This window comes from Erwinia sp. HDF1-3R (genome assembly GCF_039621855.1).
In the GTDB taxonomy this organism is placed as follows: domain Bacteria; phylum Pseudomonadota; class Gammaproteobacteria; order Enterobacterales; family Enterobacteriaceae; genus Erwinia.
The window spans coordinates 459,609-517,279 of sequence record NZ_CP155071.1 but is presented as its reverse complement, the minus strand read 5'-3'; the positions used below and the strand labels follow the sequence as shown (position 1 = coordinate 517,279).

Sequence of the window (57,671 nt, the reverse complement as noted above, 5' to 3'; positions counted from 1 at the left end):
TTGCCGATATCACCTCACGCACCCCACATACCCAGCCGTCACGGAACTGCTCCGCTCTCGCCCGGCGTGTGGCCAGTTTCAGCAGCTTACTCTGGGTTTTGAGATAAGAATTTGTGGCATCTTTCAGCTGGCGCGTCAGCACATCAAAGGCATAGGCTGCTATCTCTGGTTTTTCACTGAATCCGTAAAAGGTTACCGAACGGCGATACCCAGCAGAGGTCTGACGCCATGAGTAATAAGCGCGGCAGCCAAAGGCATGACAGACGCCCCGGACAAGGGTCACCATCCATTCCGGAACTTTTTCAGCATCCGAAGGGGCCGTGCGGGAAGACGCCTCGCGCACAGATGTAAGACCGGCGTCAAGCTCGCTGATACCGTATCTGGCCATCAGCTTCTGGGCACGCTGCAGGGCCAGTCCTGCCTCATGGGCATTACTGTTGCTGCGGCCCAGCTTCAGCAGTTTCCTGACAAGATTCAGCAGTCGCAACTGTCGCTGTGAGTTATTCATCACTGTTATCCTCCCCGTACGTCAGACCACGTTGCAGCTCCCGAAGACGGCGCATAACGCGCATGAGGCGCAGCAGTTTCAGAGCATCTTCATCTGTCAGTGCAGGTGCTTCCCCCTCACCCGGGCCGCCGGTGAAAAGCTCCGGCAGACCACACACTCCTGCCGCAGGATGCAGCACAGGCGCTTCGCCGGTCAGGCCCAGCAGAAATGCGGCGGCTTCAGAACACTCCTCACCTGCCGCGACGTAACCGGCAGACATGTCGTTGTCGCGTTGAGGAAGAATTTCATCTTCGCAGCCAAGGACCTCACCCAGCTCCCAGGCCAGACGAAAAGCGGTATTCTGCAGGTGTTCGGTATCGTCCTGATGGGCCGGCACATGCCAGATGCTGTCATTAGTCACCGGCGCGTCATCCTGCAGGACAACTTCAGGTTCTGGTGTTAAAAGAGAAAGCAGGCCATCCTCCCCATTATCCTCTTCTTCACCATTCTCTTCTCCGTACCCATCGGAGAGGGTAATCAGCCTGCTAACATCCCCGCTCTCACCTGAAATAACCGGCGCGGCACCGTACATATCTGGCTGAACCTCATGCCGGGGGGGCTCATTAATCGGTGTTTCAGTAGGAGAAGACGCATTACCCGGAACGGGCGTTACAGCCCCTCCTGAGACCTCAGGACGTGAACTAGAGACAGGTAGCGGGACGCCTTCACTCTCATCTGAGCCTGTGGTATGCAGGGCGTGATCAGCATTAACAGGCTTGTTTGCGGCGGGAAAGGCAACTGTCTCCGGCTCGCCAAAGTGATGTCTGCGGTTGCGTTCTTTAGGATCGAGTTCCATCATCCAGCGGTCATAGTCCAGTTCCGGATGGGGTAACGCCTGCAGTAAATCACCAATAAATTCATCGCGAAACATCTCCAGAGACCACAGTTCCGGGGAGTTGAAACGGCCACAACACTGGCCAAAAACGTCGCTGAAGGATTTTTCGCTGACATCTGAAAGCAGGCTAAACTCATCCCACACGCGTTCCGCATCATGCCGGAGCGCCAGCAGCGCCGTTATCTGCGGCCTGCCGAGCCCGGACTCAAGCAGGTCTGGGATCCACGGATAAAGATATTTCAGCGCATCTTCCATACGGCTGACTGTTGAGTAATGGACTGGCAAACCTTCATGGGTCAGTAGCTCTGACAACTGACGCAACGAAACCGTCTTTCCCATCTGCTCTTCATATATAGATCGGGCTTTATGGATCCCCTGCGCTTTTTCAATAAAGCTCAGCTCCCCGCGCACTTCATTCTCTGCCAGATGGCCGATAACACACTGCAGCCGTCCCGGCCACGGCTTGAACAACACATGGACGCGGAAAAACCGGTCTTCTCCGGTCTCCTGCCACAGTTCTGACAGGATCTGATAACGTGTATTACCCCCGTCGCTGAAGATGTACATATCGGGCTCACCATCCGGGTCACGGGTGACTTTGGGTACGGTGTCCAGCCCGCGCGAACGGATGGAAGCCTTGATATCGTCATAACGCGGGTTGCGTGATGTTCGCGGATTATCAGGATTCGGGCTTAACTGGTCGAGCGTCAGGACCATGGGCATTTCAGCCGCCGGCATGACGCTGATATTGCCGGCCGCCTGCGACTGGCGTCCGGGCTGCAGCATGGCAGCCCCCACGTTAGAACTTTTACGGCTCATGCCTGTTTCCTCCCGCTGCGGTAACCGAAGTCATAGCTGCCTTCCTGAAACTCCGAAAAGAGGGTGTAACGCCCGTCAAATTTGACTTTTACCGTGCCGGTTGGCCCCTGACGCTGCTTGCCGACAATGATCTCAGCCACCCCGGCATCAGGGGTGCCGGGGTTATAAACCTCATCCCGGTAAATAAACATGATGAGGTCTGCATCCTGCTCCAGCGCACCGGAGTCACGCAGGTCACCATTATTGGGGCGCTTATCGGCCCGCTGCTCCACAAGGCGGTTGAGCTGGGAAAGCGCCAGTACCGGACAGCCCAGCTCTTTACCGAGCGCCTTAAGCGAGCGGGAAATTTCCGCTATTTCCTGCGTGCGGTTTTCCTGCTCGGGGGAGCGGACAAGCTGCAGATAGTCCAGCATGATGAGAGAGGGTCTGCCGTATTTGCGGACATAGCGACGGGCGCGGGCGCGCAGTGTGGCCGGGGTCTGGTAACTGGTATCATCAATGATCAGACGGTTTTTCCATTCAATAATGCGACCGGTAGCCGCTGACACGCGAGCCCAGTCTTCATCATCCATGTTGCCGCTGCGAAGCCGGGACAGCTCTACCCGGCCTTCCATCGCCAGCAGGCGCATCATCAGCTGCTCTGAGGGCATTTCAAGACTGAACACAAAGACGTGATCGTCAGGTTTTGCGCCCACGGCCGCGGTGCAGGCGGCCATGGCCAGCGACGTTTTCCCCATGGAAGGACGGGCGGCCAGCAGGGCCAGATCGCCGGGCTGGAGACCACAGGTCATCGCGTCCAGTTCACTGAAACCGGTCGGTGTCCCGGTGAGGCCGTCACTGGCGGACATGCTTTCCAGATGCGTCAGGAGTTTATCCAGCGCCTCGTTAACGCCGGTCTCACTGTTAAGCTGCATGGCTCCCTGTTCGGCAATGTTAAACAGCTTGCCTTCGGCCGACTCAAGGATGCCGGCCGAGCTGGCTTTCGGGGCCTGCACATCGGAAAGAAGACTGTTACCCACTGTCATCAGCTGCCGCAGGCGGCTTTTCTCCGCCACCACCCCGGCGTAAGCCAGGATATTGGCTGCAGACGGCGTGTTTTTACTCATTTCAGCCAGATAAGCAAAGCCGCCACACTGTTCAAGGTCGCCTCTGTTCTCCAGCCGTTCCGTAATAGTGATGAGATCGAGCGGTAGCCCTTCTCCGGCCAGCTCGGCCATCACGCGGAAGACCATGCGATGTGGCCGGGAAAACAAATCTTCCGGGGAGATTTGCAGTATCACCTCATCCCACCGGTCGTTATCAAGCATCAGTCCGCCCAGTACGGCCTGCTCAGCCTCATAAGAGCAGGGCATCATTATCTCAGACATGGCGCACCTCCCGGGTCAGAACGTCACTGAAATGGCTCTGCCACTCAGGGAACAGTTCACACGCGAGGTCGTGCATGGTGACGGCTGCGGCCGGACCTTTGCGGCGTGTTTTGTATTCAAGACGATGCACGGGCTGCTGCTTGACGTGCCCCAGTTTGAAAATATCCAGCGCCTCGATACGGGTATCGAGTAAACGATAAACGTCACGGTTGCCCAGCGCAGAGGCGTCGTAGTGTTTTTCGTTAATGATGGCGGCAAGACCGTCCATTGCTTCACGGTCAAGCAGGGTGTTTTCGATACAGTTGACGAGAATGGAAATATCAGGAAGGCGGATACCGTAATTTTCATAGGTTTTCAGGCGGGTAAGCATATGAAGGGAGCCGCGGATAAATTCACGGACATCCGGAAGGATGGGTTTAACAACGCCCATCACATTACCGGTAGAGGACAGGAGGGAAAGTTCGGTCATAACGCCTGTTGCGCCTTTCGAATCCACAATAATGACGTCATATCGGTTAAAGAAAGGATGCTGAAGTATGTTACGCAGGCGCAGACGGCCGTCTGCAGCGTGGAGCATCGCGGTCGGCAACAATTCATCCGGGTCGTTAGAGTAGATGACATCGAGATTTTTTATGGCGGTCTGCGAAATGCATTGCGTATGGTCACTGACCATCTGCATCAGCAATTCATAAAGACCGAAAGGGGATTCATGCTCCAGCGCGAAGATACTGCTGGCTGTGGGCTGGGAATAGTCTGCATCCACAAGGAGGGTGTTCAGACAGGCATCGGCAAGAAAACCGGCAAGGTAAGCAGCAAACGTGGATTTGCCTTCTCCACCTTTGGGAGAAATAACGGGAAGTATTTTCATTTTGCACACTCTTTACAGTATGCAAATACGCCTGTTTACAAACTATTAACTTTGACTCAGGGATTGAAAATCCCCGTGTCCTTGGTTCGATTCCGAGTCCGGGCACCATCATTTCAAACCCTCGCTCAGGCGGGGGTTTTTGCTTTCTGGCCCCTGTGGCGCATCAGCTTCTCCGTTGTTACCTGACGTGTTCCGATGACCTTCCCCCGCACTCCTGATAGCTTATTCCGCTCAGTCTCTCTATGATTAAAAGGTTTCCCACGCGCTTGTCGGGGATTATCAGCGAGTTAGGGATAGTGCGCAGGATGACCACTCTATTTGACCTTGATATAAAACAGCTGGAAGCCTTTGCCTGCGTAATTTCTGCTGGCAGCGTCACCGCCGCCGCGAAAGCGCTCAAACGCTCACAGCCTACGGTTTCACGCCTGATACAGGAGCTGGAGCAGTCGGTGGGCTACCCGCTGTTTATCCGTAACGGGCCACGACTCCACCCGACCGAAGAAGCGCTACAGCTGCATCAGTACGTACAGAGAGCGCTGGTATCGCTGCAACAGGTCCGCCACCGCGCACAGGAAATTGGCCACCAGCAGCACCGTCCTGTCAGAATCGCCGCGACGCCCGCGCTGGCCGCCGGTCTGCTGCCGCAGGCACTGGCCGCGCTGGACCTGCAGAATAAAGTCCAGATTATCAGCCAGTCCGCAGAGCAGACTACGCACGCGATTATTGCCGCTGAGGCGGATATTGGCCTGTGCAGCCTCCCGCTTGAACATCACGCGGTCGAGCTGCACTGGATAGGTCAGTCGCGGTGCGTGGTGGCGCTGCCTCAGGGGGACCCCCTGGCCACGGCGCAGCAGGTTACGCTTAGCTGCCTGACGGGACGCCGTTTAATCGCGCCGCTGAATCCGCTGCGCCTGCGTGGGAGCCTTGAGAAAGTGCTGAAAAAGCTCAGGGTCGCGCCGCATGAAACCATTGAAACCAATTCCTCCGCTAATATCCTCGCCTGCGTCCGCGCGGGCCTTGGCGTGGCGATACTCGAACCCGTTACGGCCTGGGGTCTGCCGCTTGATGGCGTAGTCATCCGACCGCTGGAAGAAGAGATCCCCTACTTTTTTGGCGTGATAACACCTCAGGGTCGCCAGCTGTCGGCGGCGGCGCAGTCGCTGGTTACTGCCCTTGAAACCGCGGCTGGAAATCTGCTTCCTGCTTTTCAGCGGCTGGCCCCCTCTGAACATCAGCGAGTCATGCGCCTGATCAATCAGGACTAATCAACGTTCACGGCGCGGCAAACCGCTGCGCCGACACCCCGCCTTATATCAATTCCGGCAAAGCATAGAAGAAAACGTTTGGTTGATAAACCAGCATGCTTATTGACTCTTTTTCGGTGGAAAGGGATATTCAGATCCTCGCTTTTTACTATTTGTATATCTAATAATTACCGCTTAAAAATACATAAAACGGATAGTAAAAGTCAGCAACGATATCGCGATTCAGACCCTGTTGCCCTCTCAGGCAGACAGTATGGCCTCGCCGATTGAAACCCGATCCAGACCATCACTCAGCGTCCCGGCACCGGACGAATGTTAGGAATACGATCATGACCTGTCCTGCAGCTTCGCCCGTCGCCACCGGGATCTCAGCGCTGGAAGCCCGGCTTCAGCAAGACCTTGAGCTTCTTGAGTTACCCGCAAAGCCCTGGGTCCCTGAACGCTCCCATGACGGCGTTGCAGTGCGTGACGTGGTGGTCATCGGTGCGGGCATGTGCGGACTGGCAGCCACGGCTAAACTGCTGCTTACCGGCATCAATAATGTTGTCGCCTATGATGCCGCGCCGGCCGGACATGAAGGCCCCTGGGTTACCTTTGCCCGCAAGGAAACGCTGCGATCGCCGAAATCCCTGCACGGTCCGGCGCTGGGCCTGCCGCAGTTAACCTTCCGCGCCTGGTATACGGCGCAGTGGGGAGCAGAGGCCTGGCACGCCCTGGACAAGATAGCCCGGGAACAGTGGATGGAATACCTTGTCTGGTATCGCCACGTTCTCAACCTGCCCGTACGCAATAACGTGCGTATGACCGGTATCACACCGGTCGGTGACCTGATTGCTATTGATATTGAGGGTGAAGAAACGGGCCGCGTGTTCACCCGGCGTCTGGTGCTGGCAACCGGGCGATCCGGGTTGGGCAGCCTGGCCGTTCCCGATTTTCTTAACGGCATCGATCGCAAATACTGGGCGCACTCTGCTGACGCGATCAATTTCGAGGCGCTAAAAGGCAAGCGTCTTGCAGTAATTGGTGCCGGAGCCTCGTCGATGGATAACGCGGCAACGGCACTGGAGGCCGGCGCGGGATCGGTTGACCTGCTGATCCGTCGTAAAGCGATGCCGCGCATCAACAAAATGACCGGTATCGGCAGCCAGGGCGTGGTTCACGGCATGCATCAGCTGCCCGATGCCTGGAAGTGGAAATTCGTCGACTATACGGCCGCCACGCAGACGCCGCCTCCCCGCTCATCAACGCTTCGCGTTTCTCGCCATCCTCATGCCCGATTCTTTCTCGACTGCGGTATCACGGCCGTCAGGGAAGAGGCAGAGGGGTTGATCGTTGACACCACTACGGGCGCACGGCGTTATGACTTCCTGATTGCCGCAACCGGCTTTACCAACGACTTTACCGGTCGGCCAGAGTTTTCCGCCATCGCCCCCCATATCCGCAGCTGGTCGGCGGGCCGCTATACCCCAGAGATGGGCACGCCACGAGCCAGTATGCTGGAAGCACCCGATCTGGGCCCGGCCTTCGAGTTTCGCGAACGATCACCCGGTGCCTGCACGATACTGCCCCATATCCACTGCTTTAACGATGCTGCCATGCTGACTCACGGCAAGGTTTCCGGCGATATTCCGGCGGTCAGTGCCGGTGCCGACCGTCTGGTACGCGGTATTGCAGCCTCGCTATTTGCTGAAGATGTCGAAACCCACTTCCAGAACCTGGTCGCTTACGACACGCCTGAGCTTCAGGGCGATGAGTGGGTTGATTCAACACCCTTATTAAAACAGGAGAACGCATTGTGAGTGATGCAATAGACAATGCCGCCGGCCTTTCACCGGGCGATGAGCATTATAACCTGCGTCGGCTTCGCCCGGAATTTGTCGAGGGCGCGGAGCAGTGCCGCCTGTCGGTGTTACAACCCGCAAATGACCAGGGTCTGGAGGCCGGATTAAGGCTTGCTTTGGCGCACCGTATGGCGGCGCTGAACCAGGCCTGGGAACTGGTCGCCGACTATGAAGCCCAGCTGGTGGCCATGGCACCAACGGAACCGCTAATGGCCCTGGCGAAGGGCTCTACGGTGCTGGAAGAACCGCTGGCGACGCTTGCACGGCATGTCGATCTGATCACGCTAACGCCCGGTTTGGCGACAGCCAATGATATCACCCGGCTTGAGCAGGCCGGGCTGAATAACCCACAGATTGTCGCACTCTCTGAGCTGATTGCCTTCGTCAACTTCCAGACGCGCGTTGTCGCGGGTTTACGCCTGTTGAGGTCAGCATGATCCCACAGGTCACCCTCAAGCCTTTAGCCTGGCATCCTTATATCGCGCCCGTTGCACTCATCAATGCCTCGGCAGAGCAGCGTGAGGCGATGAAGATTACCCCGTCAAATAAAAAGGTTTCAGACTACGTGCGCACGCTGGCACACGACCCTGAAAGCTACGTTGCCCGTACGCTGCTGTTTAACGCCATTATGTATGTCGGAGGTGGGCTCGATCGCCCGGATCGCGAGCTTGGCGCACTGGGTGCCTCGATCGTCAATGGCTGCAAATTTTGTGCGGTTGTCCACGCTCGCCGTCATGCGCAGCTGACCCAAAGCACCAGCCTGGTCAGCGCCCTCTGGTTTAACCGACCCGAAATGCTTAATCCACGCGAGGCAGCCATTTACCGCTTTGCCTGTCGCCTGTCCGTCACGCCCACAGAAGCCACGACAGAAGATATCGTCGCGCTAAAAAGCGTGGGATTGAAAGAGCACGACCTCATCGATCTGATCCATGCGATCGCGATCTTCGGCTGGGCCAATCGCCTGATGCACGTCCTCGGCCATGCCCGGGTCGAATAATGAGAAGGACAGAGAAAGTCAATGCTTGAACTCAATGATATTACGCTCTCTTACGGACGGACGCCGATCCTGAAAGGCGTCTCGCTCTCAGTGAAGCGCGGCGACGTCGTATCCATTATCGGCCCGAGCGGAACCGGGAAAACGACGCTGCTCAGATGCATTAACTATCTGGCGAAACCCTCTTCCGGGACGATCGGCTTTGATCGGATCCACATGGATTATCAGGCACCCGATAAGGAAGCCATTCAGGCGATCCGCTTACGTACCGCCATGGTATTCCAGCAGTTCAACGTCTTTAAGAATATGACGGTCATTGAAAACGTCATGGATCCTCTGGTGGTGGTGCAGCGCAAATCAAAAGAGGAGGCGCGCGCTATCGCTCTCCACGAGCTTGAGCGCGTGGGCCTGACGGCAAAGCAGGATCATTACCCTTCCCAGCTCTCTGGTGGTCAGCTTCAGCGTACGGGGATCGCGCGCGCGCTGGCCGTGCGTCCCGATGTGATTTTGTTTGATGAGCCCACTTCGTCGCTGGATCCGGAGCTGGTGGGTGAAGTGCTTAAAGTGATCAGAGACGTCACCTCCTCAGGTATCACATCGCTGCTGGTGACCCATGAAATGCAGTTCGCCAGGAGCGTCTCAAATCGCATTGTATTTATGGATCAGGGCGTGGTCGCGGCTGAAGGCCGTCCGGATGAGATTTTCGATCGCCCTGTTCTGCCCCGACTTGCTCAGTTTCTCAACGCTGAACGCGCCATCTGATAATTAAGGGAAATTTCTATGCCTGCACTCAACTCTGCTTTACGGCGTCTGACCACGCCGGCGCTGCTTGCCCTCGCGCTTTCCACGGCCGGGACCAGCTACGCCGACGGTGTAAGAACCATCAAAATCGCTACGGCGGCAGAATCCAAGCCGCTTTCATGGGGCGCCATCGGCGTTGAACCCCAGGGATATGAGCCGGACGTGCTGAAAGCCATAAACGCTAAGCTGCCCCAGTACAAATTTAAAATGGAAGGTGCCGCAGACATTGCTCAGGAGACGGGCCTGGCGACCGGAAAATATGATATGGCGACAGGCGGCTACTATAAAGCGCCCGCACGTCTCAAACAGTTCCTGATCCCGGACAGCCCGATTGGGGCCAGCCTGATGAAGATCTACAGTCGGAAAGAGAGCCCGATTAATGAGATGAAAGACCTGGTGGGCAAGAATATCGTCCCGGTCACTGCGGGCGGCGGCGTCTACAAATTTGTCACCCAGTGGCAGCAGGCGCACCCAGGCGAGAAAGTCACTGTTCGCGCATCCAGCGCTGGCGTTCCCTACCCGGATCGCCTGAAGGAAATCCAGGGCGGTAAATATGATGCATTGATCCTGCCCTCAAACCTGGGTGAACAGACCGTCATTGATAACCAGAAACTGAGTATTGCCACCAGCGAGCCCGTCGCAGTCAACAACACCTACGTGATGATCCATAAGTCGGAGAAAAATAAAGCGCTGAGTGAGGACGTGAATAAGGCCCTCAAAGAGCTTAAGGATGACGGTACGCTGGATAAGCTTTCCCGGAAGTGGTTTGGCGAAAACGTCAGTAAATATATGAAATAAGTTTATCGCCTCACATCCGGGCCTCGGGTCAGGGTTTAACGCAGACATTGTATTCAGGAGCATTCCAACGTGGATCTGACTTCCATGATTCCCGAGCTACTTTCAGCCTTGCCGCTAACGCTCGCGATTATTTTTGTCGCCCTTGTTACAGGCTTCTGCCTGGCACTGGTGGTGACAACATTGCGGGTGCGGCGGATACCCCTCCTCAGCCAGCTGGCCGACCTGTACGTCTCCTACGCCCGGAGTGTCCCCGTGGTGCTCCAGCTTTTCGTGGCCTTCTACGGGCTTCCGCTGGTGGCCGGCCTGTTCGATATGGGTGATTCTCTCTCAGCGGCGGCGGCGTCAATGGTTGGGTTGAGTCTCTATCACGGTGGGTATCTTTCGGAGGTGATGCGCCCGGCCTTTCTGGCGGTTGAGCGCGGCCAGCATGATGCGGCAGACAGTTTGGGATACAGCTTTCGGCAAAAGATGCTGCGCATCGTTGCCCCGCAGGCCGGGCATATTGCCCTGCCCGGCTACGGCAATGCGATTATTTATCTGATCCATAACGTCGCGCTGGTGATGTATATCGGAGCGGCCGACGTAATGGCAACGGCACATCTGATCATGGAGCGGGACTATAACCAGTATCAGTTTGGCACCTACCTGGTTCTGGCGGTCATTTACTCCCTGCTGTGCCTGATTGCCTGGCTCATCGTACGCTTCTTTGAGCGTCGCCATGCGAAGTACAGCTCGAAAACGGTCGCGGCGAAAAAAACCTTCACCCCCAGCCTCTGACAAAGGAGTTAACGACATATGTTTGATCCTGATGTATTACTGCCGGACTTCTGGAGCATTCTGGGTGCCGTGCCGCTGACGCTTGCCATGGCGGTAACCATTTTCCTGTGCTCGACGCTGGCAGGCAGCCTGTTCGCCTTCGTGGAACACCGGCGGATACCGGTGCTGCGGCAGCTGGTGATTGCCTGGAAAGTGATATTTAAAGGGGTGCCGATGGTGGTGGTGATCTTCCTTGCTTATTATGGCCTCCCCCCGGCGGTTCACTACGTGGCCAGCCATCTGGGGATGAACGCTGGCGCCCACTCCCTGCCCAACGAAGTCATTATCATCGTCGCGCTCACCGCCTGCGTCTCAGCTTTTCAGGCGGAGGTCGTAAAAGGCGCGCTGAATGCGTTTGATTCGGGTCAGTCAGACGCCGCACGCTCGTTAGGTTACACCACCCCTCAGCTTTTCCGCCGGGTACTGTTTCCCCAGATTATTGTGTCAGCCATCCCCGACCTGGCTAATTCCTTTATGGTTATCATGAAGGCGCTGTCGCTCGCTTTTGCGATCGAGGTGGTCGATATCTTTGCCCAGGCCCAGCTTACGGCCGCGCTGAACTTCTACTATCTGGAAGCTTTTGCCATTGCGGTGGTGTTTTATATGGTTATCGCGTGGGTCGTCACAAAGGTGGCCGATAAAATTGAGTCCACTCTGCGAGTCCGCACCTGAGACAAACGGCCCGGTGAGGGCCGTTGGTCTGTTAGCGCGGCTCCGGCCAGGCAACGGGGGGTAGCCCATTTATCAGCGGTTTGGCAAACAAAAAGCCCTGGAAGTGAGAAATTCCGGCTGCCTCCAGCCACATCCACTCTTCAGGCTTTTCAACGCCCACCGCGATGACGGCGATTTCCAGCGACGAGCAGGACTTAATGATCCCCTGCACAATGGCCTGTTTTGGGCCATTTTTATGCACGTCGCTGATAATATCGCGATTGATTTTGACGCGGTCTGGCTGGAATCTGGACAGAAGCGACAGCCCGGCAAAACCCGCCCCGAAATCATCAATCGCGAAGCAGATACCGGCGGCTTTTAACTTCCGGATGGCCCTTTCAAACTCTTCCACGCGAGAGAGATCGTCATTTTCTGTCACTTCTACCACCACCTGCTCTGGCACCAAACCGTTTGCAAGGATCTGCTGGAGCAAAAACTCAACGGCATCAGGCTCTGAGACCAGCGACATAGGCAACAAATTAATAGATAGCGTTTGCTGCTGGATATTGAGCTTCCTTGCCAGCGCAAACGCCGATGCCTTAGATCTGAGATCTGCCTTATAGACTTCCTCCCGGGGTAGCGGAGCAAAATAGTCATCGGGTGAACCGCCCTCAACCGTGCGGATCAACGCTTCGTACGAAACGATCTGGCGGGCAAAGGGGTCAATAATCGGCTGAAAGGCAAAGCTCCAGGCTTCAGTACCGATGTTCAGCGGCACGGTCTCCGGTTCCACCCCCTCTTCCTGGATAAAATCCCAGAGATCGGCCGAAGGAATTTCAAAATAATTTTCTCTTTCCCGTGCTTCAACAAAGGTACGAAGAAACTGGAGCGCCCTGTCGTTATAAGTCAGCTGGTACTTTGATGTGCCTTTGTCTAAAACCGCCTGAAGAACAGAGTCTCTGCCATATTTACGCAGATCGAAAAGCTCCATGCCGACCTTACCGAAACGCCGTGAAGGGCCAAAATCGCGCATAAGCTCAACCAGATTATGATGGCGGGTATCGGCGCAGATACGATCGTATATCGCGCAGACCTTCTCTTCCGGGCCTTCCAAAAGCTGCAGGAAGTGGGTGCCGTTAAACAGCAAAATGCCTGTCACATCGAATGACTGATTCTTGCCGTTGGCCTGGATAGCTAACTTTTCCAGGGTTTTCACCGGTACATCATCAGAAAGATGGCTCCGGTAGATGATCGTTGACAACATACTGCGTTCCGGGTTTATGCGTGAGTACCGCATACATTACCAGAAGCATTTAACCAGCGATCGAGAATTCTTATCGAATGCGTGATGGCGCTGTCGTTTACACAAACGGTGACGATTTACCCTGAGCGACAGACTTTCCCCCTTGATTATTTCCCTGCTAAGCTTCAGCAGCATTCGAAACAGGACAAAGAAATGATAGTGAACAGCAGGGTCTACCACGCTGGCAGGCATGGTGAGGAGGTAGACATTGATAATATCAGTGAGGTTCTCAAAGAACCGGATGCCTTTATCTGGCTGGGCCTGTTGCATCCCGATGCCCAATTTATGCACCGAATTCAAAAAGAGTTTGGGCTACATGACCTGGCCATTGAGGATGCCCTGACGGCTCATCAGCGTACCAAGATTGAGCACTATGGTGACTCTGTTTTTATCGTGGTCAAAACGGCGCGCGATGCAAAAGACGGCACCATCCATTTTGGTGAAACCCATATTTTTATTGGTAAAAACTTTCTGATTACCGTCAGGCACGGCGCATCCGATCGCTATTCTTCCTGCCGCAAACGGGCGGAGGAAAATCCTGATATGCTGGCCATGGGTCCCGGATATGCGCTCTACTGCATTCTGGATTTCATTGTCGATAATTACGCTGAGCTGACGATGTCGCTGAGTGGCAGAATTACCGATATTGAAGAAGCCATGTTCCGCAGTGATTTCGACAAAAATGCGGTGCAAAAGGTTTATGTCATGCGCCGCCACCTGCTTGCACTCCGCAATTCAGCAATGCCGGTGGTCGAAATCTGCAATCAGCTGGTCAGGTTACATGATGAGCTGATTCCCAAACCCCTCAAAGCCTATATCCGTGATGTAGAAGATCATGCCAGCCACGTGGTGAGCGATGCTGAAGATATGCGCGAGATGTTAACCACCGCAATGCAGATGAATCTGGCCCTGGTCAGCGTTCAGCAGAATGAGGTTGGGAAAAAGCTGGCGGGTTGGGGGGCCATACTGATTGTTCCAACGGTCATGTTTAGCATGTACGGCATGAATTTTGAACACATGCCGGAGTTGCACACGCACTATGGCTATCCTGCTGTCGTAGCTTGCACGTTCTCGCTTTGTACCCTGCTGTGGTGGAAGCTAAGACGGACAGGCTGGCTGTAACACGAGAGGCTTTATGCCATGCGAGGGGCTGCGGAAGATCCCCGCGCCACATGACGGTACAATGCCCCCTCCACCTATGACGCCATAAAGGTGCCAGCCCGGGATCATTCGGGCCGGACCATATGCCCCTTCTCAAGGGTAATTTCCCCCCGCTCCTTCATTATTTTTAACGCTCTGCTAATTGAACTTTTTGAGAGCCATGAACTGTTTTCGATCAGGTACATCGCCGAATAGCGTTTTAGCAGATGCGCGGGAAGTTTTTCCCAGTAATGGCTAAGCGACCTCACCTCTTCATAAGCGTTGCTCTTATTCAGTGTGATGTAGTCTGTTAAGTCTGAAAAATGTTCGCATATCAACAGCATAGCATCATCAAGCAGATTTTTTTTAAAGATGAGATGCCAGAATGTTTCCAGTGGAATATGGCTAATTTTCCCGTAATCTATGCGTTCCAAATATAGCGGGGTGTCATCACTGTTGTGAATCATGCCGACAACATAGGGAGAGGAAACTATATTGAGCAGTTTATTACTCCCTTGCGTATTCAACAAATAATCTCCTTCGCTGAGTAAGTAAACGACTGGCAATGCGTTCTTTAAGAACCGATAACGCCTTTTTTTGCGGGAGATTTCATCATGCTCGGAAATGACTGAGAAAGATGACAGTAAATCGATTATTTTTTGGTGACTTTGACAGGGTTTATTATAATTCTGCCCGTAATTAACAGAACTATGTCGCATCACCTCCCCCTCTTTAACCGATTTCACATGAAAAAATGAGGTTAATGGCTGCGTTTTTTTTGGAGACTGACCTTCGCCAATGACCGAGGTACTCATCTCTTTGAGGCTTTTATCCATAAATTCTCTCAGAATAAATTTTATGTTACTTATAAGAGTGGCGCTCCGTCCCTCTCATTCAAATTGATCTACACCAACGCTCTAATCTGGCATCATTTTTTAACGGTAAAAAAGTATTACATGTAATGATGAACTATACAAGAAAGAGAATAATCAGCACAAAGTAACACATTGGCAATCTGACATCCAAAATAAACACATAATAAGTTTTCTAACATTACAGGTATTTTGACGAAAATTAAGAAATGACAGCATTAACTACTGTCATTTTTTTCACAATGAAATTTTTTGCTGGTACTGACATCTACGCAGGATAATAATCCGCTTCAGCGCTGTAAAACGATACTTGTAAAGTGAAATTCTTAATGGAAGAATGCAGTTCTATGGTCTGGGATATTTAAATGGCACTTCCATTGCTATAATCCAGGTCTGAGCGATCGGTTATGACAGATACCTATTACTCGTATTGGTTACTGAGTTAATTATGGAGAAGCCACCAGAGCCAGAATCCTAAACAAAGGATCAGTCATGAGGAGAAAGCGGTTAGAGCGCCTTCCTTAATGCGAGTAAACTTTTCCAGGATGACACATCGAATTATTTCGAGATAAAGTCGTATCAGATGAACACTTCCGACAATGGACAAACGATAACGCCAGAAAAACATTAACGATCGACAATGATATGGATCTCTCAAATACCTTACGTCAGGATAATGCAAGGAAAAGCAGATGAGGAATGAAAAAAAACCCTTAAAAATAATTATTTTTTATAATACGAATATTTTTGAGAAAGTGATATGTGATTTTATTAAAAAAGAATCCAAAAACATACCTGTTGAGATAAGCATCTGTGACGACTATACATTTCTTTGTCGTCAGATAGCAGGTGGCAAAATTGATATCCTCCTGACAGAATATTATTTTGTTTATAAAAAATGCAGTACGGGCGAGCAAAAATACCTTAAAGATGAGTGTAATAATCATCAAGTCAAAATCATGATGTTTCTCCAGGATACTCAAACTCCATTAATAGGGAAGATAATACAATCGGGCTATCACGCGCTGATTAGCGCACAGGATAATGTAGAAGAGTTTCAAAATGCGCTGCAACACCTGGCCTCTTGTCGCGATACGGTGTTCATATCTAAAGCCTTACGAAGCGTAACGGATGACAAAAAGCGGATGGCCCTGTCTGAGACGCTAACGTTGAAAGAGTGGGAGGTTATCTTTCTTATTGTTCAGGGGCACTCTCTGTCAGAGATAGCCGCGAAGAAAAACAGGGCAATCAGTACTGTAGCAACTCAGAAGCATAATGCCATGAAAAAGCTGAGTGTGAGCACCAACGGCGAACTGCTTAAATATGCTTATTTTAATGGAATATTATAAGTAAATGAATTTTTCCAGGATATCACTCAGTACCTTTTTTCTGCTGCTCTGGCTGGGGCACGCTCAGGCCTTAACGCTACAACAGGCGGTAATGGTGGCGACGACCTATGACAGCGAGTATCTTGCCGCCGTCAGTCTTCATCAGGCAGAGCAGCAAAAGCGCTATCAGGGCTTTACCGGCCTCCTGCCAGAAATAACGTTAACCGGTAATTTTTCAAAGCAGGATCAACCTAAGGCGGCCTATGCTGCGGGCGTTAAACGCCACGATTATGCACTTAATCTGACACAACCTCTTTTCGACCTTGCCCGCTTCGCCAGCTGGCAAAGATCAAAGGCCACAGCCAATATTGCTGATGCTAATTTTTTGCTGTCGCAGCAGAAATTAATACAAAACGTCAGTAAGGCATGGTTTGCGGTTATCTTTTCCAGAAAACAACTCACGACAATAAGACAGGAGAAAAAAGCATACGAACTTCAGTTAAGAAAAGCCCAGCGAGCGCTGGCGGTCGGTGATGGAACTCAGCTGGATGTTGATGAAGCACAGGCCAGCTATGATACTTCTGATGCCAATATGCTCTCGGCAGAAAACGACCTCAACCACGCTGATATTGATTTCCAGCGCTTAACGGGCCTGCGCGCACAGGGAATAAGTGAAGCAGAAACGGCGTGTCTTTTTAAGCCAATGCGTGAAAACATGAATACCGTTCTGGCGCGTGCAACAGCCAAAAATCTGAATATCATTGCTGCCTCGCATCAGCTTCAGGAATCGCGTTCAGACGTCTATGCGGCATCATCGACGCATCTGCCTGTCGTCACCCTTCGCGCTAACTATGGAGGTAACTGGAGCAGAGGAGAAAATGAGAATATGCTGGATGAATTCTTCGGAACAACCTCAAAAACCACAAACACTTATATTGGTATTAATGTAGCGGTGCCCATTTTTGCCGGCGGGCGGAATATTTCCCAAACGCTTGAGGCCGTGAGCCGTCACGACAGAGCTAAACAACTGCTGGAGGATACCCGACGAAAAATACTACAGGATACTCAGGTTGCCTGGCTCGATGTGAATAATAACCTGCAAAAGATTTATGCCTTACGAAAAGCCAGGCAGTCTGCCAGGAAAAAGCTGGACTCCACAATATATGGAAAAGAGGTGGGACTAAGAACGCTAATTGATGAATTTAATGCTGAGAAAGAGCTGTTTAAGGCGATACAGAATCTTACCGAAGCTGAGAATAACTTTATAGAGCAGAAAATCCTGTTGGCAGCTGCCACGGGTGATTTAGATTATTCGATGCTGAAAAACTATATCTGTCATTAACCCGGGGCGTAAAAATTAATCATGAGCAGTCAATTATTCAGGGATGAGGCCTTAGAGGCTAACCGTTCAAAAGCGATTGGCAGGGTAGCCATTTACTGCCCCCCTTATCGATGGGTTTACATAGCACTGGTGGCGGTTGTTACCCTTACCATCGTTTTATTTTGTTTCTTCGGTCACTATACGAAACGCGAAACTGCCACAGGTTCGCTGATACCCTCAGAAGGTATGATGAATATCATGGCGGCCAACAATGGCACCATTGTCGATCTCAATATGTTTGAGGGAAAGGAGGTTAAAAAGGGGGATCACCTTGCCACCCTATCCTCTGAAATTGCCACGAAATATGGACAAACCCGGGAGAGGGTCGCCGAACAGCTGTTACAACAGACGCTGGGGCTTGAAAACGAACTCCAAAATATTGAGAAGTTAAATAAGGAAACGCTTCAGGGATTGAATGAAAAAGAGAGGCATCTTAAGCAGCAGATTGCACAATACAAATCAATGCATTCACAGCGTTTTTCCCAGGTGGGCCTTGCCCGGAAACAACTCAAAAAAATCTCTCTGATGCGTGAAAACGGTTATGCCTCGAACTCTCAGGTTGAGCAACAGCAGTCCGCTCTTCTTGACGCCCAATCCCGTCTTCTTGATGTAGAAAGGCTGCAAACGGATGTTGAGCAGCAGCTGACGCTGACCCGACAGCAAAGACGGGAACAGCCGCTGAATTTTCGTAATAAGCAGCATGAAATTGAACGTCAACTTTCCAGCATCAGACAGTCGCGGGTGGAAAACGAATCACGTCGCTCCGTTATGCTGGAAGCGCCTCAGAATGCGCTTGTGGGTTCCGTTCTGGTAAAGCCCGGTCAGATAGTCAGTGCGGGACAGTCTGTGGCCTCCTTATTGCCTGAAGATAGCCACCTGATCGCCCGTATCATGGTAAGCAGCAGGGCCATCGGTTTTATCAAACCCGGCCAGCAGGTGGTACTGCGCTATCAGGCTTTTCCCTATCAGAAATTTGGTCAACAGTTTGGCACCGTCAGCGATGTCTCACGCGTATCACTTTCCCCACAGGAAGTTTCGCATATTACGGGTGACCTTCAGGTTCGCGAAGCCTTTTATCAGGTTCGGGTCAGGCTGGATAAACAGCATATGAATGCCTATGGGCAACGGGTAAAGCTGCAGCCAGGAAGTGCTTTAGAGGCTGATTTTATCATCGATAAGCGCCGCCTTTACGAATGGGTCCTTGAACCCCTGTATGCACTCGGACGTCGATCCTCTGTTTAATTTCCCCTTATTACTTCTCCTTATATTCAGGTTTATCACATATGAAAATTTTAAGAAATTTGCAGTTTTCCTGGCGGAGAAAGTTGCCGGTCTTGCACCAGACCCAGGCAGCAGAGTGCGGGCTGACCTGTGTAGGGATGATCGCAGGTTACTATGGCCACAATACCGATATGATCACCCTGCGTCGCGCCCACGCGACATCGCTCAAAGGAGCCACGCTGGCAGATGTGATGCTTATTGCTAATAATATGGGCATGTCGGGTCGGGCGCTCAGGCTTGAGCTGGAGGAATTAAATAAGTTACAGCTCCCCTGTATTCTTCACTGGGACATGAATCATTTTGTCGTCCTTAAAAAAGTCACTAAAAACAAGATTACCCTGCACGACCCGGCGCGCGGTAAATGTGAACTGACGTTTGAGCAGGCTTCAGAGTCCTTTACCGGCGTTGCACTTGAGCTCTATCCAAACTGCAATTTCGAGCAAAAAAATGAAAAAAGCCGCCTGTCGATGCTGAATTTAATTAGCAACGTTACAGGCATTGGAACCGTTTTCTTTCATATTATGGTGCTGTCCATTGCGCTTGAAGTATTTGGCCTGCTCTCCCCTTTTTACATGCAGTGGGTGATGGACCAGGTACTGGTATCGGCCGACAGGGATCTGCTGACGCTGCTGGGATGTGCGTTTATCTGCATCATTATTTTGCAAACCGGCATTTCTGCATTGCGTTCCTGGGTGACGACCTGGTTCTCCAGTCTGCTAAGCGTTCAGTGGTCCAGTAATATTTGCTCCCACTTACTCGGTCTGCCGATGTCCTATTTTCATGAAAGACATATCGGGGATATCGTCTCGAGGTTTGGCTCCATAGGTACGATACAGAATACGCTGACCACCCGCTTTATCAGCTCCATTCTTGATGGCGCGATGGCCGTCGTGACCCTTTTTGTGCTCTTTAGCTATAACAGTACTCTCACCTGGATCGTATTGGCTACCGTGGCTATCTATACCCTGCTCAGAGCGGTTTCCTTCCGCCCGTTCAGGCAGGCCAATGAAGATCAGCTGATAGCCTCTGCAAAAGCACAGTCTCAGCTGCTGGAATCCATTCGGGGCATGCAGGCCGTAAAGCTCAATAATAAAGAAGAGATCCGCGTATCCAGCTATGCCAGCGAGTTAGTCCAGGTAACTAATAAAGGCATAAAAATTCAAAGACTTTCCATTCTTTTCAGCGTGTTACAAGGGTTAACGTCGGGGATAAGCCGTATTATTCTCGTCTGGCTGGCCGCTATTCAGGTGCTGGATGGAAACTTCACTGGCGGCATGCTGGTCGCTTTTATCAGCTTTTCCGATCAGTTCATCTCGCGCATGACGGGTTTAGTTGATGCTGTTATTGAGTTTTCAATGCTCAGACTGCACGGTGAGCGCCTGGCAGATATCGTTCTGACAGAAACCGAGAGGAATACTGAGAACCTGGCTGCGCTACCTGAAGATGATGAGCCCTGCACGGTTGCGATTAAAAACATCGATTTTCGCTATGCGGAGACGGAGCCCTACATTCTAAAAAATTGCAGCTTTACGATAGCGGCGGGTGAGTCCATTGCTATTATCGGCCCCTCAGGACAGGGAAAAAGTACGCTGGCAAAACTGATGTTAGGCCTTCTTCGCCCGGAGTCGGGCGAGATTATGATTAATGATATGGATATTAAGAAATTGGGCATGAAATACTTCCGTAATCTTGTTGGAAGTGTCATGCAGGATGACATTTTGTTTGCGGGCTCCATTATGGATAACATTTGTTTCTTCGATGCGACATATGATGAAAATAGAGCAACAGAAGCCGCTCACATTGCCCGAATACATGAAGATGTTCTGGCCATGCCTATGGGGTATAACAGTCTGGTTGGCGATATGGGGTCTTCTTTATCAGGGGGGCAAATTCAACGTATCCTGCTGGCCAGGGCTCTATACAGACGGCCAAAATTGCTTATTCTCGATGAAGCAACCAGCCACCTTGACGTTGCAAGAGAAAGCGCTATTAATAACGAAATATCGAATATGAAAATAACCAGAATTATAATAGCGCATCGCCCTGAAACCATCCTCAGCGCTGACCGGGTAATTTGTCTTGATAAGGGGGAATTAAAAATTATCAACAAAAAAAACCTCTTTAAGTAGGCTTTAGACTTTATACTATTGTTGGACAGTAGCCTTCCCGATAATCTCAGCTCTCGAAATTTGTTGTTAACACTATAAAACAAGAGAGCTCAATCAATGCGTGAATTACACCCTTCAAAAATAAATAAAGTATCAGGGGAAACTTTTTTAGCCCCCCTGGTACTGCTGTAATTCTTTTCCCGGGGGGGTGACCAGCGCAATATTCAAACGTGCCGCCCGCGGCGGCGATAAGCGGGGTGGGCTGGGCGTTAGCGCTTTCAGTACATTGATCGGCATGATTGCGGCGGTTATAGCCGGAGGCGTTCAGGACGCACTTTATTGTGTGGTCAATGACTGGAATCTCGCAATGAATTTTGCTGACGATTTCTAAGGAAGTTATTAATTGAATTTTCAATACATCCACGTAACGGGAGGAAGGCTATATGCGTCAGCTCTGCATTAAATAATTAGCTCAGGTATCAGGCGGAATACTCACCTGATTAATTCTTGATATTATCCGTGGCACCGGTTCGAATAACTCCGATCGCCAATGGATAAGCCCTGTTACCGGCCCTTCCCCGACAGTCGGCCAGGGCGGTTGTAATGAGTAAAGTTGCGTCCGGTGAATTAGCGATGGCGATAACATGCGTTGGCTCTGCTCGGTTGTATTTTCATTACTGGCTTTGCGGAAAGTAACCCTTTCTGAATTAAAGACCCAATTAGTTTTTTTAAAAATATCTCCAGACTTCATAGAGATAAACTTAAATCTACCGTTGTGAACCTATTTATAAAGGAATATAAGATGAAAAAGACACTCATTGCATCATTAGTTATAGCGACCAGCGCTCTGGTCTCATTCCCGAGCCTGGCTACACCATCAGGTTCAATTATTGTTGACGGCGCAATAACCGCCTCGACCTGTGATGTCGCTTTAGATAATGACAAGTCCGGTAACGGTACCGTAAGTCTGCCAAAATTATCAACCAGAAACCTGGCTAAAGCGGGCGACACTGCCGGTGGTACCAGCTTTGTGATCAAGCTGACCAACTGTACACCCGCCACAGGTGGCGTGCGCGCCTGGTTTGAAACAGGTGCCGCTGTTGATGCCGTCACCGGCCGACTGATTAATACCAATACTACGGCTGAGGGTGCAGAAAACGTTGACGTTCAGCTGCTGAACGATAAGGAAGACGTACTTCAGGCGGGTAGCAGCAGCCAGCGTACTCACGCCGCAACAGATCTGGTAGGGGGTGCTGCCAACCTGGTTTATAAAATGCGTTATTATGCCGTCACAGACGACGTTAAACCGGGAAAAGTTGATACCAAAGTGACCTACTCTATCGATTACGATTAATAATAACCTGTACTTTTAATAAATCGGGGACTCACCCCGATTTATTAAGGAATATACGATGAACTTATGTACTACTGTCGTCAGATCCGCAGTTTTATCCCTATTCGCTTTTTCAAATATCATAAGTGCCGGCATTGTCATTAACGGTACGCGTGTGATTTATAATGAAAAAGAAAAGGAAGTCATTGTCCGACTCGAAAATAAGGGGATACAGCCCTCTCTTGTACAGGCGTGGATAGACGAAGGCAATGAAGAACAAAAAATAAACACAATGGATGTCCCCTTTTTAATATTACCGCCTGTCTCGCGCATTGAACCCGGCCAGGGACAAAGCCTGAGAATTACCTATACCGGGCAGGCACTACCGACAGAAAGAGAGAGTGTTTTTTGGTTCAATATAGTAGATATTCCGCCTCAAGCTGAAAACAATGACGGTAACGAACTGCAGATGGCCTTCCGCACAAGGATGAAACTCTTTTTCAGGCCGACGGAGCTTGATAAGTTATCGTTTACCGATGCCATTGCGAAAATAGATTTATTTATTTCCAAAGAAGCGCCTGGCGACACCGTTAAAATTTATGTAAAAAACCGTTCTGCGTTTCACGTCACGCTTTCGTCCCTGGATATCCAGCGCGGAAGTAAAATTATTGCAACTGTACAGGGTAGTATGATTTCACCTTTCACTACAGCGTCAATTAATCTGAAAAGAGAATATCTGGCCAGGGATTACCAGGTTTTCTTAAATTACATTAATGATTATGGTGCAATGATAAAGCGCCCCCTTACAGAGAGCTGAATGCCACTTTAGTAACTCAAGGATGATCATATGAAACTCCGCGTACTTTCCAGGTTCGTTCTCTCAGTCACTACAATGATATGTGTGTCAATACTCATAAAATCACCTTTACTGGCTGCGGTTAAATTTAATCCCGACTTTCTTAACCGCATGGCGGGCGGCGATATTGATATCTCCCGATTCAATGGGGAATACCGGATATTGCCCGGTAAATATTTCCCGGATGTCTATGTGAATGGCCGACTTATTGGTCGTAGCAGTATTAATGTTACAGAAAAAGCAGGCCATTCAAGAATTTGCATCAACCAGGAAATCATCACGCTGTCCGGAATAAAAACCAGCGTTATCTCGCCCGAATTAATGGAACGTCTCACAGAGCCGTCGCAGTGCATGACCTTAAAGGAAGTATTGCCGGACGGCAGCGTGGTGATGAATCTCTCGGCTATGCGCATCGACTTATCCATTCCGCAGGCCCACCTAAACCAGCTGGCACGCGGGTATGTTCCACCTTCGATGTGGACCTATGGCGTAAATGGCCTGTTTGCCAGTTATAATACCAGCTACTTCGAACAGCATAATGGCAACAATGTTAGTCGATCATTTTATGGCGATCTCAGATCCGGGCTGAATCTTGGCCCCTGGCTCCTGCGCCACGCCGGTACGCTGCACTGGAATCAGACAGCGGGCCGACGCTACAACCGTTTTAGTACCAATGTGCAGCGGGACATTGTCCTCCTGAATTCACGCTTACTGATGGGCGACTCCAGCACCTCAGGTGAAATCTTCGACTCCTTTTCTTTTCGCGGCGTCCAGCTGGCGACTGCAGATCTGATGCTACCTGATTCACTCCGGGGATACGCGCCTGTCGTCAGGGGTATTGCCAAAACCAATGCCAAAATCACCATTAAGCAGCGTGGAAATGTAATTTATGAAACCACGGTACCGCCCGGGGAGTTTTCTATCCACGACCTCTACCCATCCGGCTATGGGGGTGATTTAGACGTCACCGTTACTGAGGCGGATGGAACGCGATCCTCCTTTTCCGTTCCTTTTTCTTCTGTTACCCAGCTCCTGCGGCCTGGAATGAAAAATTACAGCCTTGTTGCAGGCCAGCTGCGTAATCTCAACCTCAAAGATCAGCCTCTGTTTGTTCAGGCTACCTATAAGCAAGGTATCAGTAATCTGCTGACAGCCTATACGGGGTTAACCAGTACGGGCAACTGGAGTTCAGGCGTAATCGGTAGCGCGTTGGGCACGCCGGTCGGTGCGTTCTCATTTGACATCTCCGGTACAGAATTCAAATATAAAGAAGAATCACGCCATGGCGTCAGCACGAAAGCAAGCTATAGCAAACTGCTGACGTCCACAAACAGCAATATCTCTCTGGCGGCTTACCGCTTCTCATCACCCGGTTATCTGGATATATACAATGCGGTATATCTACAGGATTTAATTGAAAACAATCCCGGTGGCAATAATCTGCTAAGACGGCTTAATCGGCCTAAAAACCGAATCTCATTAACTCTGAGCCAACCGCTAAGTGAAAATATGGGGCAGGTTTACCTCTCCGGCTTCAGAGAAAATTTCTGGAATAAAGGCTATACCAATACCCAGTTTCAGATTAGTTACAATAATTATTACGGCTTCCTGAGCTATGGCCTGTCGATAAACAAAACCTTTAGCCAGGTAGATTCGGAAACGCAGTATCTGCTTAATTTCTCCCTGCCGTTAGGCACCGGGCGGCAGAGTGCCAACATTAACAGCTATACCACCCTGGAAAAAAAGGGATCTACCAGCCAGTTAGGCGTCAGCGGTCAGGCCGGTGAACGTAATCAAATGGGATATAATGCTTCGGCCAGTAAGAATAAGAATAATAATTACTCCGGCAGCCTTAATGGAAATTATATCTCCTCTGGTACAACAATGAACGCGGGTTACTCTGGTGGTAAAGGCTACTATGGTCTGTCAGGCGGACTTAGCGGCAGTATTGTAGGTATCTCTGATGGTCTGATACTCAGCCCTTATAGCAACCTCAGCACGATGGCCGTCGTCTCTGCTCAGCACGCAGCCGGGGCCACCATCGAGGGTTACTCTGGCGTTAGCCTTGATAAAAATGGCATGGCCCTCGTGCCTTATCTGAACCCTTACCGTATTAATCAGATCGCTATCAGTCCTAAGGGGCTGCCCTGGAATGTGGAATTGCAAAATACCAGCCAGCAGGTGGCACCACATCAGGGAGCGATTGTAAGAATCGACTACCCAACGCAGCGCGGACGTATGGTCCTGATCCGTGCTGAGCTTCCGGATGGTAATGCGTTGCCCTTTGGCGCGGCGGTGAGAAAAGCCAATGGCGAGCACGTGGGAGTGGTCGCCCAGGGTGGGCAGATATATGTTCGACTGAAGGAAGATGACGCAAGTCTTTCAGTGCGTTGGGGAAGCAAAAGTGAAATGGGCTGCAATTTTACTATTGAACTTGAATCGCCGTCTCTTTCTACCCCCAAAACGTTTACAAGGCTCCACCGCATCTGTCTGCCACTGGCTTCGGATGCACTTACTCACGGCGCAGTAAAACCCGCGTTGATGGCACATCTTAAGACCCCGGGCCAACCCAAGGGTTAAGACAGCGATAAAGGGACACGTAATGCAAATGATAAAATCCTGTTTGCTAATTTTCTCACTCACGGTCTGTTTTTATACGCGAGCGGACCTCACCTGTGGCTTTAGCGATAATTATGTGGGGAAGACGGAATTTGACTTTAAAACTATTCCTTCCCAAATTCCCTCCGGCTTACCGGTTGGGACGGTAATTTACAGTAAAACCATGAACTTTAAGACCTGGTGTGCCAAGGCCCCACGCAGTTCAGGGGTTTTCGATAGTGAATATATTTATTTTAATGTCAAAAACCTCGACGGCGTTTTCGGAAGAGAGAGTGGTTTAGGCCTTTCCATCACGATAAATGGCCAAAAGTTCACGGGCGCTCAAAGTTTAAAAACGGATTATCAAACGCGCACTCTTTTTATTATGGGTTCACCCACCGATCGTTACCTAAATTTTGATTCGGAAGTTGTCGTCGATCTAATAAAGACAGGAGAAAATGTTACCCTGGATCCTCAGAGCAATACGGTGGTCTTGTTCGATATAGGTTCAGTGGGTAATGGCAGCCTACAATTTATGATGAGAAATACCAGTATGCTGAGTTTCTCCACACAAACCTGTGATGTTACGGGCGATGAAAATTACCGTGTCACCCTTCCACCCCTGAGTATCCATGACGTTTCAGGAACGGGCAGCACGCCGGGTGTCAGTAGCGACTTTAATATTAATCTGTTCTGTAATTCTAATTTGTGGAGTACCCTGGGGATCTGGATGACGTTAACAGGCCCTGGCATTTCCGGACTGGAAAAACAGGGTGTATTTTCCTTTAAGGATAAAGCCACCGGAGAAATATCGAATCAGATTGCCATGCAAATATCCCGCTCAGAAGGGAATATCTGGACCCCCATTTCTCTCGGCGAGAAATTTAAGGTTGGCAGTTTTGAATCGGCTCTCTCAAACATGACTATCCCGCTGCGGGCTGGCTATTATGCGCTTAGCAATAAACAATCAGTGGGTGAATACCATACCACCCTTATCTATACGATTAAATACGAATAATTAAGGCGTTAACGTGGCGATCGTGCATGCATTTGGCTACCCTGAACATAAATCCAACGTTTCGGAAGAGTTTACTGTTCCCAGGGTAAATATTATTTCATGGCAGGATGGCGCAAACATTACCCTAAGCCGGGATCATTCCCTGCCAGGACAAACATTAAGCTTATAACATGATGCAATCGCGTATTGATCAGAGCGTGGCTCATTTTACCTTCAGTTGAACCCTTTCGTACCTGGAGCGGCTAACCGCCCGAAACATCGGGCGGTTAATTGCCCTTCGCAAATTTATTTTGCGTAGGCTTCTGTCGAAATCGTCAGTACGACGTCATCACTTACTGCTGGCACATACTTATCCAGCTTGAACTCTGAGCGCTTGAACGTTGTGGTTGCGTCAAATCCTACTGCTTCTTTTTTCACCATCGGGTGCATACCCTGCTTGTTCAATATTGCATGCAGGACAACAGGGCGGGTGATATCCCGGATAGTCAGGTTGCCGTAGACGTCCATTTTATTTTTCCCTTTGCTGACCACCTTCGTACTCTTAAAGGTCGCAGTCGGGAACTTCGCCACGTCGAAATAATCCGCTCCCTTAAATTCGCTGGTCAGCGCATCGACATGGGTGTTGATCGTATCAACCGGGATGGAAACGTCCACTTTTGAATGAGTAACGTCTTTTGCATCAAAATCAATATTACCGGTTATGTTCGATAAATCGGCGGTCGGATGCGAGAAACCAAAGTGGGTCCAGGAGACAACAACAGAGGTATGGCCTGAATCCATTGCGTAGCTTTCTGGCGCGGCGGCAGAAAACTGTGAGTAAAGTGCGGTACCAATAAGTAGCGGCAGGGTAATCTTTTTTAATACAGACATGCGCAAAAGCCTTAGTTAAACAATGAGTATTAACCATAGTGCAATATTCATTGTTTAACCGATATTCAAGATATTTGAGTCACTCCTTCAAATATATTAGTTAACACCCGTAACTATTTTACCCGCATCCCTTTCCCCTGAGATTAAGATCGAATCAATACAGGGGAATAGCCCTGGGGCTGCGGGTTACCTTCAGGGCGTTATTGTTGATTAATAAACGCCTTAATTACCTCCTGCCAGGGCGTGGAAGAACGGCCCACCAGCTGGCTCAGAGTATGACTGTCATCGAAAAGCGCCCCTTTCGCCGCGCTGGCATCGGAGTCACCCAGCATTTCCGCTAACGCATCGGGCAACCCGGCGTCTTTTAACGCCCCGACAAACTCGGCTTCAGGCAGATTAATGTAGTGAATATCCCTGCCGCTTTGTCTGGCGATCTCGCGGGTAAATTCCGCCAGGGTATATGCGCTATCGCCTGCAAGTTCATAGATTTTTCCAGCCGCATTTTCATGCGTCAAAACCGCAACAGCGGCTTCAGCATAGTCCTGACGGCTCGCAGAGGCGATTTTCCCCTCCTGCGCGGCACCAATAAAGGCCCCGTGAGCCATCGCCGGAGCAATGCTGGCCGCATAGTTTTCGGTGTACCAGCCGTTGCGCAGAATGGCATAGGGCACGCCGGAGGCGATTAATGCCCGTTCGGTCGCGAGATGCTCTTTCCCAAGGCCCATGGGGGTGGTGTCGGCATGCAGCAGGCTGGTATAGGCCAGCAGCTTCACCCCGGCCTCTTTGGCGGCAGCAATCACCGCCTTATGCTGCGATTCACGCTCGCCCAGCTGGTTAGAGGAGATCAGCAGAACTTTCGTTACCCCGTTAAGGGCACTGAGCAACGTTTCAGGTTGGGTGTAATCCCCCTGACGGACATCTATACCCAGGGCGGTAAGATCGCGGGCTTTTTCAGGTGAACGTACGACGGCAATAATCTCACCTGCTGGCGTCGATTTTAATAATGCATCAATGACTAAACGGCCAAGCTGACCTGTTGCACCGGTAACAGCAATCATCATGTGCTCCTTACTTATGGCGTAGTGAAATTTTTCCGCGGCTCAGAGACCGCGAATGTGCTTTAACCTTACCAGCCTAAGTCATATACTAATTAAAAGTAAGTACGCACAGGAATGTTAGTATGAAAAAAGAATCCGCGCAGCCCCTCTCTACCCTGAGTGAAAAGTTTCGTCGCGGTGAGCTATTGAACACTCACTGCCCATCGCGTGAGGTGCTCAAGCGTCTGACCAGCCGCTGGAGCCTGTTGGTTTTGGTGGCGCTGGAGGAGGAAACGCTTCGCTTCGGCGAACTGCGCAAAAAAATTGGTGGCGTCAGCGAAAGGATGCTGGCGCAGACTTTGCGGTTTATGGAAGAAGACGGATTCGTCGAGCGTATTGCGTGGGAAGTTGTTCCGCCGCACGTAGAGTATCGTCTTACTCCTCTGGGACAGGAGGTGCGGGGTCAGGTAACGGGACTGGCCGACTGGATCGAGATGAACCTGCATCAGATTATGGGTAATCGTCGCGAGCGGGCGCAGGCCGGAAAGGAATAATCCGTCCAGGCAGACCTGCGCCCAGTTGCGATGACCTGAGAGTAGAAAAGCAGATCACCTGAGGTGAATGCGAGACACTGAGGAGCGCATCAGCCCGTAATTACGGCGAGACACATAAAAGTCTCAGCCTGCAATGACTACGAGACACTGAGATACGCACCAGCCCGCAATTACTGCGGGACACAGGGATGCGCATCAGCTATTTAGCGCGCGGGCATGGCATCCGGGTACATTGCCAGCAGGCGGCGGGTCACACCGTTTGTCCAGCCAAAGCCGTCCTGGAGGGGGTATTCTCCCCCTCCAGCCAGCACCGGCGCCCGGCCAGCGACGTTGTACTTCTCAACCATCTTATGGTGCCGATCGTAGGTTGCGCCTACAATCTGTAGCCAGCGCGTGGCGATCTCTTTCGCCAGCAGCTCTTCGCCGTAGTGATTCAGCCCTTCTATCGCCATCCACTGCACAGGCGCCCAGCCGTTAGGCTTGTCCCACTGCTCGCCAGTTTCGTCTACCGTCGAGAGCACCCCACCGGGAGCCAGCAGATGCGATCGAATTGCCGCCGCCATACGGGTTGCCTGCTCATAACCGGCCATCCCAACGTAAAGGGGCGTTACGGCGGCCGCAGAGAACATGCCTTTTTCACGGTCGCACCAGTTATAGTCACGATAAAGTCCGGCTTCTGCATCCCACAGGTATTTATCCACGACGGCGCGGCGACGCACTGCCTTCTGCTGGAACTGCTCCGCCGTCAGCAGATCGTTATCCGCCGCGGCCAGCCGGGCGATAGTGGTTTCCAGCTTATAGAGAAACGCGTTCAAATCGATCGGCACAATGCGCGTAGTATGGATACTTTCCAGGCGGCCAGGCTCGCTGAGCCAGCGTGAGGAAAAATCCCAGCCGGAAGCCGCTCCGGCGCGCAGGTCGCGGTAGACCTCACTGGCAGGACGTGAAGAATTTCGGGCTGTTTCCACGTCCTCAATCCAGGATTCATCGCGTGGCGTATCGCGATCGTCCCAGTAACGGTTAAGCACCTCGCCGCCTGGCAGCATCACCACATGGCGATAAGCTTCGTTTGGCGTCAGGGAGTCAGCCCCTTCCATCCAGAAAGCATGTTCACGTTTTAACTGTTTCAGGTAGCGCTTCGCTTTCTTAATGCCATCTTTTTCAAACAGTTCGACCATCATCGCAAAAACGGGCGGCTGAGAGCGGCTGAGATAATAAGTCCGGTTGCCATTCGGGATATGGCCATAGGTATCGATCAGCCAGGCGAAGTTGTCCGCCATATTGCGCATCAGATCGTCGCGGCCGCTGGCGGCGAAGCCCAGCATGCTGAAGTAGGAGTCCCAGTAATAAGTTTCACTAAAGCGCCCGCCCGGGACCACATAAGGTTCAGGCAGGGGCAGAAGCGAAGAAAACTCAGAATGTTTCTCAGGCTGACGCGTCAGCACCGGCCACAGGGAGTCAATATGCTGCCCCATATTTTTCGCAGGATCTGAAATATAGCGGCTGTCGTGGGCCCGCGGCAGATCAAAATTCTCCAGCACGAAGGTCAGCAGATTAAAATCGGCCTCTTCACGCTGGATATAATAACGATATAAAATACGTTCCGGCTCAATTTTTGGCGCACAGTCCGCAAAGGTTTTACTGTCGGTGAATATACGGGCGCTCTGTACCGCCGAAAACAGTTCCTGATAGCGGTCGGACGGCGTCAGGATATCCGGCGCGGGGAGGCCGCTAATCGGCTCCGGCTGGGGTTCGGGCTGCGCATCTGCGCTGGCCTCGTAGTCGTTATACCAGGCCTCATAATCAGTACGGTTATTGTCAACGATCAGGTCATTTTGATTAAAAGTGATAAAAACCTCCTGATGCCAATTAATATCGACAATGTTTGCAGTGTATTTTTTAATTTAAGCGTTCAGTATAGTACCCTCGTCTCATAATGCAAGCCGATGATTTTATTACCTGACATGAATCTATATTTCAAAACATAAACAATATTACCTTGCTTTACCCTCATTCACTGGCGGATATATCAACCCTTATCGGCAAAATATTAATGTATAATTAACTGTATTGAGAATAAATATTAACGGGGAAAACCCTGCTCTTAAATATTTACTTCATCCCGCCCACCCTCTAAGCTACGGCCCTCAATAACTGACAGACAGACGCCCGCCCCTGCCACCTGATAACCTCTACGGCGGAGACCGATGAGGGTGAAAGCCGCCGTGAAAAGCCAGAAGGAGCGCGACCATGAGCGATGTTGAAAACCTGCACGCGATGATCGTTTTTGCCCGAGTGGTGGAGACGCTTAGCTTTACCGACGCGGCGAAGGCCCTGGGGCTGTCGAAGTCCTCGGTCAGTAAGGAGATCTCGGCCCTTGAAATACGCCTCGGTGCCCGGTTATTACAACGCACCACGCGGAAAATTCAGGTAACTGAGGTCGGCATGACCTGGTATCACTACTGCGCGCGCATCTTAAGCGAGGTGAAAAGCGCCGAACTGTTCATACGCCAGTATCATGAAGAGCCGACCGGCAGCCTGCGCGTTGTGGCCCCGGTCACCTTTGGCTGCCAGTGTATTGTGCCGGTGCTGAACCAGTTTGTGGCCAATAACCTGCACGTCAGCGTGGATCTGGATCTAACCGATCGCCCCGTCAACCTGGTCGAAGATAATGTCGATATCGCGATTGTTATCCGCCGTGATGCGCCTGCGGAGGCGAACGCTAAACCTCTGATGGATATCAGCTGGGGACTTTATGCTGCACCCGAGTACCTTCAGCGCTTCGCCCCCATCCTCGGGCCGGACGATCTGCCGCGCCATGACTTTATTCTGTTCCGCGGTCCGGCGCATACGCTCTCGCTGCCGTTTAAAAAGGACAAGCAGAGACGAAATATTGAGGTTCGCAGCCGCTTCCGTGCCAATAACAGTACCGCGCTGGTCAACTCTGCGATTGCGCAAACCGGCGTTGCCTATCTGCCGGATTATATCGCCCAGACCGCAGTAAAGGCGGGCAGGCTTCAGCGGGTTCTGCCGGAATGGGAAATGGATCTGTACCGCTCGTACATCCTGTACCGTCATGAGGGCGTAATATCGCCGCGCGTCAGGCTGTTTATGGAGGCGTTGCAGAAGGCGTTGCAGGTGGATACTGCTCAGGCTTGACCGGGCGGCGATGGGCCGCCCGCGCTGACATCAGTAGTAATTACCGTGGCGGTAATCCCAGGTCGTGAAGGTGTCAGACAGCATGGACATGATTTTGTCCACGTCCAGCCCCTTACGGATCAGGACCGGACAGGGGGTAATATTGCGCTCACCCTTCTGTTCAGGCACCAGCTTGCCGCTCTCATCCACCATCGCCACCATCACGCCCTGCTCGTAGCGGGTCTTCTCTGATTCGTTTGGCTGGATAGATTTCACGTAGTCATTGGCTTCGATGATCAGATCCGCCTGTGATTCAATGCGCTCACCGATGCCTTCTACCAGACCGCGGTTACCCTTACCTGATGGGTTAGCAGAGCTGGCGAATGAAAACTTGCTGTGATTTTCCCACAGCTCTTTTGCCAGATTTTCACCGGGTACGCCGAATTTAATCACGAAGCAGCTGGTCTGACGGCGATCCATCATCAGCTCTTTCGAACCATCTTCCGGAATGCGCGCCACCGCCTCTTCTTTCCACGGCAGGATGCAGCCCAGCAGCACATCGTTATCCCAGTGCTGCTGATACAGGGACTCAATTTCCGGGTTCAGCTGAGCCAGTTCTTTTAACTGCTCCAGCGAACCGCACAGTACCACGCCCGGCTTATTACGGTTACGCTGCTTGGCGTCAAACTTACGCTCCAGACCTTTGGCATCAGAGGTCATAATGATGTAGCCCACCTTGGTTGGGCAAACGATCATCCCGCCGTCAGCAGACAGAATTTTTACCGCTTCTGGCTGTAAGCCGCCGTTCCAGTGAATGGTTTTATTACTCATGAGCACACCTGCCTGTTCATAAATTAAGAGTGTCAGTCTGCGCCCCTCCCTTGTGCAGGTGGAGGGCGGCATAACCTGTTAAAGCCATCCTACCCTCCCCGCCCGTATTCGCAACAATTAAGCATCTTTTAGATTCATTGTTTCCATCAGGAAACAGTCGTTGCAAATAAGATGGCAACACTGAACTTTTCTTTCGCCCTGGCCACCCAGCATAAATCAGAGAGGAGCAAGAGCATGCACATCGACTTTTTCCGCGCGGCAGATCAGAGCGAGCTGCGCAGTTGGTTTTCCTCCCAGGAGGCGGTGACGCAGTGGGCCGGGCCGGGTGTCACCTGGCCGCTGACGGCGGGATTTATGCGTACGCTGCTTGACTCCGATGAACAGCAGCCAGCACGCCTGCTCACCTTTGCCACGCGACGTGACGGCCGGCTCGCGGCGGTAGCGCAGCTGAGCTTCGACTGGGAGAACCATCTTGCCTGCCTGTGCCGCGTGGCCGTCAATCCGGCGCTGCGAGGAAAAGGTTTGGCGGGCGAACTTCTGAACGTCATGATCCATACCGCCTTTAAGGATCCCGCTATCGAACGGCTTGAGCTGGTTGTTTATCCGCAGAATCGGGCGGCGGTGCGCACCTACGAAAAGCTGGGATTTGTGCGTGAGGGGGTCAGGCGGGCATGCGTAGCGGTAGGAGAGGCGCGCTGGGACAGCGCTTTTTATGGCCTGCTGCGCGCGGAATTCACCGCGCGCAGCGCCGCCTGAATCAGGCTGGGATCAGTTTTTCCGCTTTCAGCTTATCAAACAGGGTGATAAACGCATCCCGGGTAGACTGATAGCCCGTGAAGCCCGCCTTGCGGCTTTTGCTGATATCGGTGATCACTTCCATTGGACGGCCCAGATCGGCGTCGGTATGCCACCAGGATACCAGACGACTGATGTCGTCCTCTTTCAGATCAAACTGCTGGGCAATCGCTTTCCACTGCCCGGGCGCGGCATCCATCCGGCCATCAAGCGGCTGCATCTCATCCGGGTACGGCGCCGCCTCAATGCCGAAGTAGCTGGCAATCTCGCTCCACATCCACTTCCAGCGGAAGACGTCGCCATTGACGACGTTAAAATCCTGATCCCGGGCAGCAGGCGAGGTAGCAGCCCACTCCAGCTGCTGCGCAAGGACGTGCGCATCGGTCATGTCGGTCACACCTTCCCACTGGGTTTTCGAGCCAGGGAAGATAAACGGCTGGCCGGTCTGCCTGCACAGGCTGGCATAGACGGCCAGCGTCTGACCCATGTTCATCGCATTGCCCAGGGCAAAGCCGATAATGGTATGCGGGCGATGGACGCTCCAGGTGTAGCCATATTTCTCTGCGCCCGCAAAGACTTCATCTTCCTGCGCGTAGTAGAAGTTATCAACCGGCTGACGGCCCTGCTCTTCACGGAACGGCGTTACCGGAACGGCACCCTTACCGTAGGCGTCAAACGGCCCCAGATAGTGCTTCAGCCCGGTGACCAGCGCTACGTGACCGCCTTTCAACCCATCGCCCAGCGCGTCAATCACGTTGCGTACCATCGCACCATTCACGCGAATGTTCTCTTTCTCGTTTTCCTGACGCGCCCAGACGCTGAAAAAGACCTTATCGACCTTAACATCCTTCAGCGCCTGCTTTACGGACCCCCTGTCGGTCAAATCAGCCGTCAGTGAGGTGCAGCCTGCCGGGACGGCGGTACGGCCACGGGACAGACCCAGAACCTGCCAGCCATCGGTGTTCAGCTGTTCGGCCAGGGCGGTACCAATCACGCCGCTGACGCCAACGATTAATGCACGCTGTTGCATAGTTTATCTCCTGTTTTGATTATCCGGTAAGCTTAATAGAGAATTAAATTCTTATCTCAGGTATAAATTCACATCATTAATGAATAAGAGTCATCAATCATGCACAGTCAGGATCGGCTACGGGGGATCACGCCCTTTGTGGCCACCGTTGAGCACGGCAGCTTTACCGCCGCCGCAGAGAGCCTGCATCTGACCAGTTCTGCCGTCAGTAAAAGCATTGCACGGCTGGAAAACCGGTTGGGATCGCGGCTGTTTGAGCGCACCACGCGCCGACTAGCGCTCACTGACGCGGGACAGGCTTTTTACGACACCTGTAATCGGGTGCTGAGCGAGCTGGCGGAAGCGGAATCGGTGCTGGCGGCACAGCGCACCAGTCCGGTCGGCAGGCTGCGGATCGCCGTTCCGCACACCTTTGGCCGGATGAGCGTAATGCCTCTGCTTACGCAGTTTTGCCAGCAGAATCCGGATATGCAGATTGGCCTGGCCTTCTCCGACCGCTTTGTTGACCTGTTTGAAGAGGGTGTGGATATCGCCGTGCGCATCGGTGGCCCGGCAGAGTATCCGCCCTCGCTGGGATTTCGCTATCTGGGCAACGAGCAGCTGATATTCTGCGCCGCGCCGCACTATCTGGCGCAGCACGGCACGCCAGATTCACTTGAATCACTTAGCGATCACCAGGCTATTGTCTATGACCGCGTGGACGGCAGCACCAGCCCGTGGTACATCGCCTCGCCTGACGGGCGCATTGCTACGCGCACCGTCCCGCACCGCATGGCACTGGGAGACGGCGAAGCGCAGGTTGCCGCCGTCGTCGCCGGCCTGGGCGTGGCGCAAATGGCGACCTGGCTGATGGAAAAACAGCTGGCTGAAGGGGAGCTGGTACAAATTCTGCCTGAACTGGCCGTCACTGGCCTGCCGCTCTACGTGGTGTGGCCGCGCAGAAAGCAGCTTACGCCAAAGGTGGATGCGCTGTTAACGGCGCTGGAGGGGCTATCCATTTCTGGCCAGAACGGCCTCCAGGCGGAGAAGGAGACACGTTGAAAAGCAGAACGGCCAGCCCGCTGGCCGTTCTGCTCAGGCTTATTTCACTTCGATCAGCTTCTCTACGTTGGGGCTTCCCTGCGGTTCTGCCATCTCTTTGCGCACCTTCGCCACGTCGCGGGCGCTGACCGGGGTTTTTGCCGTATTCCCCCAGCTGGTACGAATAAAGTTGACCACGTCAGCCGTCTGTTGATCGCTCAGCCGCCAGCCAAACGCCGGCATGGTGATGGTCGAGGGTGCACCCTTTACGCCGGGCAGCGTGGCGCCGCTGAGGACAATATGGATCAGCGACGTCGGATCCCCGGCCTGCACCACGGCATTCCCACGCAGCATCGGGAAGAAGCGCTTGTAGCCGCTGCCGTCAGTTTTGTGGCAGGCCGCACAGCTATCAATGTAGACCGACGCTCCCGGTTTGCTGTCATCGCCGTGCCAGAGCGCGTTGGCTTCAGCATTATCGGCCGCAAAACCAACCTGGTTCGGATCGCGTGCACCCAGCGACTTCAGATAGCGGGCAATGGCCGTTGCATCCTCCGCGCTCAGATGTTGCAGACTGTGCTGGACGACGTCCGTCATCCCGCCAAATACCGCCGTGCGGTCGTTACGCCCGGTGCGCAGGAACTGCACCAGCTCATCCTCGCTCCAGCCCCCCAATCCATCACGGCTGTCGCCGCGTAGATTACTGGCGGTCCAGCCATCAATGGGCGCGCTGCTGCCGGCAAGATAGTCGCTGCCTTCACTGTCGTTCAGGGCTTTTTCCTGCATGGTCAGGCTACGCGGCGTGTGGCAGGCACCGCAGTGGCCTAACCCCTCCACCAGATACTGCCCACGCGCCAGCACCGCATCCTGCCCGCTGAGCGGCTGGAAAGCCTTAACGTCAGGGGCGAAAATGCCGCGCCAGATCGCCAGCGGCCAGCGCATCGAGAGGGGCCAGGGAATGTCGCTCTTACGATTAGCCTGTTCAACCGGCTGCACACCGTGCATAAACCAGGCGTAGAGCGCGTGCATATCCTCATCGCTCACCACGGCATAAGAGGGATAAGGCATTGCCGGATAGAGCGTCTGGCCATTTTTCGCCACGCCGTGCCGCACCGCTTTCTGGAAGTCATCCCAGCTGTAGTTTCCAATGCCGGTTTTTTTATCGGGAGTGATATTGGTGGAGTAAATGGTGCCGATCGGCGTTGCCATCGGCAGCCCGCCCGCAAAGGGTTTACCGCCCATTTTGGTGTGGCAGGCTACACAGTCGCCTGCCCGTGCCAGGTATTCGCCGCGTTTGATCTGCGCCGCACCGCTATCATCCGCGAAGGCGGCACAGGTGGTCATCCCCAGTAACAGGGCAGAAATTAACATTTTCATCGTGGATCTCCTCACGCCTGCACCAGCGGGCCTGGCTCCTTCAGATACCGTTCACGGATCGCCTTCGCCGACCAGTACGTCAGGGCGGCCACCAGGCCAGTCGGGTTATATCCCAGCCCCTGTGGGAACGCCGAAGCACCCGGCACAAACACGTTCGGTACGTCCCAGCTTTGCAGATAGCGGTTCAGCGCGCTGGTTTTCGGGTCGTCTCCCATTATTGCCCCGCCGTTCATATGGGTGGTCTGGTAAACGGTGGTGTCAAAGTGCGTTCCCGGCATTTTTGGCGAGCCGCTGATCATCATGGGATTCATGGCTTCGGCGATTTTATGCATGCGGCCATGCATAAACTGCGACATTTTGATGTCGTTTTCCTGCCAGTCAAAGGTCATACGCAGCAGCGGCTGACCAAAGGCGTCCTTGTAGGTGGGATCCAGATCCAGGTAGTTGCTGCGATAGGACTGGTGCGCACCGTGCGCATCCATGGAGACGTGGTGCGTGTAGTGATCGGCTACCGCCGCCTTCCACTTGCTGCCCCAGCCGGGCGTACCCGGGGGTGTAGGCAGGCCGGAAATCGGCTTCACCCCTGCCTGGTTCACCCAAAAAGGTGACCCGCCGACAAAACCATATTTGCCGTGGTCAAAGTTATCGGCGTTAAAGTCATCCACACCGACGCCCGCACCGCCCGCACCAATAAAGTTATTCGTAAAGACGCTTTTATCGAAGAAGGCTTTAATGGTGGAGATGTTCTGGTAGGCAAAGTTGCGGCCCACCACCCCCTCATTCGTCACCGGATCGTAAGGCTTGCCAATACCCGAGAGCAGCATCAGATGCACATTATGAAACTGGAATGCAGAGAGGATGACCAGATCGGCCTGCTGCTCAATCTGACGGCCCAGTGCATCAACATAGGTGACGCCGGTGGCGCGCTTTTTATCTGCCGTCAGGTTTACGCGCAGCACGTTGGAATTTTCACGCAGCTCAAATCCCGCTTCCTGGCGCAGGGCGGGCAGCACATTGACGTTTGGCGAAGCCTTCGAGTACATGTAGCAGGCATAACCACTACAGTAGCCGCAGAAGTTGCATGGCCCCATCTGCGCGCCATAGGTGTTGGTATAGGGACCGGAGGTATTGGCCGAGGGCAGGTCGTAAGGATGGTAACCCACAGCCTCTGCCGCCTGGGCAAACATTTGTGCCGAGAAAGTCCGCTTCTGCGCGGGCAGCGGGAAAGGCTGCGATCGGTCGGGCGCGAACGGGTTACCCTTGCCCTGACCGACGACTTTCCCCCTGACGCGCCATTCAGAACCTGAGGTACCAAAGACTTTTTCTGCCTTATCGAAGAAGGGTTCAAGTTCTTCGTAGGTCACTCCGAAGTCCTGAATGGTCATCCCTTCGGGGATAAATTTTTTACCGTAGCGTTCTTCATAATGGCTGCGCATCCGCAGCTCAATGGGATCGACGCGAAAGTGAACGCCCGACCAGTGCAGCCCTGCCCCGCCGGTACCGGTTCCCGGCAGGAATGCCGCCAGCTGGCGATAGGGCTGCGCGGTCTGCGTTGAATTGTGGCGGATGGTCACGGTGCTTTTCGACAGGTCCTGAAACAGCTTTTTACGGATGTTATAAGTCAGTTCGTCAATTACCTGCGGGTAGGCGCCGTCCGGATAAGTATCACGATGCGGTCCGCGCTCCAGCGCCACGACATTCAGACCAGCTTCGGTCAGCTCTTTCGCCATTATTGACCCGGCCCAGCCAAAGCCGACGATTACCGCATCAACCTTTTTCATTTCAGTACCCATAATCAGCTTCTCTCCCCGCGAATCGAGACCGGTGGGAACGGATAGCGTTCACCTCGCTCAACCCAGTCCATAAAGTCCGCGCGCGCGCCCGGAAAACCAATCAGCTGCCAGCCAACCATTCCCTGATTGCCGCCGTGGATGGGATCGCTGAAAAAGCCCTCCCGCGTGTTTTGCAGCAGATAGCTGAAGAATAGCGTGGACGGAACCTGCCTGAATTCGACGCTCCCGGCTTCAAAGGCCTCAAGCAGCGCATCCTGCTGCTCCGCACGCAGGCTGGCGAAGACGCTGCCGTGCTTCGCTTTGGCAGCAGCGTCGGCGTCGGCGAGGCCCAGGCGATAGATCTGCTGCGGCACCAGCGGTAGCTGATAGCCGAGCGCCTTATCGGCCTCGGGGTTGAAAGGTCCCTGCATATACCAGTTAGCACCGGTGGCATAGGGCGTGTTCATCTGCCGATCGATATACTCCGCGACGCCCGCTTCCAGCGCGCCAGGCCCCCGATCGTCGGCGGGGATCAGGCGGGCGACCGCAGCCTGGAGGAAGGCATACTCTTCCGGCGTGAACCAGCTGGGCTGGTAGGTTCTGGCCCGCTGAGGCCCGCTGGGAACAGGCTCTTTGGCCATGGCAGGCGCTGCGGCGGTGAGTGAACCTACCCCGCTGGTGCCAATGGCGACGGCGGGGGCGAGGGTAATAGTCTTAAGCAGGAACTCTCTGCGGGAGCTCCCCTTCTTTTCTTGCGACATAACATTGCCTTATTCACGCGTAAGCCGCATGAAAACGATCGGGTTTGACGATTGCCTGAGGGTCTATTTTAGTAATGATTGAAAAATCAGGGGTATTAATCACCATTGTTACCGGTAACAAAGGCTAAGTTTAACAGTTCTTCCAGCAATAATTTAGCAAAACAAACAAAAAAGCACTAATTCATTAACAATCCCTGCGGCGCTGAAATTAATAGAAACAACCGCGATGAGACCATTAACGTTAAAAAGCGTTATAAAAAGAGAACATTAACAGCGGAGTGCCTATGTTTAAATCTTTCTTCCCCCGGCCAGCGCTGTTCTTCAGCAGTGTTGTTCTCTGGAGCGCCCTTGCCATCCTGCTATGGTTTGGCGGCGGCAGAGACTGGATCCTTCACCTGCCGCTGTTTGCCGGAAATGCCAGCGCACCATTGCCCAATAATGCGCTGCGGTTTATTGCGCCGGGCGGGCTGGCTTTCTATCTCTATTATCTGGTGGTGGTCACCCTGTTTGCTGGTATGTGGTTCCTGTTCAGCCCTCACCCGTGGCAGCGCTGGTCGGTGCTCGGATCGGCGCTGATTATCTTTGCCACCTGGTTTTCCGTGCAGGTTGGCGTGGCGGTCAACAGCTGGTATGAGCCCTTTTACGATCTGATCCAGCAGGCGATGTCACACCCGAATACCGTTAAAATTGAGACGTTTTATACGCAGATGGCGGGTTTCCTCAGTATTGCGCTGATCGCGGTGGTCATTAACGTACTTAATATGTTTTTTATCAGCCATTACGTCTTCCGCTGGCGCACGGCGATGAACAACTACTATATGGCGCACTGGTCACAGCTGCGCGGGATTGAGGGAGCAGCACAGCGTGTGCAGGAAGACACCATGCGTTTCTCGTCCACGCTTGAGGATATGGGCGTTAGCTTTATTAACGCGATTATGACGCTGATTGCGTTTCTACCGGTACTGGTCGCGCTGTCGGTGCATGTGAAAACCGTGCCGATTCTGGGCAGTATTCCCTACGCGCTGGTGATTGCCGCCATCCTCTGGTCGCTGCTTGGCACCGGTATGCTGGCCGTAATCGGCATTAAGCTTCCTGGTCTCTCCTTCCGTAATCAGCGGGTGGAAGCCGCCTATCGTAAAGAGCTGGTCTATGGCGAAGATGATCCGCAGCGCGCAACGCCGCCGACCGTACGGAAACTTTTTTCTAACGTGCGTAAAAACTATTTCCGCCTCTACTTTCATTACCTATATTTCAATATTGCCCGTATCCTCTATTTGCAGCTTGATGCCGTTTTTAGCCTTTTCGTCCTGTTTCCCTCCATCATTACCGGCGCGATTACCCTGGGATTGATGACGCAGATAACGAATGTATTTGATCAGGTGCGCAGCTCGTTCCAGTATCTGATTAACTCCTGGACAACGCTGGTGGAACTGCTGTCCATTTACAAGCGTCTGCGCAGCTTTGAACAGGTGTTGAATGCACAGCCAGAAAAAGAGAGCGTCAGCCTGTGAACGGATCGGCGGCCCTGAAAGGGGCCGCCGCATGAACAGGAAGAGTCGGGCAGGAAAATATAACCAGGAATTTCCTTACGTAGAACAGCTAATTATTTCTATTTCGTATCGTGCATTATTTAGCATAATATCTTGCAGCCTCATCAATGCTCACGCAGCAGGCTCATTTCATGCAAAGAGCGCGCTTTAATCTGCCCATTTAGAATTAAAAAGCGGAAAATTATTTAAAAAAAACTACTATTAATGCTGTAGACGCTTAAAGCGTGTCTGATAACGCATTCTTTGCAGGAACAATCACGTTTTGCTAATAAATCAGCTGCATGAGATGACTAAATAATTTAAAAATAATGGGTTTTCTGGTGCATAAGTGTCGGACAGAATAAACGCACGTGATTAAAGTATCGGTCAGAGGTGACAGCCTCTGACCGCCGCGAGGCACCCTGATTCAGTTTCTATCACGCCAACACCAGGGCGTTCCCGAGAGCAGACCGAGAGGTCTGCTTTTTTTTGTGGCTTCAGTGAGCGGAAAAGGCGCTGACCGACAGGTCAGCGAATGACAGCTACGCGCAGGTTTCGGAGGCAAGCCAGAGCAGCACTGACCAGACGGCTAACGAAATACGCTGATCGCTTCAACCAGCCTGGTGGCCTGCCGCGCCATACGATCCGACGCCTGGGCGCCCTCTTCGACCCTTGCCGCGTTTTGATGGGTAATATTATCCAGATCTTCCACCGCCAGGCTGACCTCGCTGAGGGCAGTCGCCTGTTCAGCGGTAGCCGCGCTAATCTGAGCAACCAGCGCGGTGACGTTCTGCACCTGGGAAACGATCGCTTCCATCGTCTTTCCGGCATCGTTGACATGCTGACTGCCGGACTGGACCTTAGCCGTACTGTTTTCAACCAGAGCCTTGATTTCACTGGCGGCCTTTGCACTGCGCTGGGCCAGGCTGCGTACTTCCCCTGCTACCACGGCAAAGCCTTTACCCTCTTCCCCGGCGCGGGCGGCCTCTACTGCGGCATTGAGCGCCAGAATATTCGTCTGAAAGGCAATACCGTCGATGACGCTGGTTATGCTGGCGATTTTCTGTGAGCTGAGGGCGATCTCATCCATCATATCCACCATGTCATTCATGGCCTGCCCGCCCTGCATCGCCGCATCCCGGGTACTTTGCGACAGGGTATCCACCTGCCTGGCGGTTTCGGTATTGCTTCTCACCGTCGCGGTCATTTCATTCATCGTTGCGGCGGTCTGCTGTACGTTTGCTGCCGCCTGTTCGGTACGGCGGCTGAGATCGTTATTCCCCTGCGCGATGGCATCGCTGCCGCTGAGGACGTTTACGGCCTGCCCGCTGATATCATCCACCAGCCAGCGAAACATCAGTCCCAGCTGGCCGACGGCACGCAGCGTGGTGCCCACCTCGTCCACCCGGTCAAGCTGATCGACCTTATGACTGGCGCCGGTCGCTACCTGAAGCGCCTGCTGGCAAACGCGTTCGATCGGGCGGGAGACCTGCTGCTCCAGCCAGGCGCAGGCCATAAACAGCAACACGGCCATGATACCCGCAAAGAGGCTCAGAGGCTGCGCGGCCATACCCAGCGCCCAGGCGCCCGCCAGGGTGAATGGCAGGATGGCGGCCAAAGTAGTCCGGATACGCCAGCGCAGCGGCAGGGTTTTAAAAATTGAGGTCCACTTCAGCAGACCGGTGCGCACCAGCAAGCCCTTATGGAAGTGCCAGCCCTTACGCTTCCCCTCGCGGAATTCGCGGTAGAGCCGTTCGGTTTTTTGAATCTCTTCTGCGCCCGGTTTGGTTCGCACTGACATATAGCCCTGCACCTTCCCTTCACGCACCACCGGAATCGCATTGGCCCTGACCCAGTAGTGATCGCCATTTTTGCGGCGATTTTTGACCAGCGCCGTCCAGGGTTCACCCTGCTTCAGCGTCGCCCACATATCAGCAAAGGCTTCCGGCGGCATATCCGGGTGGCGCACGGTATTATGAGGCTGCCCGTTAATCTCATCAGGCTCGAAGCCGCTAACCGCGATAAAGGCATCATTAGCGTAGGTAATGTGGCTGTGGGTATCCGTGGTCGACATCAGCGTCGCACTGTCGTCAAAAGGATATTCCTGCTGGGTAACGGGTAGATTGGTTCGCATGCGATGGATCCTTGAAGCAGTGGCAGGACTGAGCTTGAATTGAATGATTATTATTTTTTATTATTTTCGGCGGGAATGAGCGGATCTTTAGCCTGTAAACGCCATTTTGCGGGCTGGCTTTACTCAGCCCGCGCAGCAGACTCAGAACGTCCATCTTACGCCCATGCTATAGCGCCAGCCTTTTCCGCCGTTGCCATCGATCGCTTTGCGGTAGTCCGCTTCCGCATACATCGAGACGTCGTTTTTAAAACGGGTGGTGCCACCCAGCCCCAGCTCCCACATCTGACCATATTTCCCACCGCTGAAGGTGTGGCTGATATCCTCATAGCCTCTGGCGCCAACGGTGGTTTTCCCGTCGCCGCCCCAGCCTTTCAGGTAGTTGGTCCGCAGATAAGGGGTGTATTGCCGTTGACTGTCGTCCGTCCAGGTACGATCCAGCCTGGCCCCCAGCCGTCCGGTGGTCAGATGATAATCGGGGTAACTGACCGTCAGATTATCCTTATCGGTGAGGCTGTCCATGGCCAGGTGCAGGACCATCAGCTGCGCCTGTGGCTCCAGCCGCACGCCATTGGCAAATTCAACTGGCCAGCCACTCTCCAGCGAGGCGGTCCAGCCTTTGCCTTTCAGCTTCGCTACCGCTTTCTGACGGGCTATATCGGTCTCACCACGGTGCCAGTCGTACGAGAGCGCACCGTCGAGATAGAACCCGTTATCGCGCTGCCAGGTGCCGTACAGGGCCACGCTGTCGCTGTCGAAGGTGGTGCTGCTGTAGCCGTCTGCGGCATGCGGGCGAAGCCGCGTGTTACCCCGCGTATAGGCCACCCCGCCGCGCAGGCTGTCGCTGACCCCGTCAAACCGCAGCAGGTTGCCGCCAATCTGCATCGCGCTGTAGTCGATATCCACGTCGTAACCGAAATCACGGAAGGACTGGCTGGTTTTATAGGTCATATTCGACCCGGTATAGCGCAGGAACATCTCCCCGCCGCTGCCGTCCGGCTGCGCTGACTGCTGGCGCAGCTCGCCCAGACGCTTGTGTAAATCATCCAGAATCGCCGTCGTATAGTACGCGAGGCCTACCGGCACTGAAATGTATGCGGGTACCTGGGGCACCACGGCGGGTCGGCCTGGCGCACAGCGATTCACCCCATTGACCACGCACAGATCCGGCGAGACGGGGGAGACCTCCGTGGGCGGGATACAGGACTCGCCGTTTTTACAGATATAGCCGTTAGCCAGCCGATAATCCCAAAACTGATTATCACTTCCCCCGGCTACGCGCCGCTGAAACGCGTCACTGCTTCCCGGCGCAAAGCTGTATAGCTGGTAGCTCCATGGCCCCAGCGCCAGGTAGCCCCCCTTGAGTGCAAAGCTGTTGGGGCTGGCATTCCCGGCTACCTGCGCCAGCGATATCCCCTCATAGCCCTCAATGCTGCCGCTGTGATTGAGGTCGGTCAGATTCGCGTTACTCAGCGTCGTGGGGATAACCTCCAGCAGCGTCGTGCCCGTGGCATTCCCTTCCACCTGAAGATGGTCAGTGAACTGATTACTCAGTGCACCGCCCTCATTGACCAGGGTGTTCAGCCTCACGCTCCCCTCCATAGAGGCAAGGTTTCCCTCTATGGTCAGATCATTACCCGGTGTACCGCTGCCGTTAGTCAAATCAATCGTGCCTGCATTGTTGACCGTAACCGAATTATCGCTGCCGCCGGCTATCACCGGATGTACGTCATTCCCTGCATAAAGCGTGGAGCCGGGGCCAATATTAACGGTGCTGTGCGCCAGCCTGAGATTATCGGTCAGCTCCCACTGCGTATCGAAGAAGTTGATGGTACTCCAGCCGCTGCCCAGGTTTACCCCTCTGCTCAGATCGTCGGCGCTGAACGACCCTCCGCGCGAACTGATGCTCTGCAACGTCAGCATGCCTTCGGTGCCTCCCTCGTCAGTAATATGCCGCGTCCGATCCAGCGCAACGTGGTTAATCAATGCCCGGTTGTTAACCCCATTTCCCAGCGTAATGCTGCCGTTGAGCGTGCCCCCGGTCCAGCTCAGGTTATCGCTCCCCCCGCCGGTGTTGACGTCTCCGATGACGTCGCCCGCTTCCAGCAGGATCACATCATCTGCATTGCTGCCTGCCACGGCCTGGCCCAGCGGAGAGGTGGCGGTAATAGTCCCCAGATTCTCAAAAAGGGTGGTACCTCCCCGTAGATCCACCACGGGCGAAAGGGTGCTGGCCGAGACAAATGTGCCCGTATTCAGCACATAGCCTGGCCTGGCGGCCACCAGGGCCGATCCCCCGCTGCTGCTGGTAATGTTAACGTTCGCGGCGGTTCTGACGTTTCCTGTCGTGTTGGCAACTATCCCGGTGCCGCCCGCCTCACCAACGTTAAACTGGTAGCCACTGCCCAGGATGAGATCATCGCTGGCAGCCTCACCGCTGGCCTGGGTAAAGTTCAGACCGACTCCGCTACCGTTGACGTTGGTGGTAACGGTAGAGGCCGGATCGAAAGGGACTGCCGTACGGATCCCGCTGCCATCGGCGCTGTTGAGGGTGACATTATTCAACCTGACGTTGGCAATTTCCGCGCGGTTTTCAATGCCGCTGCCGCTGCCGTTAACGCTAACCGTGGCATCGCTGGCGTTAAGCCCGACCGCACCGCTATCGAGAAGAATGCCATGCGCCGTTCCTGAAGTGGTAATGCGGGTATCGCTACCGGCGAGCGAGAGCTGCGCGCCGTCACTGATACGCACGCCTGCCACGCCATCATTGACGTTAATCGCCCCCCCTCTCGCCGTCGACGTGCCGTTACCGCTGATATCCAGCCCCGTTCCCTGCGCAACGTTAACCCTGCCGTAATTGCTAATCGTGCTGCCGCTGCGGCTGCGTATCCCGATACTGTTGGCACCGGACAGCGCCACGCTGCCCTGATTCACCAGCGCTGCGCCATTGGCGACGTCATAACCAACGGCATTCTGGCCGCTGCCCGTCAGGCTGGCACCGCTGCTCACCCGCGTATCGGCCGCCGAGCCATTAAGGGCATTGCTCAGATCGGTTCGCAGATTGTTCACCAGCACGCCAACGCTGTTGTTACCGTTCAGGGTGATAGCGCTGCCGTTATCCAGCGTGCCGCCTGCGCCCCCTTCCACCCTCAGCGCGGTTGCACCCGAGCCGTTAGCGATAAACTGGCTGCTGCCGCCAGCAAACAGGCTGCCCGGACCGGAGGCGATAACGCCGGTGGTATCGCCTCCGCTCAGGATGATACTGGCGGGGGAGGTAAAATTAAGCGAGGCGGCATCATCAATACGGTAGAGCGTTGAGCGATCGGTGGGGACGTTGCTGGCGCTGTCGGCGCTGTTGATGACCGATCCTGCCCCGACGGCATGCCAGGCAATCTGATCGCTGTTGTTAAAGCTGGGCGTCGCGGTTGAGGCGACATTCACGCGCGCGCCGTTAAGCGCTTCGGCACCGATGGCACCCGGACCATTCATATTCAGCGCGCCGGTCAGCGTGGCAGTGGCGCTTTGGCCGGACGCGCTGACGCCCCGCGTACGTGAGGTCAGGCTGCCACCTTCAATGTTGATTGTGCCTGCATTGCTGGCCGTCGTCGCCTGGCTGGTGGTGCCGTTGATCTGAATCCCGGTTCCGCCATCGTTTATCGCTATCGTTCCACTATTGATGCCGGCCGCCCCGCTCTCGATCAGCATTCCGGTTGCGCCCGTGCCGGTAAAGGTAATATTTCCGCTGTTGTTGAGCTGGGCGCGGTTACGGGCAATCAGCCCGGTCAGCCCATTTTGCGAGGATGTCAGTGCAGCACTGGAGGTCAGCGAAGTGTCAGCGCGGGCCGTGCCGCTGCTTTTACCCGCTAAGGTATGTTTCTGCCCATCCGCAATTGCCCCCACCGAGCCAACGCCCGTGAGGGAGATTTGGGTTGCCGCATCCAGTGTTCCCTTCGCCCCCCCCTCAACGATTAACCCGGTCGCCCCGCTGCCGGACACCCGCAGATTAGCATCTCGCGTATTCACCTCAGTACCGCCCGTCCCGGTGCCCAGCACCCCAACTGAGCGCTCACCGGAGGCGGTCAGCGACAGCCCGCTGCCGTCGAAATCAGCCCCCTGCTCCAGGCGGAATAGGGTGGAGTCGGTGGTGGTGACTTCAAAGTCACTGTTGCCGATGACGTTGATTTTCGCACTGGGACCATAAGCAAAAAACGCTATCTGGCTACTGCCCTCGCTGAAGCTGGGCACGGCTGCGCTGTTAACATTAACGGTCGCATTTCCTCTGGCATGAACGCCAATCGCCCCGATGCCCGAAAGGTTAATCGGCCCGTCAACGCTGGCGGTAGCCGCTGCGCTATCCTGACCTTCGACCCATACGCCAAAATTCCTCGTGCCGCTGGCGGGATCGGCTCCCCCGGCCACGTTTAGGGTCCCGGTCGAGGCGGCGGAAGCCTGCTGGCCGTCGGTCGCCAGGACCTTCATCCCGGTAGCGTTTACGCCGTTAAGATTAATGGTGCCTGCATTGATAATGCCGCCGTTTGCTCCGGCATTCACCACGTCCAGCCCGACGTTTTCACGCGGCACGCTAACGGCTGCGCCGTTAACATCAATGATGCCATTATTAACGAGGGTAGCATTCGCACCGCCCGTTGCCAGCAGCCCGGCAGCGTTCTGAACCCGACTGCCAATTACAATATGACCGTTATTGACGGCGGTGCCATTACCGGTAAGGGAAATACCGCTGGTGGTTTCGCTCTGATTAACCGCCGTGTCGGCAACACTCTCCGTCAGGCTATTTTGCGCTCCCCGACCAATGACGATTAGCCCACTGCTTTCGTTGGTAAAGCGGGAGTTGTTATCTACGGCGACGCCAGATGTGGTGCCGCTGGCGCTTGAGCCATTCACGCCAACATTGATATTGCCAGAATTATTTGCGCTGGAGGCACCGGTCAGGTTGATGCCTGCCGTATAGCCGCCCGCAGGATTCCCGGTGGAGGCGAAGTTAATAATACCGTTATTATCAAAAGTGCTGCCAGAGGCTACGTTGACCCCATTAGCGTTATATCCCGTTGTTGCGACGCCGGTGCCATCAATCCTGTTCAGAAAGTTGCCGTTGATCACTCCATTATTGGTGCCGCTGCTGGCGTCCAGATTAATGGCCGCACTATCCTGCCCCAATCCTCCCACGCTGGCGACCTTGCCCTGATTATCTACGCTGGCTCCGTTTGTTGCCCGTATCGCGCCCCCGTTTGCCCCAACTACTTCCAGCCGGGCGGAAGAGGCGATATTTACCCTGGCACTGGCGCCGCTGGCGTTAATGACCACGCGTTCGCCCACCGGCTGCGCCACATCATCAGCCGGGTCGTCCGCGCTGATGATGTAGGAGATATTTTGGTTCGCTGTTGAAAAGGCCTGATTGAACGCCGGCAGATAGTTTGAGGTGCTAAGATTACCGGCCTTTAGCTGGCTGATAAGCCAGTCATTGTAGCGCTTTAAGCTGCCCGCGTCGGTGACGTTAAAATTAGCACTCTTGCCATCGAGCGTGCTTATGCTGAAAGTGCCATTGTAGGTGGCCACGTCGGTGACAAGATAGGTACCGGGAACGGCAGGGTTAGCCGCCGCCGCAGAGAAGGTGATGCGATTCTGCGAAAGCCAGCCAATGGTGGCGCTGTTTGTGCTGCCATTGGCATCGAACAGGGTCGTTTGCTTGGCCGCCATACTCCAGCCGTTGGTACTGGCGGTCGGGGATGCGCCCTGCTGCCCAATATCGACATCCAGACTGCCATTGTTAACCGAGGCAACCCGAGCGTTAATATATTGCGCATCCCCCACGTTAGCGATATCCGGCACCGACGTGGCCGACGACACGGGCGGCAACGCAACTAACCGATCGGGGTTATAGACCTGAAAAGTCGTGTTGCCGCCGGTGGTCGCATCGGGGATGGTAATGCCAAAGTTCCTCGGGCCGGGATCCAGCCGCTCAGCACCAATCAGCTCACTACCGCCCACGATGCGGCCAGCCTCGGCCAGAGAAGAGAGCGGCGTTGACTGCGCGCCATTCGCGCCGGGCGCAAAGCGCTGATTACCGGTTAGCACATGGGCAGTACCATCACTTACCCCTATCGCCCCGACCCGATTATCATTATCGGCAGGATTAAATTCCTGTAAGACTTCAGCGTAAAGCGGATCGCAGGAGATGATAAATATCTGCGCGGAAAATAACCCCAGCGTTATCGTGCTTAATCTGAAAGACATATTTCCTCCGGGTAATAACAGGCCACCCCCCTGCTATTAGCGGGAATAGTAATAACAACACCGGAAGGTAAAAGAATAACCTTTTTTCAGCTATAACTATACCGCCCGGCAAACGCTCGGAAAAAATAATAATTGGGTGCAATTCCCTTTTGAATCGTCCGGTCCTGAAAATCTCTTTAAGTTAAGTTAAAAATAATCAACCCGTAATGTTTTTATAAAAACGTCTGGATCTTATTCCAGCCCAGTTAAAACACGCTGATTTATAGATAAAAAAGCCAATATCAGAAGATATAGTCAGCTTCCTCTTTAATTGCAAAGATAAATTTTATTGCGCTACATTTCCCCGATGAGAAATTACTTAAGCAATACAATATTACCGGGAGTTATCACCACGACGGCCGGACAGGCTATATAAACGGGCTACTTTATTTCATTATAAATACAGCCACTTCGGGATTTTTTTATCCTGAGCATAAACCGAAAAGGAAGGAGTGAGCGAGGCAGGTTTTCCTGCTAAAAAAAAGAGTGGGTGTGCGGAAAAAAATAAGGGCGTCAATTCCCGCCGTAGGTGAGACAGAAAATTCCTTCAAGGGTTACCACCGTCCATAGCGCCAGCGTTTATGGAATAATGGGCTGACCGCAGCCAGCCCTGAGAAAGAATCTATTCCGATGTAATAACGTATTTCGGTTTAGAAGTTCCACTTTACGCCGACGTTATAGCACCAGCCTTTCCCGCCGCTGCCATCGTACTCTTTATGATACGCCGCTTACGCTTGCATATTGAGGTTATATCTATAACGGATGGAGCGGGCCAGCGTGGGCCGTCGCAGCGTTAACTGCCCGACGCCCCACGCCGTGTTGCCCCCGGTCAGGCCGGGTGTTAAGGATTTAACGCCACATGCTTCATTTTTGCTTCATAAGCAACGGCCCGCTTTGAGTCAAACTGGTGCTCCCACTTGGCGATAACCAGCACTGCCAGTGCGTTGCCAATGACGTTAAGGGCAGTACGCGCCATATCCATAATACGGTCGACACCGGCAATAAACGCCAGCCCCTCCAGCGGAATACCTACGCTGCCCAGCGTCGCCAGCAGGACCACAAAGGAGACGCCAGGCACGCCGGCGATACCTTTAGATGTCACCATCAGGGTCAGTACCAGAACGATCTCCTGACCGATGGACAGGTTAATGCCATACAGCTGGGCAATAAATATCGCAGCAATACTCTGATAGAGCGTGGAACCGTCCAGATTAAACGAGTAGCCGGTAGGGACGACAAAGCTACAAATCGACTTGGGCGCGCCGTAGGCCTCCATCTTCTCCATAATGCGCGGCAGCACGGTTTCAGAGCTGGAGGTCGAGTACGCCAGGATCAGCTCCTCTTTCAGGATGCGTATCAGGGTAGTAATACGCAGCTTACAGATGCGGGCAACCGTACCCAGTACCACAAAGGCGAAAAAGAGGATTGCCGCGTAAACCAGAATAACCAGCTTAGCCAGCGGCCACAGCGAGGCAAAGCCGAAGTTAGCAATGGTCACGGAGATCAGCGCAAAGACGCCAATCGGCGCATAGCGCATAATCATATGCGTTACCTTGAACATGGCTTCAGAGGTCGAGCGGAACACCTTCAGCAGCGGGTCGCGGTGCTCAGACGGCAGCGAAGAGAGCCCCAGCCCAAACAGTACCGAGAAGAAGATAATCGGCAGCATGTCACCTTTCGCTATTGCAGCAAAAATATTCTGCGGGATAAGCGAAAGGATAGTGGTGACCAGACTGTGTGCCCCACCCTGCACCTGCGCCGTTGTCGCTTCATACTTAGAGATATCCACCGTTGCCAGCGTCGACATATCAATGCCGTAGCCGGGTTGAAACACGTTCGCCAGGGTAATACCTACCACAATGGCAATGGTGGTAATCACTTCAAAGTAGACGATGGTTTTTACACCGATACGTCCCAGTTTTTTCGCATCACCCACGCCGGCAATGCCTACAATCAGGGTAGAGATAACGATAGGTACAACAATCATCTTGATCAGATGAATAAAGATATCACCAGCCGGACTGAGGATATTGGTGATTAACCATTCACGATCGGAGGGTTGGTTATGCAGTATCGCGCCAACGATGATCCCCAGGGCCAGCGCCGTCAATATTTGCCAGGCCAGGCTGAATTTAGCAGCTTTCATAACTTATCTTTTCCTTAACAAAACCCGCTCTCCGCGGTGGGCTGCGGAATGAATCACGCTCAAGGGAGGCTTTGCCGAAGTCGGCTAATTCACGGATATGGGATGGTTGATACCTGATTTTCAGGCAGATGATAAGTACCATTTTCACTGGTACAAATGCAAGCCTGCGTGAATTGTGGCTACTTTATTAGCACCTGACAGGATAATGCTCTGGAACGGGCCCAAAGATTTAACCTGTTGTTATAATTGGCAATATTGCGAAGGTATTACGCATAGGTATGCAAACCAGGCCCTGGCTCGCTATGCATCGCCGGGTTTAATTGACTAAAAATTACACGGTGAGTTTCGTTATGAAATGACTTAAGCGACTGCTTACGCCCTTTTAAGCCGCTGACTTAAGGTCATTAATACCCTTATTCTTATTAAGGGCGCTATGACGTGATCTGTCGCGCAAAAAGAAAACAAAGCCACGCGCCACACCCCATTTAACCTTTGGTTGACATAGTATTAACAACTTCAAGGAGATCAGCCATGAGCCAACAATACAGACATCCCGTCCCCGCCAGCATTGCGGAGCACACCCTGATTAATGCCCAACAGTATCAGTCAATGTACCAGCTATCGGTACAGGACCCGGATGCCTTCTGGGGGGAACAGGGCCAGATCCTCGACTGGATTAAGCCTTATACCCGCGTGAAAAATACCTCGTTTGCGCCGGGTAATATCGATATCCGCTGGTTTGAAGACGGTACGCTGAACCTTGCTGCCAACTGCCTTGATCGCCATCTGCACAGCCGGGGTGACCATCCGGCGATCATTTGGGAAGGCGATGACGCCAGTGAAAGCAAAACGCTGACCTTCCGCGAGCTGCATCGTGAAGTCTGCCGCTTCGCCAACGCGCTGAAGGAGCTGGAGGTTAAAAAGGGCGATGTGGTCGCCATCTATATGCCAATGGTGCCCGAGGCCGCTATCGCCATGCTCGCCTGCGCGCGCATTGGCGCGGTGCACTCCGTCATCTTTGGTGGCTTTTCACCGGACGCGGTTGCTGGCCGCATTATTGATTCCAATGCCAGACTGGTCGTTACCGCAGACGAAGGTCTCCGCGCCGGACGTACCATCCCGCTGAAAAAGAACGTCGACCTTGCGCTGGCGAATCCGAAAGTCACGTCAGTCACCAACGTTGTGGTTTTCCGCCGCACGGGTGTGGAATCGGGCTGGGAAAACGGCCGGGATATCTGGTGGCATGAGCTGGTGAATAAGGCCAGCGCCCACCACCAGCCGGAAGAGATGAACGCTGAGGATCCCCTGTTTATCCTTTATACCTCGGGTTCCACCGGCAAACCCAAAGGCGTTCTGCACACCACCGGCGGCTATCTGGTCTATGCCGCCTCCACCTTTAAATACGTGTTCGATTATCACCCTGAAGATGTGTACTGGTGTACCGCCGACGTGGGCTGGATCACCGGCCACAGCTACCTGCTGTATGGGCCCCTGGCCTGTGGTGCCACCACGCTGATGTTTGAAGGCGTACCCAACTGGCCAACGCCAGCGCGCATGGCTGAGGTGGTGGACAAACATAAGGTCACGCTGCTGTATACGGCGCCAACGGCTATCCGTGCACTGATGGCTGAGGGCGATAAGGCAATAGCCGGGACCCACCGTACCAGCCTGCGGATCCTCGGTTCAGTCGGCGAGCCCATCAACCCGGAAGCCTGGGAGTGGTATTACAACAAAATTGGCGATGGCCGCTGCCCCATTGTCGATACCTGGTGGCAAACGGAGACCGGCGGCTTTATGATCGCCCCGCTGCCCGGTGCCATCGAGCTGAAGGCGGGTTCGGCAACCAAACCCTTCTTTGGCGTACAGCCTGCGCTGGTGGATAACGAAGGTAATGCGCAGGAAGGGGCCTGCGAAGGCAATCTGGTCATTATCGATTCCTGGCCCGGTCAGGCCCGCACGCTGTTTAACGATCACGATCGGTTTGAGCAGACCTATTTTTCTACCTTTAAAAACATGTACTTCAGCGGGGACGGCGCACGGCGCGATGAGGACGGCTACTACTGGATAACCGGCCGGGTTGACGACGTGCTTAACGTATCCGGCCACCGTCTGGGGACGGCCGAGATTGAATCTGCGCTGGTTTCTCATGCCAAAATAGCCGAAGCAGCCGTTGTTGGCATCCCTCACAGTATTAAGGGTCAGGCGATCTACGCCTATATTACCCTTAACAGCGGTGAAGAGCCGTCACCGGAGTTATATGCCGAAGTCCGCAACTGGGTGCGTAAGGAGATTGGCGCGATTGCCACGCCCGATATTTTGCACTGGACGGATTCACTGCCAAAAACCCGTTCGGGAAAAATTATGCGACGGATATTACGCAAAATCGCCGCCGGTGATATCAGCAACCTGGGGGATACTTCTACGCTGGCCGATCCGGGCGTAGTGGATAAATTGCTTGAGGAAAAACAGGCGATTAAAATGCCTTAAGTTCCCTGGTGAATATTCATGCAGACGAGAGCCTCATTTTTATTATCATGAGGCTCTCATAACATTCCTTAACATACCTTTTTCAGAACCCACTTTAATTTAAGACCGTTGCTGAGAGCCGAATAAATAAAGTTTCTTGTTTACGCATTATAACATTAACCGGCATGGTGCAAACCGGGTGCGCAACAACGTATAGCGATATTACGCGCAGTCCTTTTGTTCGCAATAATTATTAAAGAGCATTCCGGAGGCGGACATTATCCGGCAGCCCTGGGTAAGACCGCCACAATATACCCTCTGGAGAAACTGTGATGAATGACGTTATTTATCAACGGATGGAGAAGAGTGCGCGCTTTAAAGAGCTGGTCAGAAAACGCCAGACCTTTGCCGCCCTGCTCACCGCCATTGTACTTATCCTTTATGTCGGTTTTATTTTACTGATCGCCTTTGCGCCGGGCTGGCTGGGCACGCCGCTTTATGCGGGTACCAGCGTGACGCGTGGTATTCCCATCGGTATCGGTTTAATTCTTATCTCCTTCCTGCTCACTGGTCTTTACGTCTGGCGGGCTAACGGCGAGTTTGATCGCCTGACGCGTCAGCTGCTGAAAGAGGTGAAGGGATGAAACGATGCCACCTGGTTTATATGCTTCCTGCCCTGCTGTTACCGATTGCCTTTTCTGCCCTGTCGGCTGATACGCTCAGCGGTGCGGTTGAGCGGCAACCGGTCAACTATGAAGCCATCGTGATGTTCATCGTCTTTGTCGCCGCCACGCTGGGGATTACCTGGTGGGCCGCAAAACGCACCCGCTCACGCAGTGATTATTATACCGCTGGCGGCAATATCACCGGCTTTCAGAATGGTCTGGCGATGGCCGGAGACTTTATGTCAGCGGCTTCGTTCCTCGGGATCTCGGCCCTGGTCTATACCTCCGGCTACGACGGACTGATTTACTCGCTCGGGTTCCTCGTCGGCTGGCCCATTATCCTGTTCCTGATCGCCGAACGCCTGCGTAACCTGGGGCGTTATACCTTCGCCGACGTCGCCTCATACCGTCTGAAACAGCTTCCGATTCGTACGCTCTCCGCCTGCGGATCGCTGGCGGTGGTGGCGCTGTATCTAATTGCGCAGATGGTAGGTGCAGGTAAGCTTATTCAGCTGCTGTTCGGGCTTAACTATCATGTTGCCGTAGTGCTGGTCGGAATTCTGATGATGCTCTACGTGCTGTTTGGCGGCATGCTGGCCACCACCTGGGTACAGATCATCAAAGCGGTGCTGCTGCTGTTTGGCGCGACTTTTATGGCCGTTATGGTGATGAAAACGGTGGGTTTCAGCTTTAATAATCTGTTTACACAGGCCATTGCGGTTCATCCGAAAGGCATCGCGATTATGCGGCCCGGCGGCCTGGTTAATGACCCCATTTCAGCGCTGTCGCTCGGCCTGGGCCTGATGTTTGGCACCGCCGGTCTGCCGCATATTTTGATGCGTTTTTTCACCGTCAGCGATGCGCGCGCGGCAAGGAAAAGCGTATTCTACGCCACCGGCTTTATGGGCTATTTCTATATTCTTACCTTTATTATCGGCTTCGGGGCCATCCTGCTGGTCGGGGCGAACCCGGCGTTTAAGGATGCCACGGGCGCGCTGATTGGCGGGAATAATATGGCTGCGGTACATCTGGCGGATGCCGTAGGCGGCAGTCTGTTTCTCGGCTTTATCTCTGCGGTCGCCTTTGCCACCATCCTGGCCGTGGTTTCAGGGCTGACGCTGGCCGGTGCCTCAGCCGTGTCGCATGACCTGTATGCCAGCGTGGTGCGTAAGGGCCAGGCAACGGAACGGCAGGAGCTAAAAGTGTCCAAAATCACCGTGGTAGTGCTGGGTTTCGTTGCCATCGCGCTGGGCATTTTATTTGAGAAGCAGAATATTGCCTTTATGGTGGGGCTGGCCTTCTCCGTTGCCGCCAGCTGTAATTTCCCGATCATCCTGCTGTCGATGTACTGGTCGAAGCTGACAACGCGTGGGGCGATGATCGGTGGCTGGCTGGGGCTGCTGACGGCAGTGGTGCTGATGATCCTGGGCCCGACGGTGTGGGTTCAGGTACTGGGACACACTAAAGCGATTTTCCCCTATGAATACCCTGCGCTGTTCTCCATGGCAGTGGCCTTTATTGGCATCTGGCTGTTCTCAGTAACGGACAGCTCAGCCGAGGGCAAACAGGAGCGTCTGCGCTTTAAGGCGCAGTTTGTCAGGTCACAAACGGGAATAGGAATAGACGACGGCCAGGTGCATTAGCGCCAGTGAGGGGAAGAGAGGCGAATCGCGAGATTCGCCTTTTTTTCATCAGAAATGCAGCGCTGCACCGACATACGGACCATCAGCAATCACATTATCTTTACGGCCATCTTTGCCGTTCATGGTCATATATTTATAGCCCACGCGCACGTCCACCAGCGAAATCGGCTGGAAACTTACGCCTGCCGAGGCTTCCTGATAGTCATCAATATGGCTGGAGAATGCATCCGGGGAGTAGTAATACTCGCCAAAAACGTTAAACATTCTGGTCACCGCGTACTGTGCGCTGCCACCGACCGCGACGGCGTAGCCATCCTTACTGTCGGTAGGGTTGGTTGACATAACCTTCACGGTTGGGGAGAGAAAAAGGTCGCCAACCGCGACGTTATAGCCCAGACCGACGCTTTCAGCGTTGCCGTCGTGATCGCTGCGTAGCCAGTTACCTGACAGCGCAAAGCCTGGCGAGGTGGTACCCATTCCCACGCGCACGTTAGTGTAATGCTCGCCGACGTCAACGCCGCCTTCGATTGCCTGCGCCGGACCTGCCAGGGCGAAAATCGCCACTGCGCCTGCAAGAGTTGCCACTGCTTTCATTTTATTCTCCTGATGAATTTACTCACGCCGTTTACCGGCGGCTTCGCAGAGTAAACCAACTTCAGGCTGAATAACATGAGAAATCCGCTTATCTGCGCACACTTTTCGCGCATCTCTCCCCGACCTCTGACGCGCCTGCGCGCTCACCTCCGCCGCAAATACAGAAGCCACCCGCAAGCGGTCAGAGTGCGGCCCACATAATAT

Annotated in this window: 45 protein-coding genes (2 of these 45 cut by a window edge); 26 read left to right on the top strand and 19 right to left on the bottom strand. The window is 53.4% G+C overall.

Annotated features, from left to right (window positions below):
* The 4 genes in view from AAGR22_RS02250 to AAGR22_RS02235 are tightly spaced (each overlapping or abutting the next) and all read right to left on the bottom strand, a layout consistent with a single transcriptional unit that may run on beyond the window.
* On the bottom strand, nucleotides 1-508 hold the 5' portion of the coding sequence (locus tag AAGR22_RS02250) for a DUF2786 domain-containing protein (RefSeq protein WP_345830003.1). Its footprint begins 203 nt before the window's first position; 508 of the gene's 711 nt are visible here — the first part of the coding sequence; its start codon is at nucleotides 506-508; its stop codon lies off the left edge, out of view.
* Nucleotides 501-2,201 carry a ParB family protein gene (locus AAGR22_RS02245; protein ID WP_345830001.1) on the bottom strand — a complete coding sequence of 567 codons (1,701 nt, stop codon included), beginning with the start codon at nucleotides 2,199-2,201 and terminating at the stop codon, nucleotides 501-503. The genes AAGR22_RS02250 and AAGR22_RS02245 overlap by 8 nt, the downstream gene beginning before the upstream one ends.
* Nucleotides 2,198-3,568, bottom strand: a complete 1,371-nt coding sequence (gene dnaB-PI / locus AAGR22_RS02240; RefSeq protein ID WP_345829999.1) for an SPI-7-type island replicative DNA helicase — start codon at nucleotides 3,566-3,568, stop codon at nucleotides 2,198-2,200. The genes AAGR22_RS02245 and dnaB-PI overlap by 4 nt, the downstream gene beginning before the upstream one ends.
* Nucleotides 3,561-4,436, bottom strand: a complete 876-nt coding sequence (locus AAGR22_RS02235; RefSeq protein WP_345829998.1) for a ParA family protein — start codon at nucleotides 4,434-4,436, stop codon at nucleotides 3,561-3,563. The genes dnaB-PI and AAGR22_RS02235 overlap by 8 nt, the downstream gene beginning before the upstream one ends.
* Nucleotides 4,437-4,741: 305 nt before the next feature.
* Between AAGR22_RS02235 and AAGR22_RS02230 the strand changes: the two genes are divergently transcribed.
* From AAGR22_RS02230 to AAGR22_RS02195, 8 genes are all read left to right on the top strand, one after another.
* Nucleotides 4,742-5,701, top strand: a complete 960-nt coding sequence (locus AAGR22_RS02230) for a LysR family transcriptional regulator (RefSeq protein ID WP_345829997.1) — start codon at nucleotides 4,742-4,744, stop codon at nucleotides 5,699-5,701.
* Between the two features lie 329 nt (nucleotides 5,702-6,030).
* Nucleotides 6,031-7,500, top strand: a complete 1,470-nt coding sequence (locus AAGR22_RS02225; RefSeq protein WP_345829995.1) for an NAD(P)/FAD-dependent oxidoreductase — start codon at nucleotides 6,031-6,033, stop codon at nucleotides 7,498-7,500.
* Nucleotides 7,497-7,979, top strand: a complete 483-nt coding sequence (locus tag AAGR22_RS02220) for a hypothetical protein (protein ID WP_345829994.1) — start codon at nucleotides 7,497-7,499, stop codon at nucleotides 7,977-7,979. Before AAGR22_RS02225 ends, AAGR22_RS02220 begins: the two co-directional genes overlap by 4 nt.
* On the top strand, nucleotides 7,976-8,539 hold the full coding sequence (locus AAGR22_RS02215) for a peroxidase-related enzyme (RefSeq protein WP_345829992.1): 564 nt from the start codon (nucleotides 7,976-7,978) through the stop codon (nucleotides 8,537-8,539). Before AAGR22_RS02220 ends, AAGR22_RS02215 begins: the two co-directional genes overlap by 4 nt.
* A 21-nt stretch (nucleotides 8,540-8,560) precedes the next feature.
* A complete protein-coding gene (locus AAGR22_RS02210) occupies nucleotides 8,561-9,298 on the top strand; it encodes an amino acid ABC transporter ATP-binding protein (protein WP_345829990.1) in 738 nt (245 codons plus the stop codon).
* An 18-nt stretch (nucleotides 9,299-9,316) separates the two neighbouring features.
* Nucleotides 9,317-10,135, top strand: coding sequence for a transporter substrate-binding domain-containing protein (locus AAGR22_RS02205; protein ID WP_345829989.1), 819 nt, complete (start codon nucleotides 9,317-9,319; stop codon nucleotides 10,133-10,135).
* Between the two features lie 84 nt (nucleotides 10,136-10,219).
* Complete coding sequence (locus tag AAGR22_RS02200) at nucleotides 10,220-10,912, top strand: amino acid ABC transporter permease (RefSeq protein WP_345831535.1); 693 nt, start codon at nucleotides 10,220-10,222, stop codon at nucleotides 10,910-10,912.
* 18 nt (nucleotides 10,913-10,930) lie between these two features.
* Nucleotides 10,931-11,623: an amino acid ABC transporter permease gene (locus AAGR22_RS02195; RefSeq protein WP_067704321.1), complete on the top strand. Its 693-nt coding sequence runs from the start codon at nucleotides 10,931-10,933 to the stop codon at nucleotides 11,621-11,623.
* Nucleotides 11,624-11,654: 31 nt separating this feature from the next.
* On the opposite strand, the gene AAGR22_RS02190 is transcribed toward AAGR22_RS02195, so the two are convergent.
* Complete coding sequence (locus AAGR22_RS02190) at nucleotides 11,655-12,866, bottom strand: diguanylate phosphodiesterase (RefSeq protein ID WP_345829988.1); 1,212 nt, start codon at nucleotides 12,864-12,866, stop codon at nucleotides 11,655-11,657.
* A 192-nt stretch (nucleotides 12,867-13,058) separates the two neighbouring features.
* Between AAGR22_RS02190 and AAGR22_RS02185 the strand changes: the two genes are divergently transcribed.
* On the top strand, nucleotides 13,059-14,027 hold the full coding sequence (locus AAGR22_RS02185) for a magnesium and cobalt transport protein CorA (RefSeq protein WP_345829986.1): 969 nt from the start codon (nucleotides 13,059-13,061) through the stop codon (nucleotides 14,025-14,027).
* A gap of 104 nt (nucleotides 14,028-14,131) precedes the next feature.
* Here the strand turns inward: AAGR22_RS02185 and AAGR22_RS02180 are convergent, their stop codons facing one another.
* Nucleotides 14,132-14,881: a transcriptional regulator gene (locus tag AAGR22_RS02180; RefSeq protein WP_345829985.1), complete on the bottom strand. Its 750-nt coding sequence runs from the start codon at nucleotides 14,879-14,881 to the stop codon at nucleotides 14,132-14,134.
* Between the two features lie 728 nt (nucleotides 14,882-15,609).
* Between AAGR22_RS02180 and AAGR22_RS02175 the strand changes: the two genes are divergently transcribed.
* From AAGR22_RS02175 to AAGR22_RS02135, 9 genes are all read left to right on the top strand, one after another.
* Nucleotides 15,610-16,266: a LuxR C-terminal-related transcriptional regulator gene (locus AAGR22_RS02175; RefSeq protein WP_345829984.1), complete on the top strand. Its 657-nt coding sequence runs from the start codon at nucleotides 15,610-15,612 to the stop codon at nucleotides 16,264-16,266.
* A 4-nt stretch (nucleotides 16,267-16,270) separates the two neighbouring features.
* On the top strand, nucleotides 16,271-17,587 hold the full coding sequence (locus AAGR22_RS02170) for a TolC family outer membrane protein (protein ID WP_345829983.1): 1,317 nt from the start codon (nucleotides 16,271-16,273) through the stop codon (nucleotides 17,585-17,587).
* A 225-nt stretch (nucleotides 17,588-17,812) separates the two neighbouring features.
* On the top strand, nucleotides 17,813-18,868 hold the full coding sequence (locus AAGR22_RS02165; protein ID WP_345829982.1) for an HlyD family efflux transporter periplasmic adaptor subunit: 1,056 nt from the start codon (nucleotides 17,813-17,815) through the stop codon (nucleotides 18,866-18,868).
* Between the two features lie 41 nt (nucleotides 18,869-18,909).
* The gene (locus AAGR22_RS02160) at nucleotides 18,910-21,036 is read left to right on the top strand and encodes a peptidase domain-containing ABC transporter (protein WP_345829981.1); all 2,127 of its coding nucleotides are present in this window, start codon (nucleotides 18,910-18,912) and stop codon (nucleotides 21,034-21,036) included.
* A 187-nt stretch (nucleotides 21,037-21,223) separates the two neighbouring features.
* Nucleotides 21,224-21,406 (top strand): hypothetical protein, encoded by a 183-nt coding sequence (locus AAGR22_RS02155; RefSeq protein WP_345829980.1) that lies wholly within the window; start codon nucleotides 21,224-21,226, stop codon nucleotides 21,404-21,406.
* A 411-nt stretch (nucleotides 21,407-21,817) separates the two neighbouring features.
* Nucleotides 21,818-22,369, top strand: coding sequence for a fimbrial protein (locus AAGR22_RS02150; RefSeq protein ID WP_345829979.1), 552 nt, complete (start codon nucleotides 21,818-21,820; stop codon nucleotides 22,367-22,369).
* Between the two features lie 58 nt (nucleotides 22,370-22,427).
* Nucleotides 22,428-23,165, top strand: coding sequence for a fimbria/pilus periplasmic chaperone (locus AAGR22_RS02145; RefSeq protein ID WP_345829978.1), 738 nt, complete (start codon nucleotides 22,428-22,430; stop codon nucleotides 23,163-23,165).
* An 84-nt stretch (nucleotides 23,166-23,249) separates the two neighbouring features.
* Nucleotides 23,250-25,784, top strand: coding sequence for a fimbria/pilus outer membrane usher protein (locus AAGR22_RS02140; protein ID WP_345829977.1), 2,535 nt, complete (start codon nucleotides 23,250-23,252; stop codon nucleotides 25,782-25,784).
* Nucleotides 25,785-25,806: 22 nt separating this feature from the next.
* Entirely contained in the window at nucleotides 25,807-26,820 is a 1,014-nt protein-coding gene (locus tag AAGR22_RS02135; RefSeq protein ID WP_345829976.1) for a fimbrial protein, read from the top strand.
* A gap of 285 nt (nucleotides 26,821-27,105) precedes the next feature.
* Here the strand turns inward: AAGR22_RS02135 and AAGR22_RS02130 are convergent, their stop codons facing one another.
* Nucleotides 27,106-27,690, bottom strand: a complete 585-nt coding sequence (locus tag AAGR22_RS02130) for a YceI family protein (protein ID WP_345829975.1) — start codon at nucleotides 27,688-27,690, stop codon at nucleotides 27,106-27,108.
* Nucleotides 27,691-27,890: 200 nt separating this feature from the next.
* Nucleotides 27,891-28,748 (bottom strand): SDR family oxidoreductase, encoded by an 858-nt coding sequence (locus tag AAGR22_RS02125; protein WP_345831534.1) that lies wholly within the window; start codon nucleotides 28,746-28,748, stop codon nucleotides 27,891-27,893.
* A gap of 122 nt (nucleotides 28,749-28,870) precedes the next feature.
* Between AAGR22_RS02125 and AAGR22_RS02120 the strand changes: the two genes are divergently transcribed.
* Nucleotides 28,871-29,281 (top strand): helix-turn-helix domain-containing protein, encoded by a 411-nt coding sequence (locus AAGR22_RS02120; protein WP_067704358.1) that lies wholly within the window; start codon nucleotides 28,871-28,873, stop codon nucleotides 29,279-29,281.
* 203 nt (nucleotides 29,282-29,484) lie between these two features.
* Here the strand turns inward: AAGR22_RS02120 and treF are convergent, their stop codons facing one another.
* On the bottom strand, nucleotides 29,485-31,107 hold the full coding sequence (treF, locus tag AAGR22_RS02115) for an alpha,alpha-trehalase TreF (protein WP_345831533.1): 1,623 nt from the start codon (nucleotides 31,105-31,107) through the stop codon (nucleotides 29,485-29,487).
* A 424-nt stretch (nucleotides 31,108-31,531) separates the two neighbouring features.
* On the opposite strand from treF, the gene AAGR22_RS02110 reads away from it, so the two are divergent.
* Nucleotides 31,532-32,440 carry a LysR family transcriptional regulator gene (locus tag AAGR22_RS02110; RefSeq protein ID WP_067704364.1) on the top strand — a complete coding sequence of 303 codons (909 nt, stop codon included), beginning with the start codon at nucleotides 31,532-31,534 and terminating at the stop codon, nucleotides 32,438-32,440.
* Nucleotides 32,441-32,470: 30 nt separating this feature from the next.
* Here AAGR22_RS02110 and AAGR22_RS02105 read toward each other — a convergent pair whose 3' ends face one another.
* Entirely contained in the window at nucleotides 32,471-33,250 is a 780-nt protein-coding gene (locus tag AAGR22_RS02105) for a Sua5/YciO/YrdC/YwlC family protein (RefSeq protein WP_345829974.1), read from the bottom strand.
* Between the two features lie 234 nt (nucleotides 33,251-33,484).
* On the opposite strand from AAGR22_RS02105, the gene AAGR22_RS02100 reads away from it, so the two are divergent.
* Complete coding sequence (locus AAGR22_RS02100) at nucleotides 33,485-34,006, top strand: GNAT family protein (RefSeq protein WP_345829973.1); 522 nt, start codon at nucleotides 33,485-33,487, stop codon at nucleotides 34,004-34,006.
* Between the two features lies 1 nt (nucleotide 34,007).
* On the opposite strand, the gene AAGR22_RS02095 is transcribed toward AAGR22_RS02100, so the two are convergent.
* Nucleotides 34,008-35,075 (bottom strand): SDR family oxidoreductase, encoded by a 1,068-nt coding sequence (locus tag AAGR22_RS02095; protein ID WP_345829972.1) that lies wholly within the window; start codon nucleotides 35,073-35,075, stop codon nucleotides 34,008-34,010.
* A gap of 96 nt (nucleotides 35,076-35,171) precedes the next feature.
* Between AAGR22_RS02095 and AAGR22_RS02090 the strand changes: the two genes are divergently transcribed.
* Nucleotides 35,172-36,116: a LysR family transcriptional regulator gene (locus tag AAGR22_RS02090; RefSeq protein WP_345831532.1), complete on the top strand. Its 945-nt coding sequence runs from the start codon at nucleotides 35,172-35,174 to the stop codon at nucleotides 36,114-36,116.
* A 39-nt stretch (nucleotides 36,117-36,155) separates the two neighbouring features.
* Here the strand turns inward: AAGR22_RS02090 and AAGR22_RS02085 are convergent, their stop codons facing one another.
* The 3 genes from AAGR22_RS02085 to AAGR22_RS02075 are packed head-to-tail and all read right to left on the bottom strand — an operon-like array spanning nucleotide 36,156 to nucleotide 40,002.
* Nucleotides 36,156-37,469: a cytochrome c gene (locus AAGR22_RS02085; protein WP_345829971.1), complete on the bottom strand. Its 1,314-nt coding sequence runs from the start codon at nucleotides 37,467-37,469 to the stop codon at nucleotides 36,156-36,158.
* Between the two features lie 11 nt (nucleotides 37,470-37,480).
* A complete protein-coding gene (locus tag AAGR22_RS02080) occupies nucleotides 37,481-39,262 on the bottom strand; it encodes a GMC family oxidoreductase (RefSeq protein ID WP_345829970.1) in 1,782 nt (593 codons plus the stop codon).
* Nucleotides 39,263-39,264: 2 nt separating this feature from the next.
* Entirely contained in the window at nucleotides 39,265-40,002 is a 738-nt protein-coding gene (locus AAGR22_RS02075; protein WP_345829969.1) for a gluconate 2-dehydrogenase subunit 3 family protein, read from the bottom strand.
* A 284-nt stretch (nucleotides 40,003-40,286) separates the two neighbouring features.
* Here AAGR22_RS02075 and sbmA point away from each other — a divergent pair, with 284 nt between their 5' ends.
* A complete protein-coding gene (sbmA, locus tag AAGR22_RS02070; RefSeq protein ID WP_345829968.1) occupies nucleotides 40,287-41,513 on the top strand; it encodes a peptide antibiotic transporter SbmA in 1,227 nt (408 codons plus the stop codon).
* Between the two features lie 607 nt (nucleotides 41,514-42,120).
* On the opposite strand, the gene AAGR22_RS02065 is transcribed toward sbmA, so the two are convergent.
* The 3 genes from AAGR22_RS02065 to gltP all read right to left on the bottom strand — a co-directional run bounded on the left by AAGR22_RS02065 (nucleotide 42,121) and on the right by gltP (nucleotide 52,099).
* Entirely contained in the window at nucleotides 42,121-43,665 is a 1,545-nt protein-coding gene (locus tag AAGR22_RS02065; RefSeq protein WP_345829967.1) for a methyl-accepting chemotaxis protein, read from the bottom strand.
* Nucleotides 43,666-43,806: 141 nt separating this feature from the next.
* Nucleotides 43,807-49,914, bottom strand: coding sequence for an autotransporter outer membrane beta-barrel domain-containing protein (locus tag AAGR22_RS02060; protein ID WP_345829966.1), 6,108 nt, complete (start codon nucleotides 49,912-49,914; stop codon nucleotides 43,807-43,809).
* A gap of 880 nt (nucleotides 49,915-50,794) precedes the next feature.
* Nucleotides 50,795-52,099: a glutamate/aspartate:proton symporter GltP gene (gene gltP, locus AAGR22_RS02055; RefSeq protein ID WP_345829965.1), complete on the bottom strand. Its 1,305-nt coding sequence runs from the start codon at nucleotides 52,097-52,099 to the stop codon at nucleotides 50,795-50,797.
* A gap of 531 nt (nucleotides 52,100-52,630) precedes the next feature.
* On the opposite strand from gltP, the gene acs reads away from it, so the two are divergent.
* The 3 genes from acs (at nucleotide 52,631) to AAGR22_RS02040 (ending at nucleotide 56,873) form a co-directional block, all read left to right on the top strand.
* A complete protein-coding gene (gene acs / locus AAGR22_RS02050; protein ID WP_345829964.1) occupies nucleotides 52,631-54,586 on the top strand; it encodes an acetate--CoA ligase in 1,956 nt (651 codons plus the stop codon).
* Between the two features lie 311 nt (nucleotides 54,587-54,897).
* Nucleotides 54,898-55,209, top strand: a complete 312-nt coding sequence (locus AAGR22_RS02045) for a DUF485 domain-containing protein (RefSeq protein WP_067704401.1) — start codon at nucleotides 54,898-54,900, stop codon at nucleotides 55,207-55,209.
* Entirely contained in the window at nucleotides 55,206-56,873 is a 1,668-nt protein-coding gene (locus AAGR22_RS02040) for a cation acetate symporter (protein WP_345829963.1), read from the top strand. Before AAGR22_RS02045 ends, AAGR22_RS02040 begins: the two co-directional genes overlap by 4 nt.
* Before the next feature lie 48 nt (nucleotides 56,874-56,921).
* On the opposite strand, the gene AAGR22_RS02035 is transcribed toward AAGR22_RS02040, so the two are convergent.
* The gene (locus tag AAGR22_RS02035; RefSeq protein ID WP_345829962.1) at nucleotides 56,922-57,467 is read right to left on the bottom strand and encodes a YfaZ family outer membrane protein; all 546 of its coding nucleotides are present in this window, start codon (nucleotides 57,465-57,467) and stop codon (nucleotides 56,922-56,924) included.
* A 181-nt stretch (nucleotides 57,468-57,648) separates the two neighbouring features.
* Nucleotides 57,649-57,671 carry the 3' end of an LrgB family protein gene (locus AAGR22_RS02030; protein WP_067704410.1) on the bottom strand. The gene runs 676 nt beyond the window's last position, so 23 of the gene's 699 nt are visible here — the last part of the coding sequence; its start codon lies off the right edge, out of view; its stop codon occupies nucleotides 57,649-57,651.

Excerpts from the sequence above, each read along its gene's own strand:
- AAGR22_RS02245 (WP_345830001.1), bottom strand. The coding sequence starts at position 2,201 with ATGAGCCGTAAAAGTTCTAACGTGGGGGCTGCCATGCTGCAGCCCGGA.
- dnaB-PI (WP_345829999.1), bottom strand. The coding sequence starts at position 3,568 with ATGTCTGAGATAATGATGCCCTGCTCTTATGAGGCTGAGCAGGCCGTA.
- AAGR22_RS02235 (WP_345829998.1), bottom strand. The coding sequence starts at position 4,436 with ATGAAAATACTTCCCGTTATTTCTCCCAAAGGTGGAGAAGGCAAATCC.
- AAGR22_RS02230 (WP_345829997.1), top strand. The coding sequence starts at position 4,742 with ATGACCACTCTATTTGACCTTGATATAAAACAGCTGGAAGCCTTTGCC.
- AAGR22_RS02225 (WP_345829995.1), top strand. The coding sequence starts at position 6,031 with ATGACCTGTCCTGCAGCTTCGCCCGTCGCCACCGGGATCTCAGCGCTG.
- AAGR22_RS02215 (WP_345829992.1), top strand. The coding sequence starts at position 7,976 with ATGATCCCACAGGTCACCCTCAAGCCTTTAGCCTGGCATCCTTATATC.
- AAGR22_RS02210 (WP_345829990.1), top strand. The coding sequence starts at position 8,561 with ATGCTTGAACTCAATGATATTACGCTCTCTTACGGACGGACGCCGATC.
- AAGR22_RS02205 (WP_345829989.1), top strand. The coding sequence starts at position 9,317 with ATGCCTGCACTCAACTCTGCTTTACGGCGTCTGACCACGCCGGCGCTG.
- AAGR22_RS02200 (WP_345831535.1), top strand. The coding sequence starts at position 10,220 with ATGATTCCCGAGCTACTTTCAGCCTTGCCGCTAACGCTCGCGATTATT.
- AAGR22_RS02195 (WP_067704321.1), top strand. The coding sequence starts at position 10,931 with ATGTTTGATCCTGATGTATTACTGCCGGACTTCTGGAGCATTCTGGGT.
- AAGR22_RS02190 (WP_345829988.1), bottom strand. The coding sequence starts at position 12,866 with ATGTTGTCAACGATCATCTACCGGAGCCATCTTTCTGATGATGTACCG.
- AAGR22_RS02185 (WP_345829986.1), top strand. The coding sequence starts at position 13,059 with ATGATAGTGAACAGCAGGGTCTACCACGCTGGCAGGCATGGTGAGGAG.
- AAGR22_RS02180 (WP_345829985.1), bottom strand. The coding sequence starts at position 14,881 with ATGGATAAAAGCCTCAAAGAGATGAGTACCTCGGTCATTGGCGAAGGT.
- AAGR22_RS02175 (WP_345829984.1), top strand. The coding sequence starts at position 15,610 with ATGAGGAATGAAAAAAAACCCTTAAAAATAATTATTTTTTATAATACG.
- AAGR22_RS02170 (WP_345829983.1), top strand. The coding sequence starts at position 16,271 with ATGAATTTTTCCAGGATATCACTCAGTACCTTTTTTCTGCTGCTCTGG.
- AAGR22_RS02165 (WP_345829982.1), top strand. The coding sequence starts at position 17,813 with ATGATGAATATCATGGCGGCCAACAATGGCACCATTGTCGATCTCAAT.
- AAGR22_RS02160 (WP_345829981.1), top strand. The coding sequence starts at position 18,910 with ATGAAAATTTTAAGAAATTTGCAGTTTTCCTGGCGGAGAAAGTTGCCG.
- AAGR22_RS02150 (WP_345829979.1), top strand. The coding sequence starts at position 21,818 with ATGAAAAAGACACTCATTGCATCATTAGTTATAGCGACCAGCGCTCTG.
- AAGR22_RS02145 (WP_345829978.1), top strand. The coding sequence starts at position 22,428 with ATGAACTTATGTACTACTGTCGTCAGATCCGCAGTTTTATCCCTATTC.
- AAGR22_RS02135 (WP_345829976.1), top strand. The coding sequence starts at position 25,807 with ATGCAAATGATAAAATCCTGTTTGCTAATTTTCTCACTCACGGTCTGT.
- AAGR22_RS02130 (WP_345829975.1), bottom strand. The coding sequence starts at position 27,690 with ATGTCTGTATTAAAAAAGATTACCCTGCCGCTACTTATTGGTACCGCA.
- AAGR22_RS02125 (WP_345831534.1), bottom strand. The coding sequence starts at position 28,748 with ATGATTGCTGTTACCGGTGCAACAGGTCAGCTTGGCCGTTTAGTCATT.
- AAGR22_RS02120 (WP_067704358.1), top strand. The coding sequence starts at position 28,871 with ATGAAAAAAGAATCCGCGCAGCCCCTCTCTACCCTGAGTGAAAAGTTT.
- AAGR22_RS02110 (WP_067704364.1), top strand. The coding sequence starts at position 31,532 with ATGAGCGATGTTGAAAACCTGCACGCGATGATCGTTTTTGCCCGAGTG.
- AAGR22_RS02105 (WP_345829974.1), bottom strand. The coding sequence starts at position 33,250 with ATGAGTAATAAAACCATTCACTGGAACGGCGGCTTACAGCCAGAAGCG.
- AAGR22_RS02100 (WP_345829973.1), top strand. The coding sequence starts at position 33,485 with ATGCACATCGACTTTTTCCGCGCGGCAGATCAGAGCGAGCTGCGCAGT.
- AAGR22_RS02095 (WP_345829972.1), bottom strand. The coding sequence starts at position 35,075 with ATGCAACAGCGTGCATTAATCGTTGGCGTCAGCGGCGTGATTGGTACC.
- AAGR22_RS02085 (WP_345829971.1), bottom strand. The coding sequence starts at position 37,469 with ATGAAAATGTTAATTTCTGCCCTGTTACTGGGGATGACCACCTGTGCC.
- AAGR22_RS02080 (WP_345829970.1), bottom strand. The coding sequence starts at position 39,262 with ATGGGTACTGAAATGAAAAAGGTTGATGCGGTAATCGTCGGCTTTGGC.
- AAGR22_RS02075 (WP_345829969.1), bottom strand. The coding sequence starts at position 40,002 with ATGTCGCAAGAAAAGAAGGGGAGCTCCCGCAGAGAGTTCCTGCTTAAG.
- sbmA (WP_345829968.1), top strand. The coding sequence starts at position 40,287 with ATGTTTAAATCTTTCTTCCCCCGGCCAGCGCTGTTCTTCAGCAGTGTT.
- AAGR22_RS02065 (WP_345829967.1), bottom strand. The coding sequence starts at position 43,665 with ATGCGAACCAATCTACCCGTTACCCAGCAGGAATATCCTTTTGACGAC.
- AAGR22_RS02060 (WP_345829966.1), bottom strand. The coding sequence starts at position 49,914 with ATGTCTTTCAGATTAAGCACGATAACGCTGGGGTTATTTTCCGCGCAG.
- gltP (WP_345829965.1), bottom strand. The coding sequence starts at position 52,099 with ATGAAAGCTGCTAAATTCAGCCTGGCCTGGCAAATATTGACGGCGCTG.
- acs (WP_345829964.1), top strand. The coding sequence starts at position 52,631 with ATGAGCCAACAATACAGACATCCCGTCCCCGCCAGCATTGCGGAGCAC.
- AAGR22_RS02045 (WP_067704401.1), top strand. The coding sequence starts at position 54,898 with ATGAATGACGTTATTTATCAACGGATGGAGAAGAGTGCGCGCTTTAAA.
- AAGR22_RS02040 (WP_345829963.1), top strand. The coding sequence starts at position 55,206 with ATGAAACGATGCCACCTGGTTTATATGCTTCCTGCCCTGCTGTTACCG.
- AAGR22_RS02035 (WP_345829962.1), bottom strand. The coding sequence starts at position 57,467 with ATGAAAGCAGTGGCAACTCTTGCAGGCGCAGTGGCGATTTTCGCCCTG.